Here is a 53,716-nt window from a genome sequence, read left to right on the forward strand (position 1 = left end):
GGGTTGGCCGATGCTTCGCTGCGATGCTGGTAATAACTTTCCAGCCCCCCGGCCACGATGGCTTCGGCCACGGCCTGGCAACCCGGGCAGCAGAACTCGCGGGTTTGCCCCAGCACAATGGCGGTGAAGCGGCTGCCGCCCGGGACGGGGAGGGCGCAGTGGTAGCAGGGGGTTGGTGTGGTCATGGGGGAGTCTAAATCGTCTGGGCTGAGCAGATGCCGGTGAGTTGAAACTGTTGAGCCTGTTGCACTTGTTAAACCTGTTGAATTTGTCGAACCCTGTAGGAGCTGCCGAGGGAAACGAGGCTGCGATCTTTTGATCTTGCTCGAAAAAACAACATCAAAAGATCGCAGCCTCGTTTCACTCGACAGCTCCTACGACAGCTCCTACGACAGCTCCGACGGCAGCGCCACAGGCAGCATGCGCAGGCTTATTTCTTCAAGTCTTCCGCACCCTGCAGCGGCTCGTCGCCCAGCAGCAGGTCCTTGTCATGGCTGACCTGTTCTTCTTCGAACATGCGCCAGGTCTTGTCGTTTTCCACGCCCAGCAGCTCGACAAACCGACGCCCTTCAACCTTGTCGTTCACCTGGCCAATGTAGCGGCCGGCCTCGGTGTCGCTGTGGGTCAGGGTGATCTTGCGATCCTTTTCCGGCTGGGTCGGCGAGATCAGGTTCAGTTCCAGGGTTTTTGGCTGGCTGTCGCCGGTCAGGTGCAGGTCGACTTCGCCCGTCATCCCGTCCAGGTGCACGCTGGCGCGCAGTTTCAGGGTCTGTGCCAGCAGTTCGCGATCAAGCGAACGGTTGATGCCCTTGCCGGCCTCGTAATAGTTGTCGTTGACCAGGTTGTCCGGGTTGTTCACCGCAATGGTCACCATCGACAGGGTCAGGGTCACCGAGCAGGCCAGGATGGCGATGATGATCCACGGCCAGAGGTGCTTGTACCAGGGGCTCGTCGTATTTGCTGCAGGCATGTTCACTTCTCTCAACGAATTTGTGGGCCGATGAATCGGCTCTTGGCTTCAACGTGGACGCTGTCGTCATCGGCATCCTTGAGGATGAATTTCACCTCGTTGGTGCTCGATGGCAATTGCTCCGGCGCGCTGGACAATTCCACCGGCTGGCTGAAAATTTCCCCGGCAGCGACCTTGATCTCACGCTTGCCTTGCAGCCGCAGGTCCGGCAGGCCGGTCGCTTCAAGCAGGTAGGTGTGGTCACGCTGGTCTTTGTTCATGATCTTCAGGCTGTACACGTTTTCGATCCGCCCTTCGGCGTTCTCGCGGTACAGCACACGGTCCTTGCTGACGTCGAAACCCACCAGCGAACGCATGAAGAAGGCCGCCATCAGCAAGCCGATCATCGCCAGCAACACCACGGCATAGCCAATCAGGCGCGGGCGCAGCTTATTGGTTTTCTGGCCGGACAGGTTGTGCTCGGTGGTGTAGCTGATCAGGCCGCGCGGGTACTCCATCTTGTCCATGATGCTGTCGCAGGCATCGATGCACGCTGCGCAGCCAATGCATTCGATCTGCAGGCCGTCGCGAATGTCGATGCCGGTGGGGCACACCTGGACGCACATGGTGCAGTCGATGCAGTCGCCCAGGCCCAGGGCCTTGTAGTCGACGCCTTTCTTGCGCGGGCCCCGGCTTTCACCCCGGCGCGGGTCGTAGGAGACGATCAGCGTATCCTTGTCGAACATCACACTCTGGAAACGCGCATACGGGCACATGTAGATGCACACCTGCTCGCGCAACCAGCCGGCGTTGCCGTAGGTGGCCAGGGTGAAGAACCCGACCCAGAAATACGACCAGCCATCCGCCTGGCCGGTGAAGAAGTCGATGGTCAGCTCGCGGATCGGCGAGAAATACCCGACAAAGGTCATGCCGGTGACAAAGCCGATCAACAGCCACAGCGAGTGCTTGCTGAGCTTGCGCAGCAGCTTGTTGGCGTTCATCGGCGCCTTGTCGAGCTTGATGCGCTGGTTGCGGTCGCCTTCGGTGACCTTCTCGCACCACATGAAAATCCAGGTCCAGACGCTTTGCGGGCAGGTATAGCCGCACCAGACTCGCCCGGCGTACACGGTGATGAAGAACAGGCCGAAGGCGCTGACGATCAGGATCCCGGACAGCAGGATGAAATCCTGCGGCCAGAACGTGGCGCCGAAGATGAAGAATTTACGCTCCGGCAGGTTCCACCAGACCGCCTGGTGCCCGCCCCAGTTGAGCCATACCGTACCGAAATACAGCAGGAACAGCAGCGCGCCGCCCATCATCCGCAGGTTGCGGAACAGGCCGGTGAAAGCACGGGTGTAGATCTTTTCTCGAGAGGCGTAGAGGTCGACGCTGTTATTCGCGTTCTTGGTGGGTGGCGTGACGTCGTGTACCGGTATCTGGTTGCTCATCATTGCATCCCACGGCAGTGGAAAAATGCCCCGGTCAGTACATGCCGACCGCGGTCAAAAAGAGGTATTGCAGTGGCGCAATGATACGCCTGTAGCTCTAGTCCGAGGGTGCGACCTTTGGTCACGTTGGGAGAATTTATCCGATGGTGTAATGACTTGAATCAATTGACTTGTGAGTCATGGCCGGTTTTCGCAGCGCCAGGGCCCTCCCATGACCGTAAATTCAATCCCCGTAGGAGCTGCCGAAGGCTCGGGCCGCGATCGGACGATCTTTTGATCTTGCCGCTCCGACAGGTGAAGCGTTAAGCGAGCATAGGCCATAAACAAAACGGCCCCGCCCATTCACATGGGCAGGGCCGTTTTTATTGCATCAAAGGTTACTGGGCATCTTCCGCCGGAGCTTTCTCACCGTGAGACAAGCTGTAGACGTAAGCGGCCAGCAGGTGAACCTTGTCGTTGCCTTGCAGCTGTTCCTGAGCAGGCATCTGGCCCTGGCGGCCGTAACGGATGGTCTGCTGCAGTTGCGCGAAGCTCGAACCGTAGATGAACGCGCCCGGGTGGGTCAGGTCAGGTGCACCCATTGCCGGGGTACCTTTACCGGCCGGACCGTGGCACGCCACGCAGTTGGCCGCGAACAGCTTCTGCCCGGCAGCAGGGTCAGCCTTGGCGCCTTCCGGCAGCTTGCGGCCATCGAGGTTGGTCAGCACGTAGGCAGCCACGTCCGCCACGCCTTGCTCGCCAATCACTTCAGCCCACGCCGGCATCACTGCGTGACGACCGCCCATGATGGTGGTCTTGATGGTTTCGGGCTCGCCGCCCCAGCGCCAGTCGGCGTCGGTCAGGTTCGGGAAGCCGTAGGCACCCTTGGCGTCGGAACCGTGGCACACCGAGCAGTTGGAGGCGAACAGGCGGCCACCCATTTTCAGTGCTTGCGGATCCTTGGCCACTTCTTCGATAGGCATGGAAGCGAACTTGGCGAAGATCGGGCCGAAACGCGCGTCCGACTTGGCCATTTCCTTTTCCCACTCGTGCACGCCGGTCCAGCCGGTCTGGCCGTTGGCGAACGCGGTCTGCTTTTCGTTATCCAGGTAGTTGTAACCTGGCAGCAGGCCTTTCCAGTTGCCCAGGCCCGGGTAGAGCACCAGGTAGCCGAGGGCGAAGATGATGGTGCCCACGAACAGCATGAACCACCATTTCGGCAGCGGGTTGTCGTACTCCTCGATCCCGTCGAAGGAGTGCCCAACCGTTTCTTCCGTCTGCTCGGCGCGCTGGCCCTTGCGGGTGGACAGCAGCAGCCAGGTCAGGGCGAAGATGGTGCCCAGACTGAGGACTGTGACGTACAGACTCCAGAACGTAGTCATTCTTTGTTACTCCTAGAAGCTTGCTCGACGTGCTTGATGGCTTCGGGATCATCCGCGAAAGGCAGCAAGGTAGCGTCTTCAAACTCCGACTTGCGCTTGGGGCTGAACACCCACAGCGCCAGACCGATGAAGGCCACCATCACGACAACGGTGCCCAGGCCACGAATCATCCCGATATCCATCTAAATCACCGTTTGCTTTTGATGATGGTGCCCAGGCCTTGCAGATAGGCCACCAGCGCGTCCATTTCGGTTTTGCCCTTCACAGCATCCTTGGCACCGGCGATGTCTTCGTCGGTGTAAGGAACGCCGAGCGTGCGCAAGACTTCCATTTTCTTGGCGGTGTCTTTGCCGTCGAGCTTGTTTTCCACGAGGAACGGGTAGGCCGGCATTTTCGACTCGGGCACTACGTTGCGCGGGTTGTACAAATGCGCACGCTGCCAGTCATCGGAGTAACGACCGCCAACACGGGCCAGGTCCGGGCCGGTACGCTTGGAACCCCACAGGAACGGGTGGTCCCAGACGCTTTCACCGGCGACCGAGTAGTGGCCGTAGCGTTCGGTTTCAGCACGGAACGGGCGGATCATCTGCGAGTGGCAGCCGACACAACCGTTGGCGATGTACACGTCGCGGCCTTCCAGTTCAAGGGCGGTACGCGGCTTCATGCCTTCTACCGGCTTGTTGGTGACGTCCTGGAAAAACAGCGGAACGATCTGGGTCAAGCCGCCGATACTGACGGCGATAACCATGAAGAAGGCCAGCAGGCCAATATTCTTCTCGACTGCTTCATGCTTCATCAGTGAGCTCCAACTACAGCAATCTGTTCGGCAGCTTCCGCTTCAGCCGGGTTCGAGGCACGTACGGTACGCCATACGTTGTAGGCCATTAACAGCATGCCGCTGGCGAAGAACGCACCGCCCAGGGCGCGAACGATGAAGCCCGGGTGGCTGGCTTGCAGCGCTTCGACGAACGAATAGGTGAGGGTGCCGTCGTCGTTGATGGCACGCCACATCAGGCCCTGGGTGATGCCGTTGACCCACATCGAAGCGATGTAGAGCACGGTACCGATGGTCGCGAGCCAGAAGTGCGCGTTGATCAGGCCGATGCTGTGCATCTGCACACGACCGAACAGTTTCGGGATCATGTGGTAGATCGCGCCGATCGAAATCATCGCCACCCAGCCCAACGCACCGGCGTGTACGTGGCCAATGGTCCAGTCGGTGTAGTGCGACAGCGAGTTCACGGTCTTGATCGCCATCATCGGGCCTTCGAAGGTCGACATGCCGTAGAACGCCAGGGAGACCACCAGGAACCGCAGGATCGGGTCGGTGCGCAGCTTATGCCAGGCGCCCGACAGGGTCATCATGCCGTTGATCATGCCGCCCCAGCTCGGAGCCAGCAGGATGATCGACATCGCCATGCCCAGGGACTGGGCCCAGTCCGGCAGTGCGGTGTAGTGCAGGTGGTGCGGGCCGGCCCAGATGTACAGGGTGATCAGCGCCCAGAAGTGCACGATGGACAGGCGATAGGAGTAGATCGGACGCTCGGCCTGCTTCGGAACGAAGTAGTACATCATCCCCAGGAAGCCGGTGGTCAGGAAGAAGCCCACCGCGTTGTGACCGTACCACCACTGGATCATCGCATCCGTCGCACCGGCGTAGGCCGAGTAGGACTTGAAGAAGCTGACCGGCAGGGAAGCGTGGTTGACGATGTGCAGCATCGCCGTCACGACGATGAAGGCACCGTAGAACCAGTTGCCCACATAGATGTGCTTGGTCTTGCGCTTGGTGATGGTGCCGAAGAACACCAGACCGTAGGTGACCCAGACGATGGCCAGCAGAATAGCCAAAGGCCATTCCAGCTCAGCGTATTCCTTGGTGGTGGTGTAACCCAGCGGCAAGGTAACGATGGCGCCGACGATCACCGCTTGCCAACCCCAGAAGGTGAAGGCGGCGAGGCTGTCGGAAATCAGTCGCGTTTGGCAGGTTCGCTGCACGACGTAATAAGAAGTGGCAAACAGTGCACAACCACCGAAGGCGAAAATCACCAGGTTGGTGTGCAACGGGCGAAGGCGTCCAAAGCTCGTCCATGGCAGACCGAAGTTTAATTCCGGCCATACCAGTTGCGAGGCGATGAAGACACCAAGCCCCATGCCAAGGATCCCCCAGACCACCGTCATGATGGCGAACTGGCGGACTACCTTATAGTTATAAGCAGTCGGACTGATTGCTGTGCTCATTCTAAGGTTCCACGGTTTGGGTGTTTTATTAGGAGTAAAAATCGGCCGCAAGTATGTAGAAAGCGGGGGGTCATTGCAACGCGCCATGACCTGGGTCAATGCTTTCAAAAGCTGATTCTGCGGCCTTTCCATGCGCCGCGTAAGGACAAAATTGCCCATGGACAAAATGTCGCAGCAGACGAAAGAGGCGAGGGGGTCAGGTCAGATGTAACGGGGTGTGTTCAAACACAACGATCAGGGGACAGCAGGCGATTTGCGCGACAGCCGGTATCTACCAGCCTTTGCGGCCTGTCATCGAGCGAATTCGTCGAACGCATCGCGTCGGGTCGACCTGGAACCGGCTCATGCCAGTCCGCATCTGGGCAAGCTTAGACCCGAATCCGGGGAACCGAAAGGCGTACTAAGGAAGGGTGCGACACTTGGTCGCAAAGGGGCAGGGAACTGCCGCATGCAGGCGAATGCGGCAGTAGAGCGGTCGAGAGTTATTCGCGTTTGCCTTCAGCCTGCAAACGATCGGTATTCAAACCGTGGGACAAGCTGTACACATAAGCCGCCAACAGTTGCACCTTATCGTTGCCCAGCAGCTCATTCTGCGCCGGCATGTGGCCCTGGCGACCATGACGAATCGTTTGCTCGAGCTGCGTCAGGCTGGTGCCATAGATAAAGCCGGCCGGGTGCGTCAGGTTCGGCGCGCCCATGGCCTCGGTGCCCTGGCCACTCGCGCCGTGACAGGCCGTGCAGGTGGTGCTGAACGCTTGCTGGCCGGCTTGCAGGTCGGCCTTGGTATCCGCTGGCAATGGCAGCCCTGCCAAGTCGTGACGCACGTAGGCGGCCACGTTCTTCACGCCGGCTTCACCGAGGATTTCGCCCCAGGCCGGCATCGCCGCCATGCGACCGCCCATGATGGTGGTCTTGATCATCTCGGCATCGCCGCCCCAGCGCCAGTTGCTGTCGGCGAGGTTGGGGAAGCCGAACGCGCCCTTGGCATCCGAGCCGTGGCACACCGAGCAGTTGGAGGCGAACAGGCGGCCACCCATCTTCAGTGCTTGCGGGTCCTGGGCCACTTCTTCCACGGGCATCGACGCGAATTTGGCGTAGATCGGCCCAAACTTCGCGTCAGCCTTGTTCATCTCCTTTTCCCACTCGTGCACGCCGGTCCAGCCATCTTCATAGCCGGGCAGGATGCCTTTCCAGTTGCCCAGGCCCGGGTACAACACCAGGTAACCGACGGCAAACACCAACGTGCCGGCGAACAGCATGAACCACCACTGCGGCAACGGGTTGTCGTACTCCTCGATGCCGTCGAAGCTGTGGCCCATGGTCTGGTCGACGCTGCCCTTGGTCTCGCCCTTGCGCGTGCCGATCAGCAGCCAGGTCAGGCCGATCAGGCTGCCGATGGTCAGTACGCAGATCCACGTACTCCAGAAAGTGGTCATGACCGGGTACTCCTTGTTGTTGCAGGTTCTGGTGGGCTGTCAGGTTGCGGCTCGTCGGCGAACGGCAGCAGGCGCGCTTCGGCGAATTCCGGATTGCGCTTGGTGTTGAACACCCACAGCGTCAGGCCGACGAAGGCCACGAACACCACGACCGTGCCCAGGCCGCGGATCATTCCAGTGCTCATCTCAAACATCACTCACCTCTTGCTCTTGATGGCAGTGCCGAGCACTTGCAGGTAAGAAACCAGGGCGTCCATCTCGGTCTTGCCCTTCAGGCTGGCCACCGCGCCGCTGACGTCGTCATCGGTGTACGGCACGCCAAGGGTGCGCATGGTGCGGATCTTGGTTTCGGTATGGCTGCTGTCGACCGCCTGCGTGACCAGCCATGGGTAGGCCGGCATCTTCGACTCGGGCACCACGTTGCGCGGGTTGTACAAGTGCGCGCGATGCCAGTCATCCGAGTAGCGGGCGCCGACCCGGGCCAGGTCCGGCCCGGTACGCTTGGAGCCCCACAGGAACGGGTGATCCCACACACTCTCGCCGGCCACCGAGTAGTGCCCGTAGCGTTCGGTTTCGGCGCGGAACGGCCGGATCATCTGCGAATGGCAACCCACGCAACCTTCCCGAATATAGATGTCGCGTCCTTCCAGCTGCAGCGCGGTGTAGGGCTTCATGCCTTCCACCGGCTTATTGGTCACGTCCTGGAAGAACAGCGGCACGATCTGGGTCAGGCCGCCGATACTCACGGCCAGCACCATCAACAGCATGAGCAGGCCGACGTTTTTCTCGATTGTTTCGTGTTTCATCGCGGACTCCTCAGGCGATCTGCGCGGCAGTGGCGACGTCGGTAGGCTGCGAGGCCCGTACGGTGCGCCAGGTGTTGTAAGCCATCAGGAACATGCCGCTCAGGAAGATCGCGCCGCCTACCAGGCGCACGACGAAGCCCGGGTGGCTGGCCACCAGGGTTTCGACGAAGGAGTAGGTCAGCGTGCCGTCTTCGTTGATCGCACGCCACATCAGGCCCTGGGCAATGCCGTTGACCCACATCGAGGCGATGTACAGCACGGTGCCGATGGTCGCGAGCCAGAAGTGCGCGTTGATCAGGCCGATGCTGTGCATCTGCGCCCGACCGAAGATTTTCGGGATCATGTGATACAGCGCGCCGATGGAAATCATCGCCACCCAGCCGAGTGCGCCGGCGTGCACGTGGCCAATGGTCCAGTCGGTGTAGTGGGAGAGGGCGTTGACGGTCTTGATCGCCATCATCGGGCCTTCAAAGGTCGACATGCCGTAGAACGCCAGCGAGACCACCAGGAAGCGCAGGATCGGATCGCTGCGCAACTTATGCCAGGCGCCCGACAGGGTCATCATGCCGTTGATCATCCCGCCCCAGCTTGGAGCCAGCAGAATCAGCGACATCACCATGCCCAGCGACTGCGCCCAGTCCGGCAGCGCGGTGTAGTGCAAGTGGTGGGGACCTGCCCAGATGTACAGGGTGATCAGCGCCCAGAAGTGCACGATCGACAGGCGATAGGAATACACCGGCCGCTCGGCCTGCTTGGGCACGAAGTAATACATCATGCCGAGGAAGCCGGCCGTGAGGAAAAAGCCCACGGCGTTGTGGCCGTACCACCACTGCACCATCGCATCGGTCGCACCGGCATACACCGAATAGGACTTGGTGAAACTCACCGGCAGCTCAAGATTGTTGACGATGTGCAGAATCGCCACGGTGATGATGAACGCACCGAAGAACCAGTTGCCGACGTAGATGTGCTTGGTCTTGCGCTGCATGATCGTGCCGAAGAACACCACCGCGTAGGCGACCCAGACGATGGTGATCAGAATGTCGATCGGCCATTCCAGCTCGGCGTATTCCTTGGAACTGGTGTAACCCAGCGGCAGGCTGATCGCCGCCAGCAGGATCACCACTTGCCAGCCCCAGAAGCAGAACGCGGCAATTTTTGGCGCAAACAATTGCGTCTGGCAGGTGCGTTGCACCGAATAAAACGAACTGGCGAACAGGGCGCAACCGCCGAAGGCGAAGATCACCGCGTTGGTGTGCAGCGGGCGCAGGCGCCCGAAGCTGGTCCACGGCAAATCGAAGTTAAGCGCGGGCCACACCAATTGAGCCGCGAGAAAAACCCCGAGCCCCATGCCGACGATGCCCCACACCACCGTCATAATGGCGAATTGGCGGACCACCTTGTAGTTGTAGGCGGTACTGATAGAAGTGTTCATGGTTCCCCATCCACGGTTCAGCCGAAGTGAGCACGCGTGCGACAAGGCAGCGCGTCCTTCGCCTGGAGTTATAGGCAGACTAAAAGCGAGGCAAGCATGGACAAAGAGCACAAGGCCAGTATTGACGGGGATCAATGGGCGCAGTGTGTGCAGGAAAAAGGCTGGTTATGGAACGCCGCCCCAGCGGCGGCTTCGCCCACCCTGATCCTCGCCCATGGCGCCGGCGCGCCGATGGACAGCGCCTGGATGAACGACATGGCGGCGCGCCTTGCTGCGCTTGGGGTCAACGTGCTGCGCTTCGAGTTTCCCTACATGGCGCAACGGCGTATCGACGGCGGCAAACGCCCACCGAATCCGGCGCCGAAACTGCTGGAGTGCTGGCGCGAGGTGTATGCCCTGGTGCGACCCCATGTCGCCGGTAACCTGGCCATTGGCGGCAAGTCCATGGGCGGGCGGATGGCCAGTTTGCTGGCGGATGAACTGGGCGCGGATGCGCTGGTGTGCCTGGGGTATCCGTTCTACGCAGTGGGCAAGCCGGAGAAACCGCGGGTGGAACACCTGGCGGGTTTGAAGACCCGTACGCTGATTGTGCAGGGCGAGCGGGATGCGCTGGGCAACCGGGAGACCGTTGAGGGGTACAAATTGTCATCGAGCATCGAGGTGTTCTGGTTGGTGGCGGGGGATCATGACCTCAAGCCGCTGAAGGCCTCGGGGCATACCCACGAACAGCATCTGGCCGCTGCTGCGCAGAAGGTTGCCGATTTCCTTCTGTGACACCTGCGGTGGCTGTATGGGCCTCATCGCGGGCAAGCCCGCTCCCACAGGTTTTGTGCAGCACCCCAATCCACTGTGGGAGCGGGCTTGCCCGCGATGAGGCCCCAACAGGCACCATCACCTCCAGATCAGCCACAAAAAACCCGGAAGCTACCCAGGTTTCTGCTCATACACCCCCCCGTAGGAGCTGCCGAAGGCTGCGATCTTTTGACCTTGACCTACCGATTAAACCGCTCAACCAACGAATACTGCGTACTCGCCGTCTTCGTCAGCTCTTCACTCAACAACGCCGAATGCTGCGCCTGCTCCGACGTCTGATCCGCCAGCTGCGAAATATTGCTGATATTGCGACTGATCTCCTCAGCCACAGCACTTTGCTCCTCAGTCGCCGCCGCAATCTGCGTCGTCATGTCGGTGATGTTCGCCACCGCTTCGCTGATCCCCACCAACGCCTGATCCGCCTCCAGCACCCGCGCCACACCTTCCTCAGCCTGACGATGCCCGGCTTCCATGGTCTGCACGGCGGTACTGGCCGTCTGCTGCAGCTTGGCGATCAGGGCATGAATCTGCCCGGTGGACTCGCTGGTCCGCTGCGCCAATTGCCGCACCTCATCCGCCACCACCGCAAACCCACGACCCATCTCCCCGGCGCGCGCCGCTTCGATCGCCGCGTTCAGCGCCAGCAGGTTGGTCTGGTCGGCGATACCCTTGATCACATCCACCACACCACCGATCTCGTCACTGTCCTTGGCCAGCTGCGTCACCGTCATCCCGGTTTCCCCAACCACCACCGACAGCCGCTGAATCGCATCACGGGTTTCCCCGGCAATGGTACGACCACGCCCCGTCAGGCGGTTGGCTTCCTGGGTCGCATCCGCCGTGCGCTGCACATGGCTGGCCACTTCCTGGGTCGTCGCCGCCATCTGGTTCACCGCAGTCGCGACCTGCTCGGTCTCAACCCGCTGGCGCTCAAGGCCCGTCGAACTGTTGTGCGCCAGGGTGTCAGACTGTTTGGCCTGATCGGTCAGATGCTCGGCCGTGTCCTGCAAACGGGTCAGGCAGGTCTTCAGGCGCGCTTCCTGACTCAAAATCGACATCTCCAACCGCGCCTGTGCGCCACGGCTGTCGGTGTACATCTGCGCAATCAACGGATCGGACGTGGTCTGCTCAGCCAAACGCAACAAGCGCTTCAACCCGCGCTGCTGCCAGCTCAAGCCCATCAGGCCCAACGGCACCGAAAGCCCGGCGGCAAGGGCAAAGCCCCACTGCGACGTCAGCGTGGCGCCAATCATGAAACTCAACTGGCTCACCAGAATGAACGGCAACCAGTCCTGCACAACCGGCAGCCACTTATCACTGGCAGGCACCGCCGACTTGCCCTGATTGAGCCGCTGATACAACGCCTCGGCACGACGGATCTGCTCGGCCGTCGGCTTGACCCGCACCGACTCGTAACCAATTACCTGATTGCCTTCGAAGATCGGCGTCACATAGGCGTTAACCCAATAGTGATCACCGCTCTTGCAGCGATTCTTGACGATACCCATCCAGGGCTGACCCTGCTTGAGCGTCCCCCACATATGCGCGAACACCGCCGATGGCACGTCGGGATGACGAACCAGATTGTGCGGCGCACGGATCAGTTCCTCACGCGAAAACCCGCTGATCTCGACAAAGTCGTCGTTACAGTAGGAAATCACGCCCTTGGCATCAGTGGTGGAAATCAACCGCTGCTGAGCCGGGAAGGTCCGTTCGCGTTGAGTGATGGGCTGGTTATTACGCATGGCATATTCAATCCGTGAGGCTTTCACAGGGTTTCGGCAGGGCGTGGAATTTGTTGAGTTTTTTTATTGCCCACGGCCCCACAACCACCAGATCCCGCAAAATGAACCCAAGCCCATTGTGGGAGCTGGCTCACCAGCAAAGACGGCCTGCCAGCCACCAGATCTCGCGAAATGAACCCAAGCCCATTGTGGGAGCTGGCTTGCCAGCGATGGCTGCCTGCCAGCCAACCAGATCCCGCGAAATGAAACAAAGCCCCCCGGTAGGAGCTGCCGAAGGCTCGGGCCGCGATCGGACTTCATAAAAGTTGAGAATGACGACGACTCTTAAATATGTACTGACTGTTTTTAGCCTCACGCATAGCGTGAATATTGAATAGAGCCTGCAATGCACCTACTGGGCGAAAAAACTATGCAGGAACAAAGCGTAAGTAAGTTCTGTAGGAAAACTTAACCGCTGTATGTAGGAATGTTCCCGTTGTCTCCAGCGGCATTGTTTCAAGGGGTGGCGAGTACCAATCACAGTGTTAGTTTAGCACCCCTCGTTTATTACCCGGTTCTCCAAGTTGCCCTCATTACTGTCGAGGGCGCAATTCCTTATGTGCGTTTCGTTTATTTATATAAGCGTTATCAGCAGCACTTTGGCCGCGCCCGTTACCAATCCCGGCGATCAGGACATTATCCGTGATCGCCAGAATCGCTTATTGCAAGAGCAGCGCCAGCGGCTGGAAGAGCTCAAAGCGCTGCCCGGCAGCCCGAGCACGCCAGACGAACCGGCCATGCCTGCTGATTCCCGGTGCTTTGCCATCGACACGATCGACATCGAGGGCGCCGGGCACCTGCCCGCCGGCGCGCGTTTGCGCCTGCTTAAACCCTACCTCGGCCAATGCTTGGGCGTGGCCCGGCTCAATGAGCTGCTCAAGGTCATCACCGAGTACTACCTGTCCAGCGGGCTGGTCACCAGTCGCGCCTATTTGCCTCAACAGGACCTGTCCAGCGGCCACCTCAGGGTGCTCGTGGTCGAAGGCACGCTTGAAGGCGTGGACCGCGCAGAAGGCAGCGGACTGTCGGCGCGTGAACTGGCCATGGCGTTTCCCGGTGCCGATGGCGAGCTGTTGAACCTGCGTCAGATCGAGCAACTGGTCGACCAGCTCAACCGGTTGCCATCAAACCAGGCCCGCATGGAACTGGCGCCGGGCGCCCAGGTGGGCGGCACCCGCGTCAGGGTGGAGAACACGGCGCAAAAACCCTGGCGCGCGAGCGTGTCGCGCAACAACGACGGGCAAAAATCCACTGGCGAACAGCAATGGGGCACCGCCCTGGAATGGGACAGCCCCCTGGGCCTGGCTGATCAACTGGTGCTGCGCGGTGGCCACGATGCCGTCAGCGATCGGCGCAAGACCTCGCAAAACGCCATGCTCTATTACAGCCTGCCCTGGGGTTGGTGGAACTTCAGCTACAGCTACAGCCAGAGCGATTACCGCTCGCAGGTCCAGGCCAACGGTTTCAACTTCAAGCAATCGGGCGACAGCCAGCACCACCTGCTGCGCGCAGAACGGGTGATCCATCGCGACGCTTTAAGCAAAACCTCGATGAGCCTCGGTGTCGCGCACCTGCGCACCAACGCCTACATCGAAGACAGCCGCCTGGACCTGAGCAGCAATCGGCTGAGCGAGCTGCAGTGGGGCATCAACCACGGTCGCCGGGTCGCCAGCGCCTTCATCAACTTCGACCTGGGCCTGCAACAGGGCATTGGCGCTTTCGACGCGCAAAGCGCAGGGCATCCCGGCCCCGGTGAACCCGAGGCGCGTTTTCGCAAGTACACCGCCACCGCCAGTTACCTGCAGCCTTTCACCCTGGCGGGCGAGTCCCTGAGTTTCACCAGCCTGGTCACCGGCCAGCACACCGACGATGTGTTGTTCAGCGCGCAACGCATCAGCCTCGGCGGCGCGTCCTCGCTGCGCGGTTTCAAGGACCAGCAGCTGAGCGGCGACAGCGGCGCCTACTGGCGCAACGACCTGCGCTGGGCGCGCCCGCTGACCCTGGCCTGGTTACGCCCGGCCTTGGCCGAATACGGCGCCAGCCTGGGCTACGACCAAGGCGTAATTACCCACGAGCGCTACAACGGTGATCAGCACGGGCGGCTCTCCAGCCATTCGCTGGAGCTGTTTGCCCGCGGCCAGCACCTGTCTGCCGGCGTGACCTTCGCCCATTCCCTGAAACGCCCGGCCGCGATGACGGAGCGTGAAGCGCCGATCTACTTTCGCCTGGACTTCTTCCTGTAACCCCACTGCCGACAACGCCCTGTTGCATCGAGATTGATATGCCGACCCGTCCCTTCGCCCACCGGGCCCACCAGCCATCTGCCGCCCCGGCAAGCCCTGACCGCTTCTGCGGCCTGCCCAAGCGCGGCCTGGCGCTGATCCTGGCCAATGCGCTGTTCTGGCAGCCGCTGCTGGTGCAGGCCGATGGCATTGTGGTCAGCGGCCCCGGCACCTCAGTGGGCCAGGCCGGCAATGGCGTGCCCATCGTCAACATCGCCGCGCCCAATGCCAGTGGCCTGTCGCACAATCAGTTCAGCGACTACAACGTCGGCGCCAACGGGGTGATCCTCAACAACGCCACGACGCGCACCCAGGCCACGCAACTGGGCGGGATCATTCTCGGCAACCCAAACCTGCAGGGCTCGGCGGCCAGCACCATTCTCAATGAAGTCAACGGCGGTAATCCGAGCCACCTGCGCGGGTACACCGAAGTCGCGGGGCCATCGGCGCGCGTCATCGTCGCCAACCCCTATGGCATCAGTTGTAACGGCTGCGGCTTCATCAACACCCCACGTGCCACCCTGACCACCGGCACCCCGATCCTGAACAACGGACGCCTTGATCACTTTCAGGTCGATGGCGGCAGTGTGAGCATCGAGGGTGCGGGGCTGAATGCCGGCAACGTCGACAGCTTCGAGATCATCACCCGCACGGCCAGGCTCAATGCGCAGATCAACGCTCGCAACCTGACCCTGATCGCGGGCCGCAACGACGTTGACGCACAGACCCTCAATGCCACGGCGCGTGCGGACGACGGCAGCGTCAAGCCACAGCTGGCCATCGACTCCACCGCGCTGGGTGGCATGTACGCCGGCGCCATCAAACTGGTGGGCACCGAAGCCGGTGTCGGGGTACGGTTGGCCGGCAACCTGGCCGCCAGCGGTGGCGATATCCAGATCGATGCCAATGGTCATTTGACCTTGTCCCAGGCCGCGTCCAGCCAAGGCATCAGCGTCAAGGCGGCGAGCCTGGAGGCGCAAGGTCCGGTCTACGCCGGCACCACCCTGGAGGTTAAAACCAGCGGCGCCTCAAGCAACCGGCAAAGCCTGGCTGCCCGTGATCGCATCAGCCTGAGCGCCGGTGGCCAGCTGACCAACAGCGGCATCATCGAGGCCGGCGTCAACGCCGACAACAGCCGCAACAGTGTCGGCGATATCCGCCTCAGTGCGCAGCACCTGCGCAACAGCGGTAGCGTGACGGCCAGTCGCAACCTCGACGCAGGCGTCAGCCAAACCCTGGATAACCGCGGCGGCACGCTGACTGCGCAAAACGGCGTGCAGGTCAGTGCCGCGACGCTGGACAACCGTGAGCAGGGGCGGGTGCTCAGCCACGACAGCCTTGCCCTGCATGCGGACCAAGTGCTCAACCAACAGGGCCTGATCAACAGTCGCGGCCCGCTCCAGGCGCAGGTGGGTCACCTGGATAACCGCCAGGATGGACGGGTCAGCGCTACCGGCGATCTTGATCTCAGCGTGACGCATCTGGACAACCAGGGCGGTGAATTGATCGCCCAGGGCAACCTGAACCTCACCGGCACCACCCTCGATAACCGTCACAACGGCTTGCTCGGCGCCAAGGTGCTGACCGTCCAGGTCGATACGGTGGATAACCGAGGCGGTGAGCTTTCCAGCTCGGCGGCGCTGAACCTGAGCGGCCAGCAACTGAACAACAGTGACGGCGGCAAGGTGCTGGCCGGCACGGACCTGAGCCTTGGCGTCGCGCAAATGCTCAACCAGAACCAGGGCTTGCTGCAGGCCAAGGGCCGTGTCTCATTGGCCGGCCAGACCCTGGACAACGGCGGCGGGGCGGTCAGTGCCTTGTCGGCAGTGGATATCCGCCTCGACGGTGCCCTGACCAACCTCGGCGGTTCGATCAACAGCGAAGGCGCACTGACGGTCAGCGCCGCCAGCCTGAACAATCGCCAGGGCAGCCTGTCCAGTGCCGGTCCACTCAGTCTGAACAGCCTGGGTGTGGTCGATAACCAGGGCGGTCAACTGGTCGCCGACGCCAGCCTCAGTCTGCACAGCGCCAACCTGGATAACCGCCAGCGCGGCAACATCAGTGGCAAGGGCCCTGTGCGTCTCGGCACGGGCGCGTTCGATAACAGCCAGGGCGGGCACCTGACCAGCAGCGATACCCTCGAGCTGACGGCCACCCAGGTGACCAACCAGGACACCGGCCGCATCGCCAGCGACCAGGCGTTGAGCGCCAACGTCACCGGCCTGGACCAACAAGGCGGTATGTTGTTCAGCAACAGCGCGCTGAACCTGAACCTCAATCACGGCCAGTTGAACAACCGCAACGGCCTGATCAGCGCACCGCTGCTGATGCTCGGCCACCTGAACGAAGTGAACAACCAGGGCGGGGAAATCTCCAGTGCCCAAGCCTTTATCTTCGCCGCCAACAGCCTGGACAACAGCAATGGCAAACTGCTGAGCAGCCAGGCACTCACCGTGCGCGTGGAGCAGGCGCTGGGCAACCTCAAAGGCCTGATCGCCGCGTCGGCCCTCGACGTGCGCGCCGCCAGCCTCAACAACCAGGGCGGCACCCTGACCAGCCGTGACACCCTCGACCTGACCGTCGACGGCCTGCTGGACAACCAGGCTCACGGCCTGATCAACGCCACCCAGCGCCTCAATATCCAGACCGCCGCGCTGAACAACCAGAACGGCGGATCGCTGCTGGGCAGCGCCATCGCCCTGGATTTCGGCACGGCGGGCGGCGACCTGAACAACGCCGGTGGCCTGATCACCACCGCCGGTGCGCTGGGCATCCACCAGCTGCGCGACCTGAACAACCAAGGCGGCGAGATCTCCAGCGAGCAAAGCTTCTCACTCGCCGGCCGACACCTCGATAACCACAACGGCAAGCTCATCAGCAGCCAGTACCTGACGCTCGACGGCCTTGGCGTGACCAACCAACACGGTCTGGTCTCCGGCTGGGAAGGGCTGGTCGTCAATGCCAGCAACCTGGACAACCGCAATAACGGCACGCTCTCCAGCCGCAACGGTAACCTTGAGGTAGCCGTTAAAAACGCCTTGCTCAACAGCCATGCCGGCGCCTTGGTCAGTCAGCACAACCTGACGGTCAACGCCGGCAGCCTCGACAACCGCAACGGCGGAATACTCTCCAGCGCTGGCGCTCAGGCGCTGACCGTCGACGCTGAGTTGAACAACAGCCAGGGCGGCCAGATCGACAGCGGTGCTGCGCTGACCGTCCAGGCTTCGACCCTCAACAACCGCGGCGGCGCCATCAGTGCCGCGCAGGCCCTGGGCATCACCGCCGACGCGCTGGATAACAGCAGCGCCAGCCTGATCGGCAACAACGCCGTCACCCTCAACCTGCTGGGCACCCTGAGCAATACCCAGGGCAAACTCGCCAGCGCCGGGCCTTTGCGCTTGAGCGCCAGCCAGGTCGATAACCAGGGCGGCCAACTCGCCAGCCAAGGGCTGTTCACCCTCCTCACGGGCGGCCTGGACAACCGCCAGCGTGGCACAGTCGCCGCCAACGACCAGCTGACCCTGACCGCCACGGGCGGGGTGCAAAACGACGCCGACGGCCTGATCTACAGCCAGCACGGCGATGTGCAACTGCAAGCCGCACGCCTGAGCAACGACCAAGGCACCCTGCAAAGCCAGGGCGTGCTGACCCTGGACGTCGCCGGTGATATCGACAACCAGCAAGGTCGTATCCTCGCCCAGGACGGTGACCTCAACCTCAACGCCGGCAACCTCGATAATCGCGGCGGCGTCCTGGCCAGCCTGCACGCCACACTGACCGCCACCCTCAGTGGTTGGCTGCAAAACGGCACCGACCGGATCAGCCGCCGGGGCGGCACCACCCAGGCCGAGCGCCTGAACCTGACGACGGCCAGTATCGACAACCAGGGCGGGCGCCTTGCCGCTCAATCGGGCGATGTGCTCCTCAACACCGGCCACTTCGATAACCGCAGTGGCGGCCTGTACGCCGCACAACGCATCAGCGTCAACGGCGCCGACCTGGACAACCGCGCAGGGCAGATCGCCGCTCAACAGATCGACTTCAGCCTGGCTGGTACCCTGAGTAATGCCCAAGGCATCCTCGAGAGCGACAGCATCCTCAACATCGCCGCCGCCCACCTGGACAACCAGGGCGGTCAACTGCGCGCCCTCGGCACCCAAGGCGCCAGCCGTTTGCAAATCGCGGGCCTGCTGGACAACCGCCACGGCACCCTGGAAAGCGCCAACACCGACCTGAGCCTGGGCCTGGGCAGCTTCCTCAACACCGGCGGCACCGTGCTGCACGTAGGCAACGGCACCTTCGACATCGCCACCGCCAACGTCATCAATGCCGGCGGCGACCTCATCACCCGGGGCGGCCTGACCCTCACGGCCGACCAGTGGACCAACAGCAGCGTCATCCAGGCCGGGCGCCTGAGCGTCAACGTCAACGTCTTCACCCAGAGCGCCAGCGGCCAGTTGCTGGCCGCCAACAGCCTGATCGGCACCGGCGTGAACTGGCGCAACGACGGCCTGATCGCCAGCGATGGCAGCCTGGACCTCGGCCTGAGCGGCCTCTACACCGGCAAGGGTCGCCTGAGCAGCCGGGGTGACTTAATCCTGAGCACCGGGCAATTGCACCTGCCTGAAGTGGCCAGCATTGCCAGCGGCGGCGACAGCCTGATCACCGTCGCCGGCGTGCTGAACAACTACGGGCGCCTGACCTCCAGCGCCGACCTGATGCTGCAGGCCGGCGCCGTGAACAACTACGGCACCCTGGGCAGCGGCCAGGACCTCACCCTCACCACGGCAGCGTTGCTCAATGATCACGGCCTGATCTTTAGTGGCTGGGACATGGGCCTGCGTGTCGCATCGCTGACCAACAGCTACGCCAGCCTCTACAGCCTGGGCGACCTGGACATCGACCGTGACGGCGACGGTGGTTGGGCCTCCAGCATCGTCAACAGCTCCGGCCTGATGCAGAGCGACGGCCGCATGAGCCTGGCCGCCAGCACGATCAAAAACATCCGTGCGCTGCTGACGGTCTCTGATGAGGGCATCTACACCGCCAAAATCGAACAAATCCCCTGCATCGAAGGCGTCAACGCCGGCGACTGCGGCGGCAAGCAAAACCGCGTCTGGGAAATCGTGCAGCGCGAAAAACTGCAAGTCACCGCCGCCAGTGCCGCGTCGAGCATCACCGCTGGTGGCGACCTGATTCTTAACGGCGGCGACCTGCTCAACCACAGCAGCACCATCGCCACCAGCGGCAACCTGAGCGCCACGCTGAACAACCTCACCAACACCGGCGTGCAGACCTCCGATACCGAAACCGTGCGCGTGTTTCGTACCCAACGCGCCAGCAATGGCAGCGGCTGGGTCAACATGGCCCAGGCGTTCACCGACCGTTACTGGCTGCACGGCAACGGCTACGACGCCGGTAACCTCGGCGGCCTGGCGGCGGCCATGAGCCAGTTTATCGGCACCACCGAAGCTGAATTGCCGCAGTTTGGTCGCGTGACCCAACTGAGCACCGGCGACCAACGCTACGCCGCGATCATCCAGGCCGGCGGCAACGTCAACATCACCACTCAGAACGACTTCGACAACAGCGTGGTGCGTGCCGGATTTGAGTACGTCGGCAGCGGCCCGAGCACCAACACCAGCGCCCCGGGCAACGCATTTTCCACCCGCGTGACCCTCAACCAGCATTTGCCCCCGGACCTGGCACAACAGCAAATCAACCCACTGGCGCTGCCAGGGTTTGAATTGCCCACCGGGCAAAACGGCCTGTTCCGCCTCAGTGGCCAGGGCAGTGCCCAGGGCGACACCGGTCCGCACAGCTGGAACCTCAGCGAGGCCAGCGTCGGCGCGGCCGAGCGGCAACAAGCCATACCCGGCACCGAGGAGCGCGACATCAGCGCCGACCCGTCCGGCAACCTGGCTGGCGCGGTCAGTGTGGCCAAGGTCCAGGGCCTGCCAGGCAACAGCGGGCAATCCCAGCCCCATAAATACCTGATCGAAACCAACCCGGCACTCACCGACCTCAAGCAATTCATGAGCTCGGACTACCTGCTCAGTCAACTCGGCTATAACCCCGACGACAGCGCCAAGCGCCTGGGCGACGGCTTCTACGAGCAGCAGCTGATCCAGCAAGCCGTGGTCGCCCACACCGGCCAGCGCTATCTCGACGGCCTGACCTCCGACGAAGACATGTTCCGCTACCTGATGGACAACGCCATCGCCAGCAAGGACTCGCTGATGCTGTCGCTGGGCGTCAGCCTCACCGCCGAGCAAGTAGCGGCCCTGACCCACGACATCGTCTGGCTGGAAACCGCGATCGTCGACGGCCAGCCAGTCATGGTCCCGGTGCTGTACCTGGCCCAGTCCGACAACCGCCTGGCCGCCAACGGCGCGGTGATCCAGGGCCAGGACGTCAGCCTGATCGCCGGGCACAACCTCGGTAATGCCGGCACCCTCAAGGCCACCGGCAACCTCGCCGCCATGGCCGGCAACCACCTGGTCAACAGCGGCCTGGTGCAGGCCGGCAATCGCCTCGACCTGCTCGCCGGCAACAACCTCACCAACCACGCCGGCGGCATCATCAAGGGCCGCGACGTCAGCCTGACCAGCCTCACCGGCGACATCAGCAACGAACGCACCGTCACCGGCCACGACAGCAGCAACGGCTTCAACACCCAGCACCGCGACTTCGTCGACAACGCCGCACGCATCGAAGCCGCCAACGACCTCACCATCACCGCAGGCCGCGACTTCAACAACCTCGGCGGCGTCCTGCAAAGCGGCCGCGACACCAGCATCAGCGCCGGCCGCGACGTCACCCTCGGCTCGGCAACACAACTCAACAGCAACGAACACGGCAGCAAAAACCGCGACCTCACCATCACCCAACACAGCGCCAGCCTCGAAGCAGGCCGCGACCTGTCCATCAACGCCGGCCACGACCTCGCCATCGTCGCCAGCCAACTGGACGCCCAGCGCGACCTCGCCCTCAACGCCGGCAATAATCTCACCTTGGCATCCGCCGCCAACGAAGACCACAGCTACAGCAAAACCCACAAAGTCGAAGCCCAGGAAGACCACGTCAGCCAGGTCGGCACCAGCCTCAACGCCGGCGGCAACGTCACCCTCGGCGCCGGCCAGGACCTCACGCTCATCGCCAGCACCGTCACCGCGGGCCAGGAAGCCTACCTGGTCGCCGGCGGCAACCTGCAGTTGCTGGCCGACCAAGACAGCGACTATTCGCTGTACGACAAGGAAAAGAAGGGCGGTTGGGGCAGCAAGGAAACCCGGCGTGACGAAGTCACCGACATCAAGCACATCGGCAGCCAAATCAACACCGGTGGCGACCTCACGCTGGTCAGCGGCGGGGATCAGTTGTACCAGGGCGCCAAGCTCGACAGCGGCAACGACCTGACCCTGCAAAGTGGCGGCAGCATCACCTTCGAAGCCGTCAAGGACCTGCACCAGGAGAGCCACGAAAAGAGCAAAGGCGACCTGGCCTGGAACTCCGCCTCGGGCAAAGGCAACACCGATGAAACCCTGCGCCAGAGCCAATTGGTGGCCCAGGGGCAGATGGCAATCAACGCCGCAAACGGCTTGAACATCGACCTCAAGGCCATCGACCAGAAGTCAGTGGGCGAGACCATTGATGCCATGGTGCAGGCCGATCCGAACCTGGCCTGGCTCAAGGATGCGGAGCAGCGTGGGGATGTGGATTGGCGTTTGGTCCAGGAAATCCACGACAGCTTCAAGTACAGCCATTCGAGTCTTGGCCAAGGCGCGATGCTGGCAATCATCATCATTGTGACCGCATTGACTGCCGGTGCCGCGAGTGGCGCAGTGGGCTCCGCAGCGGGAGCCACTGCGGGGTCGGGAACGGCCATGGCAGCAGCAGGCACGTCTGCTGCCGGAGCTGCCACAGCAGCAGGTTGGGCTAACGTAGCGGCGACGGCGGTGTTGACCTCGGCTGCGAGCGGCGCTGCGATCAGTACGATCAACAACCAGGGCAATCTTGGTGCCGTTGTAAAAGATGTCACGTCCAGCGGTGCGCTGAAAGGCTACCTCGTCTCCGGCGCCACTGCGGGCCTGACCGCTGGCTACTTCGACAATTGGACCGGCACCACCACTGACTCCGTCACGGGCAAGGTCACCACCAACCTGAATAAGTGGAAAGGTATCGGCCAGTTCGCCGCCAATCAGGGCCTGCAAAACGGCACCTCGGTGGCGCTGAACAAGATCATGGGGCAGGGCGGTGATCTGGGCAGCGCCCTCCAAACCACCCTGTTCAATACCTTGGCGGCGGCCAGCTTTAATGTGGTGGGGGATTACATCCCGTCGGTCGATGGTAGTCCGTCCAAGGTGATGATTCACGCCATGGTCGGTGGCCTGTTGGCGCAAGTCAGCGGCGGCGACTTCAAGACCGGCGCACTCGCGGCAGGCGCCAACGAAGCCTTGGTCGTCCAGCTCGATAGGTTGGTAGGTGGAAACGAAAACCTGCTGAGCATGACCTCGCAACTGGTGGGTGTGCTCGCGGCGGCAACGCAGCGGGATGCGGATGGCGACAGCCTGCAAACCGGGGCGTGGGTGGCGCAGAACGCTACGCAGTACAACTACCTGAATCACAAAGAAGTCGTAGAAATGCTTCGAGAGGTCGACGGTCAGTCGACTGAAGAGGGTAAGAACAGGGTTCGGGAGCGTTACGCCGAGCTTGATGAGAACAGAAACAAAGAGTTGGCCTCGCTCTGTCAAAGCGATCCGACGGGTTGTGACGCGTTGTCGACGCAACTTTTGAAGGATGATCCAAAGCTCAGGGCACTGGCAAACGATCTGAAAGCCCGTGGCGAATACAATCAGGCCGCCATCGTTGGCGTACTCATCACCAACAGTAACATTGCTGCTGGTTCTGAAATCGCTACCGAACTCGCAGCCGCTAGAGATGGTGACGATTCCAGATTTTCTACTGCTTTTGCTGGAGCAATGCTGGGTACCGTGCTTGGGGGGATGCGGCCTGGTGGTATCGGTGGTGCAAAAGGGGAAGTGTCCGGCCTTCTTCCTAAACCTGGTGCCACATCTATTCCTGCAGGTGGCGTAGGTGCTGGTGCAGCATTTAAGATGGATTCAAAGCAGCTAGGTAAAAAACTCGGTAAGCACGTTGAAGATTTCGGCGGCAACGCGGCTAGTCCAGCAGATCGTAAAATGGTGCTCGATAAAATTCATGACGTTGGGAGTAACCCTGAAAAGGTAATACCTGGGACTTTTGCTGGGCAAGGAGCAAATGGCGCACGGGGTGATGTGTTTTTCAGAGTTAAGGGTAATGATGTAGTTGTTACCAAGCCTGATGGAACGTTCGTTACTATCCTGAAGGATGGGGTGACTCAGAATCCATCTGTACAGAGCGCACTGAAGGGAGGTGTCAGGTAATGAACGCACGTAGGCTTATGATTTCCTGGCTCTTAACAGTGCTCGGTAAGAAACTACTGTCAGTAAATGCTCTATTCCATGTTTTCTCTTCCGAGAGGGATTCTGCCCCACAAGAGGTTGGCCTTCTATTTGAAAATTCCGAAATTGGGAAACTCTATGGCGGACCTGATGGTGCATCTATCTGTTTTTCTTTGAATCCGATTTCAAGCTGCGATCTAGGTGAATACGGCAGGCAAGACATTTTTTGCATCTCTGGTGAGCTTTATTTTTCCGATGTGGTAGGAAGGAACTTAGTGTCAGCATCGCTTGTGCAGTCCTTGGTAGAAGACGTAGTGATAGGCGTTGCTCTCTCGTTTGATAACGGTTTTTGCCTGTCCATTTTAAACTTAGGTGATGAGCTTTTTGTCTATGATGAGATTCCGGAGGAAATAGTGATCAGTGAGGGGGTGAGCCTTACCTCTGTGAGTTAATGGTGCCCAGGTCGTGCTGAGACTTTCAATGCAAGAGCTGGCAGTTATTTCGTCGGAAAATGTCAGCTCTATTGAGTTGGTGCGGGATAGTTCGGGGGCTGGAGTGCATATTATATTTGAGATTCTTGAGTCAATTTCGGAGGCCAGGGTGATATTTGAACCTGAGGTCAGTTGTCGATGGTGGACTTTGCGTAACGTATAAGATGGTGCAGAAGCAAGTTGTTCGGTAAATAAGCTTCTGCCGCCACGGCAAGCATATGTTGATGAAATTAATAATCTGCAAATATTAGTCCCACGGTTCCTGTCAAGCGGCAATGCTGAATGCATCGCTACAGGCGCAAATATTGATTTTGGCGATGTAAATACACTGCGGTGGATCAAGGCAGCGGATGCTAAAATGATCAACGATGTAGGACTGTTATGAGAGCAGGTTCTATTATCGCTACCGGTGGGGTGGCCTCAGTGTTGTCAAACGGCTCAATGACAGCATCAATCTTATCTGGTTACTTGCAAGGAGACCTTCCAAAGGCGGCGACATCCAATGCTTTAAGCACAGGATTTGAACACTATGCAGTCTCTAGAGGTATGTCAGCTAGTGATGCTTTAAAAGTTTCTAACGCGTTTGGAGTTGCTGGAGTGTGGGATACATTGATCGATAAGGCTAGCGAAGTTTTTAAGGGTAATTAGATGAACGAGTCTTTGTATAAATACAGATACGTCCTAGGTGGCGTATTGGTCTCTGCTTCTTTAGTGAATTGCTTTTTTCGGTACGATGGCAGCTGGAAAAGGTTTTTCATTATTCTCGTAGTGCAAATATGGTTTGCCCAAGGTGTTTTTGGTTATTTAAGTGGAGGGCGAATTGCTATCGCTCCGGGCGGCTTGGGAAAGGAGGCCCCTCCCGAGTGGCGAGCAATGCTGGCCGGTTTTGCGCTTTTTTTGTATGTGGTTGTATTTTTTTTAGATTTTAAAGAGTATTAGAGCCGCAATATGGTTAAGTAGGGATATTTGGATGGGTCGATGGCTTTTTACATCATCACCCTTAATGCGAGTGCGGCTGAGCCAGCAAAGTACATTTTGAATTAATATAGAATTTCAATGAAAACTTCAGGCCGCAGGTAACGTCAGCATCACCACGCATTTCAAAAGAATTTAATGTGAGACTAGTGATCCAAATACGTTGCGCTGGATTAAGGCTGCAGAAGAAAAATGATCGGTGACGTTAGCACTGTAATGGGTGCGGGATCGATTATCGCCAGTGGCGGAGCTGCCGGGATTCTGCCTAACGGGTCGACACTTGCGTCAATTCTATGGCTACTTGAAAGAAGAAACTCCTAAAACACTCGCGAGCTATGCTTTGACCGCAGAATCCTCCATTGGTCGAAATGAAGTTGTTTGTAAAAAGTACCTGAATTGCTCAAATGAGCCTTTCATCTAATGTTTAACTAAAAAAGGACGATTCACATGATCAAACTATTCTCAAAAGCTACAGCTGTTGTCTCGATCGCACTGCTCTACGGCTGTGCTTCTGCCCCATCAATGGAGGCGATGCAAGCGGAAGTAGCACAGTACTCTCTACCTAAAGCACCTGTTGCGGATAAGGGGCTGGTCTATGTAGTCCGGCCGAGCAATGCCGGGATGATGGTCCGCTTCAATGTCTTCCTTGACGACCAGGAAGCGGATTCGGAAATGGGTTACAACCGAGGCAACCAGTACATTTACTTTTATGTAACGCCCGGGACGCATGTGATCAGCTCCAAAGCTGAAAATTGGGCGGAAGTTACGGTAACTGCCAAGGCTGGTGAAGTCATTTATCTGAAGCAGGAAGTAGAGGTCGGTGTGGTGATGGCACGAAACAGCCTGAAAGTACTGAGCGATGTTGAAGGTCGTTATCTGGTGAAGGATGCTGCGCTTGGTACTATAGCTAAAGAGAGTAAATAACCATTTGAATCGGTGAAAAAGGTGCAGCAATACTCCTGAAGTGATGGGCTTTAATCCAGGTGTCAAAAAACACCCGGATGGTCTGAAGGGTTGACCCAACTAGAATTCGGCGGCGCTGCCCAGTTCCCCAAACTCATATCTCTTGAAGGTCGCTGTAGTTACGGCTGCGTCCGTAATTGATCGATAATGATCTTCGGCCTTTTTTAATTAAGAATAAAATCGTTTAACGAAAATTTTGTAAGGTCGTAGGAGTACCCATGTTTAAAAGCTTCTCAAAACTCACAGCCATAATCACCATTCTAACAATGAGTGGTTGTGTCTCTTACAATGTCACCGGCCCAATCGGGGAACCCACACAACCCGCCACCATTACCAGCCCGCGTACTGCACAACTCGCCGACGTAACAGTCTCGGTCCCGGACATGGACGCTGCTACACGTACCTCCATCAGCCGTTCGCTAACAACGCAGATCAAGCAATACGTGGATAAAGGCGGCTACTTCAAGCAAATCACCGAATACCCCACCCGTTTAGGTGAGAACGATGTGGTGCTCAACTTCAATATGACTTCGCTCAAAGGTCGTCGAGCTCCGCATCCCGCCTATTTCCCCGGCGCCTTGCTCACACTGACGCTGTGGATCTGGGTCAATGGGCCCATCGACGTAGACAGCTTCGACTTGGCGGGTGATCTGCAGATCGTTGACCGAGACGGAAAAACGCTGGCGACTTCCAGGGAACAGGTCAAGTTCGAGCGCAATGTCGGCATTTACGGACGCGAACACTGGGCACCTACCATGGGTGCCAAACAGTTGAGCGAACTGGTCTCAACGCTGCTTGATACCGCGACTGCGCGCTTGGCACAACAGTAACTAAAAGGAGAACCATATGAATGGATACATCAAACACGCCTTCATCCTGTCAGTCATTCTGATGTCAGGTTGCGCATCGTACTCGATGCATGAACTACCGCCCTTACAGGCCTGGCCACTCACAGCAGATGCTGCACAGCAAAAGCCGACGACGTTCGTGCGCGCCACCGCGTTTTATCAGGCCAACGGCGGGGAGGGGCGGACGGTTGCCGGCGCTCCAGCTGCCCTGTGGGAATCGGCAATTGTGGATGCGTTCCGAGAGTCGGGGCGCTTTTCGCGGGTGACTACCGACAAGGTTGACTCTGACATCTACGCCGAAGCCACGCTGTACAACAATGAACAGTACAGCGTTGTCTCCGCCGTTGTGACCGGTTTGACCATGTTCATCATTCCCAGCACGGCGAAGAACACGTTTACCCTGGAAACGGTGTTCAAGGACAAGGACGGTAAAGAACTTGGGCGCATTCGCAAAAGCGAGTCGGTGCGTACCTGGATGCAGTTGGTGTTGATCGTTGCCCTGCCTTTCCAGCAAGACACTCGCGAAGTGGTGCAAACCCTTGCCCGCAGCACGCTGCAAGAAGCGGTGCAACGTCAGTTGCTGTAGAGCAGGCCGCTTGCGAAGCGGCCCTGGCTAAGCGTCGTGAACTGGTCTGGTATCAGGATTGGCTGACAAGGTTGCCTGAATTCCTGATAAAGATTCAGGGCCTGAGCCGCGACGAGAGTTCGCGGACAAGTCCACGCATCCCGAGCCCACAGGAGGCTGCTGGAATTAGGCTTGCCCGCGAAGGCGTCAGTCGAGACGCCTCAACAACCCGGGTTAATCACGCCACAAAAACGCCTTCAAGCTGCGGCCGCAATCGATGCCTGACCACCTCCAACACATCAGAACCATCGCGCAACGAAATGGCGCAGAGCAGGGCGAAGTCACTGAGGATGAACGACTCGCACTCGATCGTGCCACGCATGGCCAGGTTTTCGAGTACCTGGGTGACGGCATCGATTCGGTACTTGGCAGCGTCGATCAATACATCGAGTGGGGCTTGGGTGTCGACGAACAATGTAGGCATGTCGTCGCAGTTGCTGGTGAGCGGCTTGAAGCGGTTTTCGGGGTAGGGGGTTGGTTTTGTATAGGGATGATCGGTAGTCGCTTTTGTCATTTTCTCAAACTCAAGAGCAGGAATGTGAACTGCCAACAGCCGTCGTCAACGGTATTACTGACACAAGTTAAGTACCGAAAAAAAAACGACAGTGCTGGTGCGTGATGAGCTTTGAGGGTTCCTACGCCCTGCCACTGCAAACGCAGTGACAGCGAAAGACTAACCCAGGAGTTCACTTCGCACCAGTTCATGCTAGTCGACACAACTCGAAGGAAATTTCCGCAGAAATGGTAGAAGAATCCCGTTGGCTGTCAGACCGATCCCACGGAGAAGCCTCATCCCTACAGATCGACCCAGTCATGTAGGTGCAAAGACTGCCCGCGATTGCGCGCCGCCGTCACAGAATGTATCGACCTAAACATTCAAACGCGAGAATTCTATAGCGCAGACAACGACGCGCCATGGTGCGCGAGGAATCAGGAAAGAAAGAAGTCAGAAAAGACGAATTGCAGGTGGGAAAGGCTGCTAACTGGTTTAAACGCGTTGTTACTACCCACAGAATCACATTATTCCTATCCCCTTAAACAACTGTGGGAGCGAGCCTGCTCGCGAATTCGATGTGTTAGTCAAAATCGCTATCGACTGATTCACCGCATTCGCAAGCAGGCTAGCTCCCACAAAGAAGGTATGTGATTGACCTGATCAGCTAACGCCCTGCGACTCCACCAACGAGGCTTTCTTGAGTCTGCTTTTCTGGTAACCGCGCAACACCAGCACAACCACCATCCCGCATAGAACCCCAATAGCATTAGCCACCATGTCACCCCAGGACGCAGTACGCAGCGGCATCAAGCTCTGCTCCAGCTCGATCAACATCGAACCCAGCAACGGCCAAAACAGCAGCCAGCCCAGCCGCGTGCCGGGGAACGCCAGATAGGCGCTCACCGTCAAGCAGGCGAAGCCGGCCCAGTGATGCAGCTTGTCCTGATTCTCGAATACCTCCGGCACCGGCTCGCCGCGCATGCCAGCGAAACACAGCACCAGCAGGATCACGAAAAACGCCAGCTTGGGCAGGACACGCAGAATCCGCTGCTTCATTCGGTGACCTTGTAGAAGTTGTTGTGGAACAGGTCGATGTTGCGACGCTCTGTCAGGGAGTACAGCGAGTAGCTGCGAGCCAGGGCAGCGCCACCGTCTCGAGTCAGTGGAGTCCACGCAAGGTTAGCTCGGCGAGTGGTAGAGCTGGCCATCAATTCGTCGAACGGTATCGAGAAATAGATACCCTTGCCGAAACTACCCTCACCGTATTCCTCTTTCGTGGCATTGGTGATCGTTACCCAACCACCGAACCGTACGCCGTTGGAGAACTCGCGGGACAAGTCCAAAGTAGCGCCGTAGTCTTTGGCCAAATAACGCCCGACGCTGAGTGCGCCCAGAATGTCCTGGAACGAACTCCGATAGTAAAGCGTAGCGTTGCCGGTGATGGTGCTGTAGTCACGCAGACCCAAGCCCTGATCGAAATCACGCTGCTTGACCCAGTTCATGTCCACACCAACCGCCCAGCGCTCGCCCATGGGACGGTACAGTGCTTCACCGCCGACGCCGGCGAACATCGATTCCAGATAGCCGCCGTACACCATGCCGTAGAGATCTTCATCCAGCTGCTTGACCTTGTTCAACTGGAAGGTCGGCATCGTCACTTCCGACGTCGTCATGTACTGACGAAGGTCGGTACGCACTCGCGGCAGGCCGCTGGGTGCGTCGTACTTGAACTTGTCGAAGTTGTTGATCAGGTTCGCGCTCAACAGGCCGCTCCACCACAGATCAGGCTGGAACCGGTACTCGGCACTCAAATCGGCACTGAATTGGTACAGCAGGAATCCGTCAGGACCGCCGACGTTCTGTTTGTACCCGAGGCCCAGGCCATAGGTGAACTTGTCCGGCGTTTTCGCGTACAGGGTTTTCTCCTGATGCGGCACCGGAACGTTCTGCTCGGTTACCCGGCGCAGGTCTTCCAGCGGACGATCTTCCTGCACCACTTCGCGGAAAGTATCCCGGGGCAGGCTAACTTCCTGGACTGGCAAGCTGTAACGGGTGTCGACCATGGTGAACCAGTCGATCTGATCGTTAACGCTGTTGTCGAGGATGCGCGAAGCACGGCCGACGGCTTTCGGGGTGTGGAAGTAGCGGCCTTGTTCGCCGTAGACGATCAACTCGGAATCACGCTGGGTGATTTTTGAAACGGTGTAGCCCGCGTTGTTCTGCAGACGCTTGGCGACGCCGGCCCATTGCACGTCTGTTGGCGCAGTGGTCGGTTTGGCGTCCGGCACGGGTTCGGGTTTTGGGTCGAAGCTCTTGGTCGGCGCCTTGCGGGTGGCGAAGTTGGTGTGCAAGGTGATGCCGAACATGGCGGTGTTGCCGCGTTCCCAGGCTGCGTGGAGGTCTACCGAATCGGTGGCTTTGAAGACGAAGCCAAGGTTGATAGGGGAGTCCTGGGTCTGGTTGTTGTTCTGTGGCTCGTGCTGGTAGTCGTTACCTTCGTATTCGAGCTTTATGGACAGTGGGTCCCACGGCGTTTGGTAAGTCACGCCACCGAAGAGAGAGGGCGATCCACGGAAGTAACTATTCGCGTTAAAGTCACCAGCGCCAGCTACATCGCTGTCGGGAGTAGGTCGGTTATCAAACTTGTCATCTACAAGGCCGAGAGGGTTGCTGAAATCGCCACGATTGCCTATGTAGCCCCAAGCCAGTCCCAGACTCAGATCGAAATTGCCTAATCGTTTGCTGCCTACAAAATACTCACTGGAGAACAGGCCCGTACCACCAACGTCTCTTGCGCCCAGTGCGACTTGGGGCATCCAATGGCTTTCTTCGAGTAGTCGGACTTTGGCGTCGATCGCCTTGTCCTTATAGCTCTGGTCGCCACTAAAAGATTCCGCACCGTAATTTCTGTTCGTCACCGCAGTATATCGGAACGAGCCTTCAAACCATTCGAAAGGCTGGAAGGAAACGGTGTATCGGCTGTATGGATCTGTACGGCTCGCAGTTAGAGATAGCTCACCAGCGGGAGCCATGCGGGCGCTAGGTGTCTGCAATAGACCTACGCCACCAAAGTCGCTCTGCGTGTAACGCGGTTCAGCCATTGCCCAAGCGCTGCAGCCGAGCACCAAGCACGGGATTAAATGATACTTCATGGCTTCACCTGCAGCAGCGGCTGGGTGGCGATGAAAGCGGCCATTTCAGTATTCAGGTCTGGTGTTGGATCACCATTGGCGGTGCTGTGCACGGGTACGTAAATTTGTGCCCCAGGCGCGGGCGGTACTGACTTGGTTTCGTTCCACAGGGCTATGCCTTCCAGGAAAACGCGGCCATCCGGCTGGATGACAAACAGCAAGTCTTTATCTGCACCAGGATCACGCAGGCACTTTTTTAGATAACTGACTGCCGGCTGCAAAGGCTGATACGGCAACTCGCATTCCCCAATTACCGCGCCCACAACCTTCACAGTGTTCGGCCGGGGAGGGTAGAGCAGCACATCACCATTGCTGAGGTACTGGTTGTCACCACGGTTCAGTTCAACCCGCACCGGATCCAGTTGAGCCACTCGGCGTCCGGTAACTGGCATGGCCTGCACCTTGTCGATGAGGCGCCCAGCCAAGGCCGCCAACTCAATGTCGTCATCCTGCAGTGCGTTACTCTTAACGGTGGCGAGATCGAAGAGCACGCCTAGCTTCAATCGCTCCTGAGCATTGCGTAATGGGCTATGTAACCACGCAGCGCCAAGCAGATAAGCCTTGGGATTGACCTGGGCCGGAAGCAAAACATCATGCAAGCGAGTCCCTTCCTGGAACGAATAGCGCCCAGGTTTGGCAGCATCGCCCTGCACGGTGACCAGCGAGTCAGCATTTACGGCAAACGTCATGAGCAGGCTGCAGCAAAGCAGCCAGGAAGAACGAGGAATCATTGCACTACCGGCTTATTCGGGCGCACTTGAACAATGCGTAGGGGCAATTCGGGAGTCAGGTGTTGCACGCTGGCCATGATGAAGCCATCGGCAGGGTCGACCCAATACTGGTTCCGCGCGGTGAAGCCCAGACCTTCCATGGTGATGTCCTCGTCCACGCGCAATAGCGCCACGTCGCGGTCGAGGATACGCACGGTTTCCAGGCCTTTTTTCTCAAAGCGGCTGGTGAGGGTTACGCCCATGCGATAACCATCTACAAAGTCCACCTGGCGCCGGGTCTGCAGGCCATCGGTAACGCGGTGCAAGCCTGCTTTGAAAGGCGATTGACCCTCAAAGCGGGTGCCATCGAGGTTGTTGTTGAAACCAACGCTGCGAATGGCCAGGCCGTCTTCGAGCATCAGGATCTGGCGAGTCGAGGCCATCCAAAAGCCAACGCCATCCTGCTGACGCACCAATGCCATTACGGCTTCACCCGTGGGTGCCGCGATGGTGATCTGGTAGTACGGTGTTGCATCCACCTGTTGGCGGGTGAGTTCCAGGGGCTCAGGCCCTTCAAAGGCGGCCTTGAGCGTATCCATGGAAGCGGTCATCAACGGGTTGCAGGCGCTCACCAGCCAGGAGGCCACCGATAGGGTGGCCAATCGCAGAAATTTCACAAGAATTCCAGTTCTTAGTTATTGCCCAAGTCATCCTGAATACCGACACCCGTACTCAACAGGTTGGCGGTCGGGAATACTTGGCTGATGAAGCGGTTCCAGCGGGTGACATCAGCAGGGCCAACGTAGACCACATCCTGAGGTTTTAACTTGAAATGCTGGGCCAATGCGAACGATGAGGGCGATTTAAGATCGATCTGGAAAACCTTGACCGGTTCGTCTGCAAGATTCTCTACGCCGCGAATCACATATACTTCTTTGCCGCTCGATGTTTCCTGACGCAACCCGCCTACGGTGCCCAGAGCGTCGGTGAGATTCATGTCGGTGCCCTTGAACACAAGGGCACGTGCGGCGGCAACTTCACCAAGCAAGTACACTTTTTTCTGATCATTATACGGCAAATGTAGCTGGTCGCCGTCTTTCAAAAAAATGTTGTGCAGGTTTGAATTCTTGCGATTGAGCGTATCAAGGTCAATGACGTACTCACGACCGTCGCGCTTTAACACCAGACCAGAAAGGTCGGCGCTTCCGACTTGCACAGACCCTTGACCAACTGCGTCAAGCAGGCTCATGGGTGTATTAGTAATTGGCAGTTGCCCGGTTTTACCAAAGGCACCCGATAGAACAACTTTCTGGCTGACAAAACGAAGAATACTGACGTCCACTTGCGGCTCGGCAACTACCTTGGACAATCGTGAGGCAATAATCGCACGTAATTCTTCAATAGTTTTACCGGAAGCTTCGATCGTTCCTACGTAAGGGTAGAAAAGCGAACCGTCCGGGCGAACCAAGCGTCCGTTCGCTTCGATTTGCTGCTGTGGACCCGAGGGCGCTGTCAGCTCAGGATGGTCCCAGACAGTTATGTAGATAAGGTCACCAGCACCGATCCGGTACTCACCAGACTGATACTTCAGCAGTTCCGGCGCGACTACGTTGGAATGATCGCCGGCCGCCTCGATGGCTACCAATTTAGGTGTGATCGGCACCAGCTCGATCCGACTGCTTTCTGGTGAGCCCTCGCGTACCAGATTGCCTGTGTCCATGTGCTGACCAGGTGAGAAAATGCAGCCTTGCAGGGTCAGGCCAAGCAGCATGGCCAAGGGAAGCGCGCGATTCATTATCGAAATTGCTCGAGGGAATAGGCAAAACAAAACCTCCCAGCATGACTGGGAGGTTAGCGTATCGAACTTTAAGCGGGGATTGGCTATTACCGCGTGGTGCCGGTAGTGCCGGTAGTGCCAGTGGTGCCAGTCGTACCTGGGGTGCCGTCGTTACCACCACCACCACCGCTGTTAGATGCAGCAACGCCGACAGCAACAAGACCGGCGCCAATTGCCAGACCTGTGCCCACCGTTACACCGCCAGCGATCGGAGTAGACAAGCTAAGCGGGGCAGTTGTATCAGGTGTTGCAGCAGCTTTTGCAGGGGCTGTTTCAGCAGCCATCAACGGCAGGCTGAAGGAAGTGATGAGGGCCAAGGCCAGTAGCTTTTTCATGTTCATGCTCCTTGAAAGGGTAGTCCCTGTGGGGGTGTTTGAGTTAAGGGTATTTCAGTAAGCATATGTATTGCAAGCTGGAGCTTCTACTATAGGTGATTAAGATTCAGTTTTTACCTAGGTATGCAGCACGAGATTTACTTACGTGGACTTGCCCCTAACGAAGCGGACAGCAATTCCAGTCAAATTGATGCTGCCGCCGAGCGTCTGAATTTCCTCGGAGGGCGATAGTACAAGGCGCCTTGCGGATGCTGCTCGTTGTAGTGCTCGAGGGCAATTGCTGGTTGCACAGCACCTTTTCTCGATCTGGCTTGGGGATGGCGCAGAGTAGTCATGATCATCTCACGAAGCTCTCGGGCATGCCGTTGCTCTGCAGGCTGCGTACCAGAGTGATCACCGGCTGCAAATCGATCTGTCGAGCAAACAGGCGTGTCTGTTCGGCCGGGGACGCGGAGCTGTTATCGAATAGCCATTGCACCGGTGTGGCAGGTAGTTGATAAACAAAGCGCTTCTCCACGCTTGTCCACAATCAAGTCGCGACTATCATCGCTGCTGTACCCGGTTGGGCTCCCGATCCAGCCAATCGCTTCGCGATCAGCAGTCCGGTGCCAAGGTCAAGCTAGTTTGGCGCCGTACTCGCGACGGAATTCAAAACCGCCGGCGCACCAACGTGTACCGCTGGTTTCCACGGCAATACGGCCTTCGTGCCGACGAAGCGCACCGGGCCGTTTGATGCGGCGTACAACAAGAAGCAGGTTGTAATCACGCATGACCCGGTAAACCCGCCTAACGTTGATCGCAGGCAGCGACCGTCTTTCACGTGCACGACGCAGCAATCCCCAGACCATATGAAAGCGTTAGTTGGGTAGTTCGCTCACGTTTTGCTGGGTTTCAATCACCAGTTCAGCAACGTCCATCGGCCTGCGGCGCCTTACTCTGGGCGATACCGATTGCTTGATTCGAACCTTAATTGCGAGCCCCCACATCGAGACATTCGCTGGCCAGCTTCACTGGTTGTCGCCTGGTAAAAACAAGGGGGGGTGCGCAACCCATTTTCGCGACCGGACGATCTCCACTCCCTCTTTGAGAATTTCGGCTCCCTTCGTGTTTTTGCCCAGCATCCGTCGCAGTTCAAGGATCTACTTGAGCGCCTCGCTCAGCTGGGAGGCCGGAACCGCGGCTTCGCCAGCACTGACCCCAACAGGCTGCCGTCTTGGTTTAGCTTGGGCCACATGAACAGCTGGTTGGCATTGCTGCCCTGCGCCGAACCACCAAAGAAACGATTTGCTCTGGCTCAAGACTCTCGCGATCCATGGCCAGTCTTTGCTCTGGGCTCCAGCGGCGCCGCCGCTCCGGGGCCAAATCTATGGTCACTTCCGAAGCGCAACTCTTGAGCTAACAATCACTCCCCAATCGGACCAATCGATAATATACACTCAGCACGCGCCGGCACCTCTGACGATTATCCGGATACCACTGCACAGTTTTTCGCAAACCAGTGTCAAAGGTGTCCTGCGGCACCCAGCCCAAGTCACGTTCGATTTTTGACGCATCTATGGAGTAGCGACGATCAAACCTTGGCCGATCTTACACGAAAGTAATCAGTGTCTTGTAGGGGCGCGCTTGCTCGCGATTCGATTCTAACGCCACCAACTCGTCTAACAAGGCGCAAATTGCTTCGACCACCTCGAAGTTGCGCTTTTCGTTATGCGCGGCGACGTTGTAGGTTTCACCTATTGCGCCGTTACTCACCAACCCGACCAATACGCGAGCAAGATCTTCCGCATACAACCATTCGCGAATCTGTGAACCGTCGCCCGACACCAGCAACGGCTTGTCTGTCAATGCGTTAAGAAATACATGTGGCACAGACTTTTCCGGAAGTGACACTACGCTTAATTGCTCGAGCAATTAGTTACCAAAACCGGTAGCGCATAAGTACGCTGCCAAGCGCGTACCAGATGATCCGAACTAGCCTTGGAGGCGGAATATGGCGAAATGGGTGCATAGGCGTCGATTGAGTGAACCAGTTCGTACGTACCTTCCAGATAGCTATACACCTCATTCGTAAAGATATGGTGAAAGCGGAACGTGCACTTCTCCGTTGCTGCCAAACTAGACCAATAACTGCGGGTCGCTTCGCGCGAATTATAGGTGCCTACAATATTGATATGAATGAAGCAAGTAGGCCCCTTGATGGAGCGATCTAAATGTGATTCGGCCGCTAGGTGCATTCCAGGTGGGCTGAAATTTGGAAAATACCATATCGAGCACAGTAATGTCGCAGATATCAACCTGATACAAGCGGTAACGCAATTAGCTGGTTACCGAAGTAAGTAATTCCAGATTTTCGGCGTAGGCCAATTTGTCGAGGTTAGCGACTTCATGAGTGGTTTCTTGATTTAAATGTCGAGTGACGGCAGAGACACTGAAGCAGACGCCGCCGGTCACAAGAATAAGGGAGCACATGAAGTGCTCTTGATTACTTAGTAGGATACCAATTGTTCAGTAATTCTTCGTACTCACGAAGTACCTGATCCCAAGTGAACCGCTCTTGGAAACGCGCACGACTGTTAGCTTTCATCTGTGCGACAGCTGCGTCGTCTGTGAGTAGTTGATCGAACAATTGATCGCAGACCGATTCATCCTTGAAATAAGCTGCATCGGGACCAGCTACCCAACGATTGAAGTGGTTGTCATGGGCTATGACCGCACAACCAGCCCCCATGGCTTCTACCAAAGATGGATTTGTGCCGCCTACCCGATGGCCATGCAGATAAAAACGGCTATAGTAGCGCAGAGCTTCAACGACCGTAGTTTCATAAATAGCGCCGGGGAAAATCACCTCCGCACTGGCCGCCTCCATGACCTTACGATGGAATGGATTACTGTTAGGCGTGAAATTTCCCAGCACGACCAGCTTATGATTGCGGGTTGTGCGACTGAAGGCTCTCACCATTTCAAGGAACGAGTTTTCCGGCTCAGGACGGGCAATGATCACGGAAAACTTTCCTTGTTCAACTCCATAAGGCGTGAGTAGACTAGAATTCGCATTGGTTATCTCGTCACCACCATATGGAATCATAGTTATTTTGTGAGAGCGTATACGAGTGGCGAGATGGTCTTTGATCTTTGGATGATCCGCTACCAAGTGGTTACCGATCCAACAGCCTGCCCGCTCGTTCATCCAGAACCACGATTTGGCGATCGGTCCCCATTTGTCCCTCCGCCACTCGATTCCATCCATATTAAAGACATTTATTTGTCCTTTGATGCGCTGCATCAAATTGAAGATGGCAGTGTTGTAACCTAGGGTAAGGAACAGCCCCTTCTGCCTTAGCGCGTGACGAGCAGCTTTCCAATCGAAAATTACCGTACCAGCTGCACCGCCACGGCTAACGGGTATATGAATGCGGCGAATTCCTTGCCACTCACTTTCGGTGATCTCACCACAGCCATCTTCCTGACAGTAAATCGTTACAGTCCAGCCTCTACCGATCAGATACAGTGACAGCTTTTCAGCAAATGTTTCGAAGCCTCCATGTCTTGCGGGAATGCCTCTGATGCCAAGCACTATGAGATTAGGCATTTTTATTCCTTAATTTTTTTCTATGTATATTTAAGTACGCGGAAAATGTAAAGATAGCGGCTATATCTGTTAAGCCAAAATTGAAGAACGAATATGAAAAGAAAGCAAAGAAATAAAGTGAGCCAAAAAATAATCCAATCTCTCCACGAATTACGATGTATAAAAAAAACGAATAGATCAATAACGTAGCTAGCAGTCCGCAATCTATGAATATTGTATAAAATAGGCTGGACCCGGAGTTGTAAAGCCAAACTTTTTCAATTGGATTATAATATGAAAGAAGCCCGTGTCCAAAAAACGGATATTGACCGTAGAGCATTTCACCGATAGGTGCCAGGCGGTGAGCCTCAGTACCTGCAAATCGTTTGTCATAGGCCTCAATCAATGTGCCATGGACTAGATCCTGTGCCCAGTAGAAATTTTCAAACGAAAATAATGCTATGGCGACTAAAATAATCGGTGCTACAGCAGTTATTATTGTTTTGTGGGATCTGATTTTTGATGAGATCTCAAAGGAGATTAAGGAGGTTAATATTATTATAAGCATCAAGTGCGAGGCTTTGGAATTTGTTAAAAGTACAACGGCCGAAGCAAGAAGGAGTACAAGATATTTGAGCTTTTTACTTTGATCTGTTGCGAACGCAAATATAATAGATATTAAACAAAAAAAACCGAGGCTGGCATCAGAGGCTAGATGGAAAGTGCCTGAAGCAATATCTAGTGGTATGATAGGTGTTTTAGAAAACTGCGATATTTGTGTCGAAAAAATATTCTGCAGTGTGCAAACCAATACCTGTGCAAAAAGAAATGTCGGGAGTATTTTAACAATTTTATACTGAGTTATATATCCTTTAGTGATAGAAAGTTCAGCGCTTTTGATTGCTATATATGTGGCCAAAAGGTAATAAATGTAAACAAGTATGCTCGTTAATGAGGTTCCATTGATTATTCCTGATATCAACATGTAAGATGAAACTGCAAAAAAATAAATAGTTAAACTCTGCGCCCGACCATTTAAGGGTTGTCGTCTTATAATGAAAATGGATAAAATAAACAATATTAAAATATTTGTCGTAGTTAGGCTTAATAATCCCAGTAGCTGCGGTATAAATCCAATAATGAAGATAAAAAGTAAGCTGGTTAGTAATGTTGGTGGGATGTTATTTTTACGATAAGCTTGCGACTTAATTCCGTATTCTAATGGTTGCATTATGGGTTTCTTTGTATGCCAGAAATAAGTTTGAGTTGGTTCTTGAACGGATGAGTTACTGTCTAATTTTTTGGAGGATGTATTCTATTATCTTGTTCACTCGAAACTCGGTGTGCATCTCTTTATCTAACGAGCCTTTGATGTGTTGAGAAATCGAAGGCGTTGAAAGAAGTACGTCCACTTCTGAAACTATCTGTAGAGTTTCTAGTTTATTGTAATTAATAATAAAGTTCGCGCTATATTCGTAATCAATGGATGTTAGCACCGGTTTACCAAACCACATGTACTCATATAATTTTAGCGGTGATCCGTCATGACTTTTATCTTTTCGATACGGAATGATACCAACTTCAAATTGTGAGGCCAGCCTTGCTGTGTCCCCTCTAGAGAAACGACCGTGTAACGTTACATTGTCAATGGATTTTAGCTGTTTTGCGACCGAGCTATCTAAAATCTCTCCGCACAAAATGAAGCGTGCACTTGAGTCAGTTTTTGCTAAATTTTTTATAAAATCCACGTCAAATTTATCTGTTATAAATCCAAAAAAACCATATTTGAATTCGGCGGGGACTTTACTGTCATAGGAATCATGTGGGAAGACTCCATTAGGCATCGTTATCGTATTAAGGTTGCTGAACTCATCGAGAGCAATTTCCGTTACGCCAGTTATCAGATCAGCATTATTGTTAGCCAAATTATATTTTTCTGATACTAATTGTTTTTGGAGTTTACTAAATCGATTATGTTTTTTGAAGTTGTCGATCATGTCATACCAGTAAAAACATGGATCTATGCTTTTTTTGTGGATTTTCGCAATCGGAGTAAAATCTAAAACTATCAAATTTTTCCACAACTTGGTAAGTTCTTTAACTTTTGGAATAGTATTATCATAACAGTTTTCCGTCCATTCCCGACCCTTTAGCGGGCCAAGTAGATCGAGTGAGTAGTCTATAAGGTGCCCAGGTGTATTGGAGAATCGGCCAAGCATGAGTTCATAGATTGAAAGAGGACGCTCAACAATGAGAATATTATCAATTGCAGGGTGAGTCTTCAGAATTTCTATTATTTGAATGTCTCGAACGGATGTTCCGTATTTTTTTTTGAAATGACTACTCCGATAGGGGAATACTATCAAGTTGACTTTGTCGATTGCTTTCATTGTCACCACCTCGGAAACACGGGGAAATAAATTTCGTGTATATAAATATTTTAGTCGCAGTCGCAGTAGTAGTCGCAGTCGTAGTCCTTGGCGTGAAAGCGATAACTACAAATTGTTATCAATCTGTTACGCCGAGGTTGCAGAATTATAAGCCTGTTGCAAAAGCTAAGATTTGTGGGTTTTTAAGAGTTGACCGATATCTAAGTTTGAAGATTCATTGAAGAGGTGAGTATTCAATTTATTAAGGGAGTTGCTACTTTCTCGATGGGGCGAATACTAGAAAGGAAGGTCGGAAAATTAAGAATTTGAGATTTTTGTTTGATCTCTGAAATTTTGAGCAGTTGAATTGCTGTTCTGTATGTGGGTTATTTTCATAAAAAAGAAAAATGTAAATGCTCGCAATGTTGTGTGTAAATAGAATTTTTAATAATTATGCTGGCTGTTATTGAGTGATTTATTGGTTGTGTTTTTGGGTTTTACAAAACCTATCATTATAAGCACCCTGCCTAGCGTGAAAAAAAACACCGCCCCAGCTAACGTTGAAATAGCAACGACCGCCACGAAAAATATACTTTGTATTCTAGTTGTCGGTTCGAAAATTATACATACCGTTATGGCACATGATAGCATCGCTGGTATAACAATCTTTATTATGTCGCTGATCCAAGTCAAGTGCAAGTTAGGCTCCAATTTGTGGTGGGTGTAGGCTACCCAGCACAAAAGGAATAGAGCATTCATGATTAGCCAGACGTAACCTGCACCGTTAGTGCCATAATGGATGGCGGCGAAAGTAATGGTGGGGATAAGCGCTATAGCCATACCGGCGTTACCGATTAGATGGTATCGCAAATTGCCTTTGGCATATTGTAAGTAGAAAGAAAAGGCTGCGACTATAAGGAAAGCGTTTCCCATCGCGTATAAGCGCACAACGGGAGCAGCTTTGACTGCAAGCTCCATATCCCCAGTCCAGGCGAATAAAAGGGGCTTTGCACAGCTAACCAGTGTAATCGCGGCGGAAACTCCGATAGTGCTTACGAGTTGGGTAGCTTTACGGTAGACCATAATCAGCTCTTCGTGCTTCCCCTCAGCATGTAGTCTAGCCATGCGTGGCATGATGGCGTTGCTGATGGGGCCGCTGACGACAACGACCCCACTGGCGACTAACACCGCTAGGCTAAAGTAACCATACTCAGCTAGCCGCAGGATGCCGGACAAAATCAGTTTGTCGGTTTGAGTAGCCAGTATCCATACTGATGAAGTGAAAGCGATGGTCAGGGCGAATTTAAGAAGGGGTTGCACTGGTTGGAAGGACCATCCAATGGCCTGTTCCAAACTATTGCTTGCAGGTAGTAGAATCCTAGTCATCAAAAATAGACCGAATATCTCGACTAGTGCGACGATCATTTGGTGAGTAAAGAAGACAATTGGGGTGAAACCAAAAAAATTCATGCTGGCAAAAACTGCAATAAAGCGTAGCGTGGCGATTAATGCATTGAAGCCGCTGAGCCAGATTAAGCGTTCTGAGCCGGTAACTACGCCGCGATACAAACCGCCCATCCAGCGTAGCGCAACGCTGACGGCCATGATCTGAACTGCCAACACTACATCACGAAGTGGAAGTTCCGTAACATTTAGCCAGTGAGTTGCAATTATCTCGGAAAGGAGCCACAAACCGCCCCCACCGACCACAGCAATACCGCAAAATATGAGACTTAAGGCGCGGAATAACTGACTATAGGCCAATGCCGACATGGATCCGCCATGATAGCGGGCGGTTTCGCGGGCGATGGTGGGGGTGAGGCCCAAATCAAGTAATGCAAACCAAGCTTGAAGCATTGTAAAGAAACCAACGAGGCCGTAGGCCTCTGCCCCCATGTGTTTTATATACAGGGGCAGAATCAGGATGCTTAGCCCTGTGACATACATTTGGCTTGTATAATTGGACAGGATATTTAGTTTAAGAGACAAAATAAAGATTACCCGTGTGTAGCGCTAATTTTTAACGTGCGGAAACTGTTAGTCAGAGATAACCGCCGCTTTAAGCTGACAAATATGTGACATCATTGATGCTTTTTTCTTGGGGCTGAGCGATCAAAGTAATATATGGTTTTGTTCGCAAATCAACTTACTCGATTGCGCAGCGAAATGTTTTTCAAAACGACAGCCGCAAGCAGCATATCAATATCCTGTTGCTACAACTGTCATGCAGGTGATCCCCATCGTTGTTAGGATGATGGAGCAGTGTCTGATCTAGATGTTATAATTGATTTTAATCCTGTCGTATTTGTCCCTGGTTGCGTCTTCTCTCGATAGATAGGCGAATATGCTATAATCCTTCAGTTTAAAAACTTATCGAAAATTTATAGAGTCACGCAGTTTTTAGCATTTAGCAAGTCTTGGTCCGAAGTTTACCATAATTTACATATATTTAGTTTGCTGAAACTTATTTCTTACAAAGAGTTAAATGCTTTGTCGTTAATGTTCGCTTTTGGATATGCTGTGAATGCGTTAATGCAAAAAACCAGTCGTTTTGACCGGTCTTGCATCGATCCCATGTGCACTATCGATAACTACATTCACAACATCAAAATATTAATTTTGTCTGTGCACCTCTTGGATCTGATGTGCGGAAGCAGACACTACGTTCAAAGTTATTTCAGTGCGGGGTTTCCGTGCATGAAGTTATTCATGAGGGGGAATGCTGCCTTTGACCATACCGATCGTGGTGGCGGTTATGCTTAATGCTAGCATATCTGCATGATCCCCGTTGGCAGGTTTTTAATATTCCTAATCTCAGAAAATAGGAATGCTTCCAATGATGTCAGTTTAGAATGGATAATGCAAAACAGTTTCGCTCATAAGGCTTTTTTGCTTCCGCAGCGGCCATTGGACAATTGAATTTTTTATTCGGTTGGCTCATGTTTGGCTGATTTTTCGATTGGCTGAAAAATGTATTAATAACATTTTAGTTGAGAGCGGCTTTATGAGCATGGCTTATTTTATATTTGCTTCAATGCATGAGCCCTGTAATTTTCAAGATTGCAGAAGGTCTAATATTTTCAATCATTCATCTGTAAAGCGGAAACGTCATAGCCAGTATGGAGTTTCCGCGCAGGCTGGAATTCTGTAGCGTTAAGCTTTTATAATGTGTTTGGCCGGCGTGCGATATTTTCCGCGACTATCGATAATTAAGCGTGAGTGCTTATTGATTAAATCGTAATCGAATTTTCCATGATCGGTAGCGAGGACGACCGCATCGTAGCTGTTCAGATTCTCAGCTGTTAAAGTCTCGCTACTTAGCTCGAAATGATGTTCGCGCATTTTTGGGAAGATTGGTACATGTGGATCGCTATAGGCTACTATCCCACCTTTGGCTGAAATTAGTTCCATGATTTCAACCGAAGGTGACTCTCGCATATCGTCAACATTTTTCTTGTATGCAATGCCCAGTACTAAAATTTTACTACCCTTCAAAGCTTTGCCGTTATCATTGAGGGCGTCTATAAGCTTGCTCATTACATACTCGGGCATCGCACAGTTGACTTCGCCGGCGAGTTCGATGAATCGGGTATGTAAGCCGTACTCTCGGGCCTTCCATGTTAGGTAGAAGGGATCAATTGGGATGCAATGGCCGCCGAGGCCTGGGCCGGGGTAGTAAGCAGTAAATCCGAAAGGCTTGGTGGCTGCGGCATCCACAACTTCGAAAATATCTATACCCATGCGGTCTGCGACTATTTTCATTTCATTCACCAGACCAATGTTGACAGCGCGGTGAATGTTTTCCAGCAGCTTGGTCATTTCCGCAGCTTTGGTCGAGCTGACCCTCACTAAGTGATCAATTGCCTGCTCATACAGTGCAATACCAACTTCTAGGCACTGCGGTGTGTGGCCGCCGATTATTTTCGGTATAGTTCGAGTCTCGAAGTTGGAATTGCCTGGGTCTTCCCGTTCAGGAGAGTAGACCAGAAAAATGTTCTCGCCGACAACCAGTCCCTCTTCCTGTAAACGTGGAAGTAGTTCCTCTTCGGTGGTGCCTGGGTAAGTAGTGCTTTCCAGAGAAATGATCTGGCCGACGCGGAGGTAGGGTTTGATGGCATTAGTAGTGTTGATCACGAAGCTCATATCCGGTTCGCGATACTTATTCAACGGCGTCGGCACGCACAGAATCAAGGCATCACACTCTGCAGCACGCGTGAAGTCGCTTGTAGCGCTGAATCCAGTTTCGCGCGCGGCGGTAATCTTGTCTGCTGGTATGTGTTCAATGTAGCTTTGTCCAGCATTGAGTTTGACTACCTTGCTTTCATCAATATCAATGCCAAGCACTCGGAAGCCAACTGCACTGTAGCGTAACATCAACGGTAGGCCGACATAACCCAGGCCGACGATGCCGATGATAGCTTCCTTGCTTTTGAATTTTGCGATGCTTGCTTGTTGGTGTTCGGACATAAGAAAAACTCAGGTTGATAATTACAAAGTTGATAATTCAGTAGCTGTATCGTCTGGATTTTTTGTGTATCGCCAGGTCCACAACTCTATATGACGGGCAAAGGTTTAGTAGATATCCTTCGATAGTAGCGTGAACGGCGTTTTTATCAGTATTTTTATATCTAGCCACAATGACCAGTTATTAATGTAAGCCAGATCGAGCTCGACACGCTTTTCCATTTTTTCGATGGTTTCTGTCTCGCCACGGCAGCCGCTTATCTGTGCCAGGCCAGTAATTCCGGGCTTGATTCTATGTCGCGCCATGTATGCGTCGATCTTACCGGTGTAGTAGTTGTTATGAGCCACGGCATGAGGTCGAGGGCCAACCAGCGACATGCGGCCCTGCAGGGCGTTGAACAGTTGTGGCAACTCATCAATGGAAGTGCGGCGAATGAACTGGCCGACTCGGGTGATGCGTGGGTCTTCACGACTGGCCTGTATAACCTGCTCATCGTCGTGCACGCGCATGGAGCGGAATTTCCAGACCTTAATTATCTTTCCATTCCAGCCATGGCGTTTTTGCTTGAACAGCACCGGGCCAGGGGATGAGCACTTCACTGCGATAGCGGTGGCCAGCAACACCGGACTGAGCAGAGTAATTGCAATTAGCGCTACGGTCCGATCCAAAACTGCCTTGGAGAGTGAGGCGGTAGGGTAGGATGTCAGCGGGCTTTCATTTAGGTGAATAGCCGGAAGCCCTTCGATTTCTGATACCGAGTGGTTGAGCAAAACCAGGCTTTGTAGGTCAGGAATCCAGATTACGTCGACGCTGGAGTCCAGTAAATCGATATAGAGCTCTTCGATTTTCTGGGCTTCCGTCAGTGGCAGTGCTATGTAAAGACGGCGAATGCGATGGGCGGCGATAAGGTCGCGAAGGTGTGCAAGGCTCCCCAGAATCGGGTATAGGCTGTCGCTTGGTATTGGCAGATCGTCCGCAGCTACAAGACCTGTCATTGGCTCTTTTTTTTGCCGAACTAACTTATCCGCAAGATCGAGAGCCAGTTCGCCCGTTCCGACGATTAGAGAGGTGCGAGCAGCCTGTAGTTTCCGTTGATAGCGTCGAGCGAGATTATGCAGCGGCAGGTAAAGGCATGCTTGTAATGCGAAACCAGCGAAGACCCACGTCAGTATCACTTCACGAGAGAACAGTTCACTGGTCTTGGTGATGAAGGCCACTATCGTCAGACCGCAGAGCAAGGCCAACCAGCCAGCAAGTAGCCGGCCGATCCCGACTAGGTAGCCATGCTGTTTGTGGTAGACCTGCATTATGGAATAAGCCGGTACGGAACCGAGCAGCATGAAAGCAGCAAGCATGCGGTATTGTGTATCGATTTCCCCGGTTTTCATCATCGCCAGCGCACAGAGCAGGAGGATGAGTAAGGAAATTGCAGCCAGCCATTGGGCCCAAAAGGTCAGGCCCCGGCCTGCCGGAAATGTGGTATTTCGCTTGCGGATCAAGATTATGTCCCTTGAGTCGAAATGGGTGTAGTCGTCCAGTTTATACACTCGGTAAAGAGGCTTGACCTACGCGCAGCTGGCGTTGCTATTTGGACAATTAGGCCAAGCCGGTCAGGGCGTAGTATTCCGCTTCCCCGTGCTAGGGGAGGCGCTTGCCTTGGGCGATATGAAGGTTTTTGAACACGCTACCGCCCCAGGATTAACCGTTGGTTTCCTGAGAACGTGCGCCTTGGGTACGACGAATCAGCCGTAGGAGCGAGCGCTGGCATCTTTTTGGGAGGAGGGGTCTACTAGGCAGGCCGAGTCTGCGCTCGGTTGTTTGCGTGCAGTGAAAGGAGTGAGTCTAATCCTTGACTGTTGCACAACAAGTTGCGCAAACGGCATCCTGCCGAATGAGAACCTACCTCACCGACGGCGCATTCTACTAAATTGTTAGAAAAAGTGAAGACATAAACAGATTCGGGTGAACGATCGGACAGGCGGAACTGTAGGAAATCACTGAAAGGTTGGCTCCACACCGAAAAAAAGTCTCTTGCGGTGTTGCTAATTCGTGGTTGAAGACCGCTGGACGGCCGTTACGGTTGACGAGTTTTCAGAAAACGATCTGATTTGAATAAGCTCTATAATCGGCATGCGCCACATTTAAATATGCCGACGAGGAATCCGTGTGACCAGAGATTGTTAGGAAGCACTGCCACTGACGATGCGTTTGTTAATGTTAGTTAACTTCATGTTTTTTTTGCGAAGACTCATGAGTAGTAAATTTTTTGAGATGTTTTTTGATCAGTTGGTTCAATTTTAGTGTTGCGGGATTTTCTATTAGTACGTAGAAAATGCTGCCGGCTACAATAGCTATTAAAATACTCAGAAGTACAGAAACTGAGGGGCTAATTAGGCCGACTCTCTTTAAAATTTCGGGCGCGGCAGGTGACAAAAGAGGATGGAAAAGATAAATGGAATAGGATGCGGCGCCTAGCCAAACAAATACTTTAGGCATTGAAATTCTAGATGTTTTTTCAAGAGACGCACATCCGTATACCGTGAGCAACGATGCAATGCCGTAGGGGATTGTGCCTCCCCACTCGGTGGTGCGGGGTAGGAAGAGGTAAGCCAGCGAAAAGGTAATTGATATGATCGCGATGTATTTAGGCATGTAAATGTGCTGCTGGATAAGGCGAGCAGCAAGCATGCCCCACAGGAAGTTTAAGACGTACGGGTCTGCATAAAAGTAAAAAGCCGGCGGCCAGTCTTCAGTTTTAAAAAATGATGCTAGTGACAGTAGGAAAAAAAATCCGGCACAAAACCGTATTGCGTTAATTTTGAAGAATAAGCAGGCAGTAAATGTTGTATAAAAAAACATTTCGAACAAAAGTGTCCAGCCTACACCTAGCAGAGGTTTGATTTGGTTGTCGATGTTGATCGCAGGAATAAAAAAGTACGACTTTATAATATATAACCAGTCAATGTCTGCGTGAAGAACAAAGTGAGTTGCCGTTATAAGTACAGCGACTTTTATCGTTGTAGCAATCCAGTAAAGTGGCACGATGCGCGCCAATCTACGGGTGGCGAAATGCTTCCAGCCATCAGCAGTGCCTTGTAGCTTTTCAGAGGCGAGAATCATCACGAAACCGCTGATTACAAAAAATAGAGAAACCCCATTGCTCCCTGGCCCATACCTAAATGATGCTGGGTCCAGTCTCTCTTGCGCATAAAACGCTGAGTGGCAAATGACGACGGCCAATGCTGCGATGAACCGTAGCACTTGGATCGAATCGTACTTGTCCGACCCGCCGGTTGTATTATATGTCTCATGGAGTAATTTTGATATTTTCATTGTTTGCCGGGTGAGGTTAAGTTATCTATGGCGATTTGTTAAATTTTGATAATTTTTTCTTCTGAGTCAGATTTTATCTTGGGGAATATATTAATCGGATGACGCAGGTTGTTCTGGTGTTTTTTTTATGAATACGATGAAAAGAATATCAGAGATCTGGTTTGGCGTTGTCGTTTGCATTTTGCGATAGTTTTATTTACGGCGTACTGTCGAAATAGCTTTCGCTTGGTGTCGCAATATAGTTGATAAAGATACCGACGTGTATGCCTTATTACTCAGATAATTGAACTTTGTTAGAGGGGAGGGATAATCCTGTCTCGAATTAGAATCTTTTCCTCTCTCCGACAATTCGTGCTGCGCCATTGACTGTAGCTAATTGCGATCTATATTTTTGAATGGATCAGGTGTGGCGACTTCCGTAATTAAGGCTTATAATTAACTTTAATACGATAAGCGTCAGCGAAAATTTCTATATTGTCAAGCGTTGCATACCTGCTTTAATAAGAGACGTGTTTTTTTGTCGGAAACTTCTTTTGACCAATTGTTTTTTACAATGTGTCGATTAATCATCATGCTTGCATTGTCAAGCTGCTCATGAATAAGTGCAGGGTTTTTTTCCAGTTCTTGGATTGAAAAAATCACCGCTCCCTGATCTCGAAAAAAATTGTAAGTTGGACATTCTTCTCGCAAAAAGATTTTTGCGCCAAGATAAAGCATGATTACAATATTGCCAACGGCCTGTTGTCTAATATGGTTCATGATAACAAAGCCGCATGACTCTAAAATTTTTACGTAATCGCCGATTGGCATAAAATCGATTAGCGGCTCAAAGCGATCGCCGAACTGTTCGCGGCCCTTTTTTAGTATTAAATCTCGATATTGCTCATCGCCATAACTTAGTGGTGAAATAATTTCTCTGCTGTCGATGCCAAGGTTCGATAGAAGAAAAAAAGAGTCTAAATGATTGTTTTCTGCTGAGGCGCTATTTCCAACTAAAATAGAGCTTCCATTAGCTTGAGCATTTGTAAAGTCTTTAACTAAGTCTTCTTCAAGGTTGCCATAGTTCCATAAAGCATAGTCTGGAAATTTTTTTCCTGAAAATTGCGTGCTCACCATAATGTATTCTGCGGGCAGAACAGGCGAAAAAAAATTAATTCTTTCAACTACTTTAGATTTGTTCGTCGGAAAGACGATTTTCTTGAGGGTATTTTTTATTTTTTTGAATAATTTGGCTTTGTTGGATGTGATGTTCAATTCAAGGGAGGTTAGGGGGAGAAGTGTCTTTGTCCTAGAGTCATATATAATATCGTAATAATCATAGCCCCAGCCTATCCACACCACAGGTATAGACTTTGGAAGCTTTAGTATCGCTTTGTACCAAACTTGATCTAGAGAGTGAACTATAATGAGATCATACTTCGAAAAGTGTTTGGAGATTTTTCCAGTTAGTACAGATGTAATGCTCGGTATTGTTGCTCTAGATTTTACCAATTTTAGCGGTTTGTTACTGTAAACATATAAATCGCTTGCACCTGGAGCTGCGTGCTCGAACGCTTTTATCGCTTGATCAATAAACTTCTCATCGCGCGCCAAGTGGAGTATTTTCAGAGTTTTCATTTATTGATTCTTTTTCTTCAAAAATTGTTTTTCTAACTCTAAAAAATCTTTTTTTCTCTCCTTGATTCGTTTCGCTGGTACGCCGGAGTAAATTCCAAATGCTCTGCAGCTTTTCGAGACCATGCTCAGCGCTCCTATTGCTACACCCTCTTCAAGAGTTACCCCAGGAAGTACAACAGAGCAGGCACCAATAATCACATGTCGACCGATTGTGACATCTTCATCATGTACGCATGTGAATTTTTTCGACACCATTGGGCTGGTCATGCTGGCGCCACTGTAATCGTCATTGCTACTGTAGATTGCAACTTTGGACGAGATATTGCTGAAGTCGTTTAGCTTGATTTTTCCTGCGCCAATCAGCGAGGTGTTAACTGCAATGTGAATGTAGTTACCTATCTCGATCCCTCCAACTCCGGCGGAGAGTACGCAGAAGTCATCAATTCGCACATTGTTGCCAATGACGATATTTGCGCAATTGTAAAAGGAGGCTTTGTTCGAGAGTAGTACGTTATCTCCGATATAGGAAAATCCCATTTCGTCGATTTGTTCACGACTAAGAAATCCCATATCAGTACCTGCTTATAGCATTGATTATGCGACTAAGGTCATCGTTGTTGAGTGCTGGGTATATAGGTAAGCAGAGCACTCTTTCGGCAACCGCATTCGCCACTGGCAGGTTGTTACGCTGTGCCGATGGCAAGCCGCGGTACATGGGAAATTCGCTGATCAAAGGGTAGAAGTAACGACGCGAGAAAATATCACTCTCTTTAAGCTTATGATACAGCTCGTCGCGGCTCAGCGGATAATCTGCCTCAATCAGAATCGGGAAATAGGAGTAATTGGCAACTTTTTGGCCGGCTCCTTCAACGAGCCTTATGCCTTTGACAGTTTTCAAGTTTTCACGATAAATCTGGTCGATTTCGCGTCGACGGTTCATGACGTGGTCGATGTGTTGTAATTGCAGCAGGCCTAAGGCCGCGTTTATTTCGCTCATCTTACCGTTGATACCCGGAGCTACCACGGTGACTTCGTCGACTATTCCGAAGTTTTTCAAATTATTGATGCGCTGCTTGGTTTTGGCGTCGGGGCAAACGATAGCTCCCCCTTCGAAGGTGTTAAATACTTTAGTCGCGTGGAAGCTCAATGCACTGAGGTCGCCATGGCGGAGGATACTACCACCCGCATCTTTAACGCCAAAGGCGTGAGCGGCGTCGTAGATAACCCGCAGGCTATAGTTGTCGGCGATTTTCTGTATTGATTCAACGTCACATGGGTTGCCATAGCAGTGCACTGGCATGATTGCGGTTGTCTGGGGGGTGATGGCTGCCTCAATTTTGGCTGGATCGAGGTTAAGGGTCTGCGGATCGATATCCACAAAGACAGGCTTGATCCCGTTCCATAAGAGTGAGTGTGCGGTGGCCACGAACGAATATGGCGTGGTGATTACTTCGCCCGTCACGCGCATTGCTTGTAGAGCAGTCAGCAGGGCAATTGTGCCGTTGTTGAAGAGAGCGATGTGCTCGACACCGAGGTAATCGCATAGCGCCGCTTCTAACTGCTGGTGCATCGGGCCACCATTGGTAAGAATCTTATTTTCCCAGATCTGTTGCAAATAGGGGACGAACTCTTCCAGCGGCGGTAGGTAGGGCTGGGTGACATAAACCGGTTTATTGTTCATTCAAATTCCTTGGTCAGGGACGGCAGGTACCGGCCACAACTGTTCTTGCTCTGGGGCTCAACCATCTCGCTGCAGGTCATACGTATTCAGCCCGCTATTGTAGGAGATATGCTGCTCCGGCCTACTGACTTGATCCGTGACTGGGGCGATTGTCTTGGCCTTTATTAATTTGTTGGCACGCTACCGCCCCAGGATTGACCGTTGGTTTCCTGAAAACGTGCGCCGTGCCCGCGACGTGAGCTGTGTGCGCAAGCGCGTGCAATTTTTTTTGGGGGGGGGAGAGGCCAATCAGGCAGGACGAGTCTGGGCTCGTTTAATGGCAAGCAGAGGAGATGAGTCTGTCCTTGACTGCTGCACAACGCGAGGTCTGTGCAATGGCATCCTGCGGGAGTGAGTGGTTATCCTCAGCCGACGGCGCATTTTACTGACTTGGTGGGAAAAGTGAAGGGTAAAACATTTTTATAGGAAAGATCCTATAGACGGAACTGTGTGATTTGAAGTCATCGGTCACAGCGGTGGTGTCTGGAGTGACCCTCGAGTCCTGGGTTTTTAGGGCGGGGTTGTTATTTTGGTGTGGTGGATGCGGGGCGGGGCATTGAGCGGGTTGTGTGGCGCGTGTGGAAAATGGTACTGCGGCTTAAGTGAGTGGTGTCGCAAAGGGTACAGATCAAAAGATCGCAGCCTTCGGCAGCCACTACAGGGGGCTGTGGCGGGGAGGTAATGGATTGTTTTTGTTTTTGTTTTCAGGTTGAGGCGGTGTCAGGTTTTTTCTATTGAGGTAATCGGAACGCTTAGGGTGTGTTCGCGGTGCAGGAGCTGCAGGAGGACCACGATGCGTTCGGCGCCGTCGTGGGAGAGGAATATGGCCTCAAGTTCTTTGTAGCTACCGCTGGTGATGCGTACGTGGTCACCTGGCTCAAGTGCTGAGGAATCTTGGGGAGTTTCGGTGAGTTGATTTTGGAGTCGTTTTCGGAGCTGTTCGATAAGTGTGTCTGCTACTGCGATGGGTTGTTTGCCGAATGTGACAAGTTTATTTACTCCGCGGGTTGAGCGGATGGGGTGCCAGTTGTCGTTTAGCTGATCGAGTTGAATGAACAGGTAGCCAGGGAATAACGACTCAACTGAAGTGGTGCGGCGACCGCGTTGGATACGTTCTATGTGTTGGGTGGGGCGGTAGCACTTGAAGGCTTGGCGCGTCAGGTTCTCCTCGGCGCGCGAGTCTTGTCGTGGCTTGCACTGGATCAGGTACCAGCGGGGTGGCGGGTGCTGAGGAGGCATGCGATGGGCTCTCATGGGTAAATCAGGGCAGCGGCGCTGCCCTGATATCCGGTACTACTTTTTGTCTGAAGCGTATTCGTACTGGTAGTAGCTGTAGCTGCCGTAGCCATAGGCCGAAGCTTTTCGTTCCACGGCGTTGAAAATTGCGCCTTTCACGACGATACCGTTTTGCTCGAAGCGACGCTTGGTCACCTGAATTTCCTTGGCAGCGTTTACGCCAAAACGTGTCACGATCAAGCTTGTTCCTGCCTGCCGTCCGACAAGGGCTGCATCGGTAACTGCCAGAATCGGCGGGGTGTCTATGATAACTAGGTCGTAAAGGCGGCTTACGTTTTCCAGGAATTGGGTGAAATTGCTGTGCATCAACAATTCCGACGGGTTCGGTGGAATCTGTCCGCGGGTGATGACATGCAAGTTTTCGACTTCTGTCGAATGAGTCGCTGTGGCTAGATCAATTTTGCCGGCCAGCAGGTCGGAAAGGCCGTTGCATACATCCATGCGAAACAGTTTGTTCAGATAGCCTTTGCGCATGTCAGCATCGACCAAAAGAACCTTCTGCCCGGTCTGGGCAACGATGGCGGCCAAATTGCATGAGACGAATGATTTACCTACGGCAGGGCTCGGGCCCGAAATCATCAGGATGTTGTTCTTCGCTTCTAGAGTGGCGAAGTGGAGGCTTGTGCGCAGGCTACGTAACGATTCTACGGCAAGGTCTGCTGGGTTTTTAACCGCCAATAGCAGCGAGCCTGTGTCGGCACGACTATTGGTTCTCAGACTTGTCTCAATCAGGGATTGCCCTTTGCTGAGCGGAATCGGAGGGTGTAATTAGTTTTGTGTAAACGGTCATTTGGCAGGAGACTGCCTACCCCAAGGAAATCCAATGACCGAGCCAAAACCCAAGCGCGCCAAACGAGTCAAGCCTGATCCTGAACTGGTTAAACT

At 54.5% G+C, this 53,716-nt stretch carries 40 protein-coding genes and 2 pseudogenes (1 of these 42 cut by a window edge); 8 read left to right on the forward strand and 34 right to left on the reverse strand.

Annotated elements, in window-relative coordinates; all coding sequences use genetic code 11:
* The 11 genes from EQV97_RS23780 to ccoN (EQV97_RS23830) all read right to left on the reverse strand — a co-directional run.
* Positions 1-185: the beginning of a heavy metal translocating P-type ATPase gene (locus EQV97_RS23780; RefSeq protein ID WP_240890177.1), read on the reverse strand. It extends 2,266 nt beyond the left edge of the window; 185 of the gene's 2,451 nt are visible here — the first part of the coding sequence; its start codon is at positions 183-185; its stop codon lies beyond the left edge, outside the window.
* A 245-nt stretch (positions 186-430) separates the two neighbouring features.
* The gene (locus tag EQV97_RS23785; RefSeq protein ID WP_045060275.1) at positions 431-970 is read right to left on the reverse strand and encodes a FixH family protein; all 540 of its coding nucleotides are present in this window, start codon (positions 968-970) and stop codon (positions 431-433) included.
* An 11-nt stretch (positions 971-981) separates the two neighbouring features.
* Positions 982-2,397, reverse strand: coding sequence for a cytochrome c oxidase accessory protein CcoG (ccoG, locus tag EQV97_RS23790; RefSeq protein WP_240890178.1), 1,416 nt, complete (start codon positions 2,395-2,397; stop codon positions 982-984).
* Between the two features lie 377 nt (positions 2,398-2,774).
* Positions 2,775-3,758: a cytochrome-c oxidase, cbb3-type subunit III gene (gene ccoP, locus EQV97_RS23795; RefSeq protein ID WP_122838117.1), complete on the reverse strand. Its 984-nt coding sequence runs from the start codon at positions 3,756-3,758 to the stop codon at positions 2,775-2,777.
* Positions 3,755-3,940 (reverse strand): CcoQ/FixQ family Cbb3-type cytochrome c oxidase assembly chaperone, encoded by a 186-nt coding sequence (locus tag EQV97_RS23800; RefSeq protein WP_003175465.1) that lies wholly within the window; start codon positions 3,938-3,940, stop codon positions 3,755-3,757. The genes ccoP (EQV97_RS23795) and EQV97_RS23800 overlap by 4 nt, the downstream gene beginning before the upstream one ends.
* A 5-nt stretch (positions 3,941-3,945) precedes the next feature.
* Positions 3,946-4,554, reverse strand: a complete 609-nt coding sequence (gene ccoO / locus EQV97_RS23805) for a cytochrome-c oxidase, cbb3-type subunit II (RefSeq protein WP_009042961.1) — start codon at positions 4,552-4,554, stop codon at positions 3,946-3,948.
* Positions 4,554-5,996, reverse strand: coding sequence for a cytochrome-c oxidase, cbb3-type subunit I (ccoN, locus tag EQV97_RS23810; protein ID WP_122838118.1), 1,443 nt, complete (start codon positions 5,994-5,996; stop codon positions 4,554-4,556). The genes ccoO (EQV97_RS23805) and ccoN (EQV97_RS23810) overlap by 1 nt, the downstream gene beginning before the upstream one ends.
* A 482-nt stretch (positions 5,997-6,478) precedes the next feature.
* Positions 6,479-7,432, reverse strand: a complete 954-nt coding sequence (gene ccoP / locus EQV97_RS23815; RefSeq protein ID WP_225569178.1) for a cytochrome-c oxidase, cbb3-type subunit III — start codon at positions 7,430-7,432, stop codon at positions 6,479-6,481.
* Positions 7,429-7,629, reverse strand: coding sequence for a cbb3-type cytochrome c oxidase subunit 3 (locus EQV97_RS23820; protein ID WP_045057424.1), 201 nt, complete (start codon positions 7,627-7,629; stop codon positions 7,429-7,431). Before EQV97_RS23820 ends, ccoP (EQV97_RS23815) begins: the two co-directional genes overlap by 4 nt.
* The gene (ccoO, locus tag EQV97_RS23825; protein ID WP_045057425.1) at positions 7,630-8,238 is read right to left on the reverse strand and encodes a cytochrome-c oxidase, cbb3-type subunit II; all 609 of its coding nucleotides are present in this window, start codon (positions 8,236-8,238) and stop codon (positions 7,630-7,632) included.
* Positions 8,239-8,248: 10 nt separating this feature from the next.
* Positions 8,249-9,673 (reverse strand): cytochrome-c oxidase, cbb3-type subunit I, encoded by a 1,425-nt coding sequence (gene ccoN / locus EQV97_RS23830; RefSeq protein ID WP_240890179.1) that lies wholly within the window; start codon positions 9,671-9,673, stop codon positions 8,249-8,251.
* Positions 9,674-9,769: 96 nt separating this feature from the next.
* On the opposite strand from ccoN (EQV97_RS23830), the gene EQV97_RS23835 reads away from it, so the two are divergent.
* Positions 9,770-10,447 (forward strand): alpha/beta family hydrolase, encoded by a 678-nt coding sequence (locus EQV97_RS23835; protein ID WP_240890180.1) that lies wholly within the window; start codon positions 9,770-9,772, stop codon positions 10,445-10,447.
* A gap of 218 nt (positions 10,448-10,665) precedes the next feature.
* Here the strand turns inward: EQV97_RS23835 and EQV97_RS23840 are convergent, their stop codons facing one another.
* Positions 10,666-12,231 (reverse strand): PAS domain-containing methyl-accepting chemotaxis protein, encoded by a 1,566-nt coding sequence (locus EQV97_RS23840; RefSeq protein WP_240890181.1) that lies wholly within the window; start codon positions 12,229-12,231, stop codon positions 10,666-10,668.
* Positions 12,232-12,827: 596 nt separating this feature from the next.
* Here EQV97_RS23840 and EQV97_RS23845 point away from each other — a divergent pair.
* From EQV97_RS23845 to EQV97_RS23875, 7 genes are all read left to right on the forward strand, one after another.
* Positions 12,828-14,513 (forward strand): ShlB/FhaC/HecB family hemolysin secretion/activation protein, encoded by a 1,686-nt coding sequence (locus EQV97_RS23845; RefSeq protein WP_240890182.1) that lies wholly within the window; start codon positions 12,828-12,830, stop codon positions 14,511-14,513.
* Positions 14,514-14,551: 38 nt separating this feature from the next.
* On the forward strand, positions 14,552-23,974 hold the full coding sequence (locus tag EQV97_RS23850) for a filamentous hemagglutinin N-terminal domain-containing protein (protein WP_240890183.1): 9,423 nt from the start codon (positions 14,552-14,554) through the stop codon (positions 23,972-23,974).
* Entirely contained in the window at positions 23,974-24,444 is a 471-nt protein-coding gene (locus EQV97_RS23855; RefSeq protein WP_240890184.1) for a hypothetical protein, read from the forward strand. Before EQV97_RS23850 ends, EQV97_RS23855 begins: the two co-directional genes overlap by 1 nt.
* A 687-nt stretch (positions 24,445-25,131) precedes the next feature.
* Positions 25,132-25,422 (forward strand): hypothetical protein, encoded by a 291-nt coding sequence (locus tag EQV97_RS23860; protein ID WP_240890185.1) that lies wholly within the window; start codon positions 25,132-25,134, stop codon positions 25,420-25,422.
* 567 nt (positions 25,423-25,989) lie between these two features.
* Positions 25,990-26,382 (forward strand): DUF2846 domain-containing protein, encoded by a 393-nt coding sequence (locus tag EQV97_RS23865; RefSeq protein ID WP_240890211.1) that lies wholly within the window; start codon positions 25,990-25,992, stop codon positions 26,380-26,382.
* 257 nt (positions 26,383-26,639) lie between these two features.
* On the forward strand, positions 26,640-27,251 hold the full coding sequence (locus EQV97_RS23870) for a hypothetical protein (protein WP_240890186.1): 612 nt from the start codon (positions 26,640-26,642) through the stop codon (positions 27,249-27,251).
* Positions 27,252-27,267: 16 nt separating this feature from the next.
* A complete protein-coding gene (locus EQV97_RS23875) occupies positions 27,268-27,855 on the forward strand; it encodes a hypothetical protein (RefSeq protein ID WP_240890187.1) in 588 nt (195 codons plus the stop codon).
* A 217-nt stretch (positions 27,856-28,072) separates the two neighbouring features.
* On the opposite strand, the gene EQV97_RS23880 is transcribed toward EQV97_RS23875, so the two are convergent.
* The 22 genes and pseudogenes from EQV97_RS23880 to EQV97_RS23985 form a co-directional block, all read right to left on the reverse strand.
* Complete coding sequence (locus EQV97_RS23880) at positions 28,073-28,408, reverse strand: hypothetical protein (RefSeq protein ID WP_122838130.1); 336 nt, start codon at positions 28,406-28,408, stop codon at positions 28,073-28,075.
* A gap of 642 nt (positions 28,409-29,050) precedes the next feature.
* Complete coding sequence (locus EQV97_RS23885) at positions 29,051-29,446, reverse strand: teicoplanin resistance protein VanZ (protein WP_240890188.1); 396 nt, start codon at positions 29,444-29,446, stop codon at positions 29,051-29,053.
* A complete protein-coding gene (locus EQV97_RS23890) occupies positions 29,443-31,542 on the reverse strand; it encodes a YjbH domain-containing protein (RefSeq protein WP_240890189.1) in 2,100 nt (699 codons plus the stop codon). Before EQV97_RS23890 ends, EQV97_RS23885 begins: the two co-directional genes overlap by 4 nt.
* A complete protein-coding gene (locus EQV97_RS23895) occupies positions 31,539-32,270 on the reverse strand; it encodes a capsule biosynthesis GfcC family protein (RefSeq protein WP_240890190.1) in 732 nt (243 codons plus the stop codon). The genes EQV97_RS23890 and EQV97_RS23895 overlap by 4 nt, the downstream gene beginning before the upstream one ends.
* 38 nt (positions 32,271-32,308) lie before the next feature.
* Positions 32,309-32,968 carry a YjbF family lipoprotein gene (locus EQV97_RS23900; RefSeq protein WP_240890191.1) on the reverse strand — a complete coding sequence of 220 codons (660 nt, stop codon included), beginning with the start codon at positions 32,966-32,968 and terminating at the stop codon, positions 32,309-32,311.
* 14 nt (positions 32,969-32,982) lie between these two features.
* The gene (locus EQV97_RS23905) at positions 32,983-34,086 is read right to left on the reverse strand and encodes a polysaccharide biosynthesis/export family protein (protein WP_240890192.1); all 1,104 of its coding nucleotides are present in this window, start codon (positions 34,084-34,086) and stop codon (positions 32,983-32,985) included.
* A gap of 89 nt (positions 34,087-34,175) precedes the next feature.
* Positions 34,176-34,463: a hypothetical protein gene (locus EQV97_RS23910; protein ID WP_240890193.1), complete on the reverse strand. Its 288-nt coding sequence runs from the start codon at positions 34,461-34,463 to the stop codon at positions 34,176-34,178.
* A gap of 337 nt (positions 34,464-34,800) precedes the next feature.
* A complete protein-coding gene (locus EQV97_RS23915) occupies positions 34,801-34,980 on the reverse strand; it encodes a hypothetical protein (protein ID WP_240890194.1) in 180 nt (59 codons plus the stop codon).
* A 97-nt stretch (positions 34,981-35,077) separates the two neighbouring features.
* A complete protein-coding gene (locus EQV97_RS23920; RefSeq protein WP_240890195.1) occupies positions 35,078-35,233 on the reverse strand; it encodes a hypothetical protein in 156 nt (51 codons plus the stop codon).
* 625 nt (positions 35,234-35,858) lie between these two features.
* Positions 35,859-36,932 (reverse strand): annotated as a pseudogene (locus EQV97_RS28925) (GDP-mannose 4,6-dehydratase).
* A gap of 13 nt (positions 36,933-36,945) precedes the next feature.
* A complete protein-coding gene (locus EQV97_RS23930) occupies positions 36,946-38,052 on the reverse strand; it encodes a DUF1972 domain-containing protein (protein WP_240890196.1) in 1,107 nt (368 codons plus the stop codon).
* Positions 38,045-39,262, reverse strand: coding sequence for a hypothetical protein (locus EQV97_RS23935; protein WP_240890197.1), 1,218 nt, complete (start codon positions 39,260-39,262; stop codon positions 38,045-38,047). Before EQV97_RS23935 ends, EQV97_RS23930 begins: the two co-directional genes overlap by 8 nt.
* A gap of 55 nt (positions 39,263-39,317) precedes the next feature.
* The gene (locus EQV97_RS23940) at positions 39,318-40,421 is read right to left on the reverse strand and encodes a glycosyltransferase (protein ID WP_240890198.1); all 1,104 of its coding nucleotides are present in this window, start codon (positions 40,419-40,421) and stop codon (positions 39,318-39,320) included.
* Positions 40,422-40,844: 423 nt separating this feature from the next.
* Positions 40,845-42,389 carry an oligosaccharide flippase family protein gene (locus EQV97_RS23945; protein ID WP_240890199.1) on the reverse strand — a complete coding sequence of 515 codons (1,545 nt, stop codon included), beginning with the start codon at positions 42,387-42,389 and terminating at the stop codon, positions 40,845-40,847.
* A 1,164-nt stretch (positions 42,390-43,553) separates the two neighbouring features.
* A complete protein-coding gene (gene wbpA, locus EQV97_RS23950) occupies positions 43,554-44,867 on the reverse strand; it encodes a UDP-N-acetyl-D-glucosamine 6-dehydrogenase (RefSeq protein ID WP_240890200.1) in 1,314 nt (437 codons plus the stop codon).
* Between the two features lie 105 nt (positions 44,868-44,972).
* The gene (locus tag EQV97_RS23955) at positions 44,973-46,364 is read right to left on the reverse strand and encodes an undecaprenyl-phosphate glucose phosphotransferase (RefSeq protein ID WP_240890201.1); all 1,392 of its coding nucleotides are present in this window, start codon (positions 46,362-46,364) and stop codon (positions 44,973-44,975) included.
* 718 nt (positions 46,365-47,082) lie between these two features.
* The gene (locus EQV97_RS23960) at positions 47,083-48,198 is read right to left on the reverse strand and encodes an acyltransferase (RefSeq protein ID WP_240890202.1); all 1,116 of its coding nucleotides are present in this window, start codon (positions 48,196-48,198) and stop codon (positions 47,083-47,085) included.
* Positions 48,199-48,675: 477 nt separating this feature from the next.
* The gene (locus EQV97_RS23965) at positions 48,676-49,815 is read right to left on the reverse strand and encodes a TDP-N-acetylfucosamine:lipid II N-acetylfucosaminyltransferase (protein ID WP_240890203.1); all 1,140 of its coding nucleotides are present in this window, start codon (positions 49,813-49,815) and stop codon (positions 48,676-48,678) included.
* Complete coding sequence (locus EQV97_RS23970) at positions 49,816-50,385, reverse strand: acyltransferase (RefSeq protein WP_240890204.1); 570 nt, start codon at positions 50,383-50,385, stop codon at positions 49,816-49,818.
* A 1-nt stretch (position 50,386) separates the two neighbouring features.
* Positions 50,387-51,496: a DegT/DnrJ/EryC1/StrS family aminotransferase gene (locus EQV97_RS23975; RefSeq protein WP_240890205.1), complete on the reverse strand. Its 1,110-nt coding sequence runs from the start codon at positions 51,494-51,496 to the stop codon at positions 50,387-50,389.
* Positions 51,497-52,255: 759 nt separating this feature from the next.
* Positions 52,256-52,774, reverse strand: a complete 519-nt coding sequence (gene rfaH, locus EQV97_RS23980) for a transcription/translation regulatory transformer protein RfaH (RefSeq protein WP_240890206.1) — start codon at positions 52,772-52,774, stop codon at positions 52,256-52,258.
* 54 nt (positions 52,775-52,828) lie between these two features.
* A pseudogene (locus tag EQV97_RS23985) lies at positions 52,829-53,512 on the reverse strand (polysaccharide biosynthesis tyrosine autokinase); the annotation flags it as partial.
* Positions 53,513-53,716: the final 204 nt, after the last annotated feature.

This window comes from Pseudomonas sp. TMW22090 (assembly GCF_022496665.1).
Lineage (GTDB): Bacteria > Pseudomonadota > Gammaproteobacteria > Pseudomonadales > Pseudomonadaceae > Aquipseudomonas > Aquipseudomonas gregormendelii.

Coding starts and splice junctions, on each gene's coding strand:
- EQV97_RS23785 (WP_045060275.1), bottom strand. CDS start 970: ATGCCTGCAGCAAATACGACGAGCCCCTGGTACAAGCACCTCTGGCCG.
- ccoG (WP_240890178.1), bottom strand. CDS start 2,397: ATGAGCAACCAGATACCGGTACACGACGTCACGCCACCCACCAAGAAC.
- ccoP (WP_122838117.1), bottom strand. CDS start 3,758: ATGACTACGTTCTGGAGTCTGTACGTCACAGTCCTCAGTCTGGGCACC.
- EQV97_RS23800 (WP_003175465.1), bottom strand. CDS start 3,940: ATGGATATCGGGATGATTCGTGGCCTGGGCACCGTTGTCGTGATGGTG.
- ccoO (WP_009042961.1), bottom strand. CDS start 4,554: ATGAAGCATGAAGCAGTCGAGAAGAATATTGGCCTGCTGGCCTTCTTC.
- ccoN (WP_122838118.1), bottom strand. CDS start 5,996: ATGAGCACAGCAATCAGTCCGACTGCTTATAACTATAAGGTAGTCCGC.
- ccoP (WP_225569178.1), bottom strand. CDS start 7,432: ATGACCACTTTCTGGAGTACGTGGATCTGCGTACTGACCATCGGCAGC.
- ccoO (WP_045057425.1), bottom strand. CDS start 8,238: ATGAAACACGAAACAATCGAGAAAAACGTCGGCCTGCTCATGCTGTTG.
- ccoN (WP_240890179.1), bottom strand. CDS start 9,673: ATGAACACTTCTATCAGTACCGCCTACAACTACAAGGTGGTCCGCCAA.
- EQV97_RS23835 (WP_240890180.1), top strand. CDS start 9,770: ATGGACAAAGAGCACAAGGCCAGTATTGACGGGGATCAATGGGCGCAG.
- EQV97_RS23840 (WP_240890181.1), bottom strand. CDS start 12,231: ATGCGTAATAACCAGCCCATCACTCAACGCGAACGGACCTTCCCGGCT.
- EQV97_RS23845 (WP_240890182.1), top strand. CDS start 12,828: ATGTGCGTTTCGTTTATTTATATAAGCGTTATCAGCAGCACTTTGGCC.
- EQV97_RS23850 (WP_240890183.1), top strand. CDS start 14,552: ATGCCGACCCGTCCCTTCGCCCACCGGGCCCACCAGCCATCTGCCGCC.
- EQV97_RS23855 (WP_240890184.1), top strand. CDS start 23,974: ATGAACGCACGTAGGCTTATGATTTCCTGGCTCTTAACAGTGCTCGGT.
- EQV97_RS23860 (WP_240890185.1), top strand. CDS start 25,132: ATGAACGAGTCTTTGTATAAATACAGATACGTCCTAGGTGGCGTATTG.
- EQV97_RS23865 (WP_240890211.1), top strand. CDS start 25,990: ATGCAAGCGGAAGTAGCACAGTACTCTCTACCTAAAGCACCTGTTGCG.
- EQV97_RS23870 (WP_240890186.1), top strand. CDS start 26,640: ATGTTTAAAAGCTTCTCAAAACTCACAGCCATAATCACCATTCTAACA.
- EQV97_RS23875 (WP_240890187.1), top strand. CDS start 27,268: ATGAATGGATACATCAAACACGCCTTCATCCTGTCAGTCATTCTGATG.
- EQV97_RS23880 (WP_122838130.1), bottom strand. CDS start 28,408: ATGACAAAAGCGACTACCGATCATCCCTATACAAAACCAACCCCCTAC.
- EQV97_RS23885 (WP_240890188.1), bottom strand. CDS start 29,446: ATGAAGCAGCGGATTCTGCGTGTCCTGCCCAAGCTGGCGTTTTTCGTG.
- EQV97_RS23890 (WP_240890189.1), bottom strand. CDS start 31,542: ATGAAGTATCATTTAATCCCGTGCTTGGTGCTCGGCTGCAGCGCTTGG.
- EQV97_RS23895 (WP_240890190.1), bottom strand. CDS start 32,270: ATGACGTTTGCCGTAAATGCTGACTCGCTGGTCACCGTGCAGGGCGAT.
- EQV97_RS23905 (WP_240890192.1), bottom strand. CDS start 34,086: ATGAATCGCGCGCTTCCCTTGGCCATGCTGCTTGGCCTGACCCTGCAA.
- EQV97_RS23910 (WP_240890193.1), bottom strand. CDS start 34,463: ATGAAAAAGCTACTGGCCTTGGCCCTCATCACTTCCTTCAGCCTGCCG.
- EQV97_RS23920 (WP_240890195.1), bottom strand. CDS start 35,233: ATGCGTGATTACAACCTGCTTCTTGTTGTACGCCGCATCAAACGGCCC.
- EQV97_RS23930 (WP_240890196.1), bottom strand. CDS start 38,052: ATGCCTAATCTCATAGTGCTTGGCATCAGAGGCATTCCCGCAAGACAT.
- EQV97_RS23935 (WP_240890197.1), bottom strand. CDS start 39,262: ATGCAACCATTAGAATACGGAATTAAGTCGCAAGCTTATCGTAAAAAT.
- EQV97_RS23940 (WP_240890198.1), bottom strand. CDS start 40,421: ATGAAAGCAATCGACAAAGTCAACTTGATAGTATTCCCCTATCGGAGT.
- wbpA (WP_240890200.1), bottom strand. CDS start 44,867: ATGTCCGAACACCAACAAGCAAGCATCGCAAAATTCAAAAGCAAGGAA.
- EQV97_RS23960 (WP_240890202.1), bottom strand. CDS start 48,198: ATGAAAATATCAAAATTACTCCATGAGACATATAATACAACCGGCGGG.
- EQV97_RS23965 (WP_240890203.1), bottom strand. CDS start 49,815: ATGAAAACTCTGAAAATACTCCACTTGGCGCGCGATGAGAAGTTTATT.
- EQV97_RS23970 (WP_240890204.1), bottom strand. CDS start 50,385: ATGGGATTTCTTAGTCGTGAACAAATCGACGAAATGGGATTTTCCTAT.
- EQV97_RS23975 (WP_240890205.1), bottom strand. CDS start 51,496: ATGAACAATAAACCGGTTTATGTCACCCAGCCCTACCTACCGCCGCTG.
- rfaH (WP_240890206.1), bottom strand. CDS start 52,774: ATGCCTCCTCAGCACCCGCCACCCCGCTGGTACCTGATCCAGTGCAAG.